Raw genomic sequence first — 54,558 nt, 5'->3', positions numbered from 1 at the left:
GTCCGCTGATCATCGGCCGCGTGTATAACGAGGCAAGCATGCCTCCGTGGGCGCTGCCGGCGGCGGCGACGCAGATGGGCTTTCTGAGCCGGTCAAAGGATGGCACGGCGGACACCGCGAACGCGCTAAGATTTGAGGATAAGGCGGGTGAGGAACACCTGTGGATTCAGGCGCAAAAGAACATGGATACGCATGTTAAAAATGATTCCAGCCATTCAGTTGCCAACAATCACAGCCATTACGCGGGAGGCAATGAGCTCTACCGTGTCGAAACTAACCGCGTTCACGGAGTGAAAGGGGGCGAAGAGCGGCTGACCGGTAAGGGCAAACTCGATGCGGTGGTCGATACTTACGTCGTGGGGTCGGGCACTAAGCTTCGCTTTGAATGCGGAGAGAGTGCTATTGAACTCAATGCGAATGGTCAGATTAATATTGTGGGCAAGGGGTTCAATATTTTCGTGCAAGGCGATGGTCATATCACCACCTCTGGCGGCAAACTGAACCTGAACACCAATGGTGCGAAACCGGGCACGAGTGCTCCGGGATCCAGTCATAAACAGAACATCAGTCAGGCCGTAGAAAATCTGTTCCCGCCGAAGCAGAAAGGGCAGGCTGCACCCGCTGCGCCAAAGGCTGCGGCGGCCCCGGCGAAAGGTGCGGCAGCGCCAAAAAATAGTGACAATTTTTCCACGATTTCTCCAATAATATTAAGACATGAAGGTGGCTATGCAAACCGAGCATCTGACAAAGGCGGTCCAACAAATCATGGTATTGCGTGGGATACATGGAAAAAATACTCAAAAGAGGATTTAGGCGTTGAGCCGACATTAGAAAATTTGAAAAAAATCACTCCAGAGCAGGCTGAAATTATTTACAAGAAAAGATATTGGGATCCAAGTGGTTTCAACGATATTAAGGATCCTAAATTAGCTTTGATGTCCTATGACTGGAGCATTACTTCTGGGGGAGCCGGAAAGCAGATTCAAAAATTGCTAAATAGTCAATATGGACAAAATGTGAAGGTTGATGGTGTCATTGGGCCTGACACAATTTCTGCTATGAATAGTGTTGAAGATTCAGGTAAGCTAACCAATAGCATTGCTGAAATTAGAAAGCAATATTATACTAACCTGACTATATCTGATCCTAAAAACTTACCTAATCTCAACGGCTGGATTAATAGGGTTAATGATTGTCTGGATTTTTAAAGGTTAATTAAATGAATAAAGTTGGATTTAGCTTAGCTGTTTTGCTGTCAATCTCTTCATTATCCTTGTTCGCTTCTGATGACTTTTCTGGTCAGTGGAGTGGTCAAGAAAAAAACGATAATGGATCGTTATACTCCACTCTGACATTAAAATTAAAGCAGGATAATAATAACATAACGGGTAGTTATTGTTATGTAACACGGGGTGGAAACAAAATAGATTGTCCTGAGGGTAATGGCAGCAATCTCAAAGGCACTGCAAATGGTAAAAAAGCTTTAATTGAATTTGATTCTTCATTTGGCGGAGTCAAGGGTAAAGCAAATTTAGAACTTAAACATAATAAAGTTTTATGGAAGTTAATAAAAGACCCAGAGAATGGCGAGTTTTACGCTCCAAAAAATTACGCGCTCGATAAAGAAGTGAATCAGGGGGATTTAAAATCCGGCATGAAGATTTTCTCGACAGCTGATTTTACCATTACTTTAGTTAATGGTTGCGGAGAGTTTTATACTGTATGTAATAAAGTTAAATACTTAGGTCTCAGAAATAAAGATGGGAAACAAATCACTCTTGAAGGTAAAACCACGCAGCCTGTCAACTCAAATAAAGCTGATGGAATGATTTTCAATAATAGCGGCGTAGATTATATTGTGAGCTTTAATCCGCTTGAGTTAAAAGTAACGCAGGGGAATAAAACGCTTGTAGAGCAAGGTGGTAAGTGGGAGTGATGATTTTCATTATTCTCAAGTGAGAGTTTTTTGCGCTTCAGATGATAATAATAACGTTAATTAATGTTATGATATTTTATTGAGGTGGTGATGTTTTGTCTCCACCTTGCGCATATTATTGATCTGTATTTTTTATTGAGTCAATTTAATTGCGTTGCATTAGTGAATGAATGTTTTTTCTTATTTTTAATTGCCAACCTCGATAAAACACAATGATTGTAAATCGTTTTTTCACCAGCCTTATATTTGTGCCTGCCCTCCTGTTTTTATCCTGTATTGTCAGGGCTGAATCCGCCGTGGAATTGTCTGTTCCTGCTCTTAACGAGGGCGATTTTTCCGTTCTGCTGAACGAGTATGCTTTCACTCCTGGTGACACCTGGAGCAACGAAAGTTTCGTATGCGCAGGCAAGGCCCTCAGTTCAGTTCTGGCCGGAGAAGTGGATATTAACAACCAGCAATACAACTACTTTCAGCATACCTACGACGGCTTTGAGTTATTTAGCTCGGCAGCGGTTGGAGATGCCAACCACACGCTTCTGGCTGAAATCCTTCTGAAAAGTGCCAGCGTGCCGACGACCCGAAATATAAAGATAGGCGATAGCCCCGAACAGGTTCAGCAAGCTTATGGGCCCGGCAAAGAAGATAACAGTGATAATCAGCACTGGCTTGTCTATCAGTCGGGCGCGAAACAGTTAATGTTCCAGATTGACCAGGGGAAGGTCAGCAGCATTATGTTGAAAACAGACCTGGATGCAGAGCAAAGTGATATCAGCGCTGACCAGGCTCTCAGCGCTGCAACGGAAGCGATTCATACCTGGCGCCTGACCAGCCTCGATGATAAATGCCTGCGGTACGATGTCGACGACAGCAGTGATGAAACATTCTATGTCATCACGGTTCGTGAAGATAATCACGATATTAGCTGCGGTGGCGATCCTGATATTACGCATCGACTTTTTGATATTAAAGTTGCGCGTGATAATACACAGCTACTCACTAATGCCGATAACGTTGATGGCGAATTCCATAGCCTGATTCCACCCGCCACAAACCATTAATAAAACGGACACCCAATATGAATTACCACTTCAATGAGGGCGCCTTTGCGCTTTTTCCTGCTGCCTGGCAGGATACCACCATGAATATTCTCCGTGATGAAGCCAGTGGGCTGGCATGGGTTGTGAGCCGTGGTGTTATTTCTGAGGGCAGTGATGCGGAAAAGGAATTTCAGCGTCAGTGGGACACGTTGCGGAGTCAGATGGGGCATATTCAGCAGAGTGAATTTGCGCGCGTGATGGCTGGTGTGGATAACACCCTGCCCGCAATTGAAGTTGAAACCCTGTTTGACCGTAACGGGCAAGAGGTGTGGCAGAAACAGCTGGCTACACAGGTGCCTGATTCCAACATCTTTATGATTTTTACGCTCTCCGCGATGCGCCCATTCAATGAAGAAGACGGACAGCGCTGGAGTGCTTTTAAACAAAGCCTGAGTCTGAACAATCCACGGAAAGCTTAATCTATGGATAACCATGCGGCCCGCGTGGGCGACGAGATCATTCACTCCAGCATTTTCGCTGATATCACGAGCATTGTGGCTGAAGGTGCGGCCTATGCCGTTATTGGTGCCGCAGTAGGTGCCGCTATCGTCTCGGCAGCGCCCCTGTTGGGTACAGGAGTAGCAGCGGCCAGTGTAGCCGCTGTGGGTAACAGTTGCCTGCTCAGCGGTATTCTGGGTGGTGTACTGGCCAATGCCGTGGGTCTGTCACAGGAGATCAGCAAAGCAGCCGATGGTCTGGGTAACATGATATTTCCGCCGTCACCCGCCGGTGTGATCGCCAGTGGGTCAGAGAATGTCTATGTTAATGGTCTTTTAGCCGCACGTGCGGCCGGGATGCTCACGCCCGGTGAGACACCGCCGCCCGAACCACAATCGCCGCAGAGCTTTGCGGATTACGGCGGCATGCTGCTCTCGGCGGTCGGCCAGTTTGGCAGTGCAATGTGGCAGCCCACGGTCGCCTCCGCCGATGCGGGCACCTCTCCGCTGGAGCAGGACAAAGTGGCCTGTGAAAAACACAGTGCGCCGCAATATCTGGCTCAGGGTTCGAAAAGCGTCTTTATCAATGGCCAGCCAGCGGTGCGCGCAAAGGATAAAACCACCTGTGATGCCACCGTAAGTGACGATGTTTCCCCCAATGTCATCATTGGTGGTGAAACCGTCACGGTCAGAGAGATCAAAAGCGGCAAGGTCCCGGGTCTGGCCGTGATGATGATCGGCCTTTCTCTCCTTCGTGGTCGCCCGTGTCAGATCCTCAAAAACATGCCCTGCGCATTGGCAATGGCGGGCGGCGGCATGCTGGCAGATATGTCGATTAACGCGGCCTTCTCGTCGCTGTTCCCGGTTCATGCAGCGACCGGCGTTAAAGTCCTTAATGATGATGCCGAGCGCGATTTTTCCCTTCCTGGACGTTTCCCGCTCAGTTTTCAGCGCAGCTATAACAGCCTGACTCAGCGCGCTGGCCTGTTTGGTCAGGGCTGGGCCACGGTGTTCGACAGCTATCTCACACTGGAAGGGAACCGGGCGACCTGGTTTGATGACAACGGGCGTGAACTGAGCTTTGACGTTCCCGGTGAAAAAGAGGTGCTCTACAGCATCAGCGAAGGGCTGATGGTGCGGCGCAATGAGTCAGGCGATATCGCCATTGCCGATGACAACGGTGCGGTATGGCGTCTTTACCGGCGCACGGCTGCCGATCCGCAGGTGCTGCGGCTGGTTTCACTGAGCGATGAGTACGGTAATGCGCTGGAGATGGGCTGGGATGAACAGGCTCGCCTGGTGCGTATTCATGATGCGCCGCTAGCGATTGACGTCACGCTGCATTACGACGACAGACAGCACGCGCGGCGCCCGACATCCGCCACCCATTTTGATGGCGATCAGCACTGGCCCCTGAAGCGCTGGACCTACACTGAACAGGGCCAACTTGCCAGTGTCAGCGATGCCGCAGGTGTTGTCTCCCGGCGCTTCCGGTACAACGATGACGGATTAATGGTCTGGCATCAGCTACCCGGCGGGCTGGAAAGCGAATATCGCTGGCAGAAGCTGGATCACTGGCGCGTGGTAGAGAACCGCACCAATACCGGTGACGGCTGCAACATGCATTACGATCTTAAGGCGGGCATCACGCGTGTGTCGACCTATGACGGTCAGCAGCGTGAACACCACTGGAATGCCGCGGGCCTCATCACCTGTTTTATTGATGAGCGGGGTGAGAAGTGGCGCTATGAGTGGGATGAGAACGAACTCCTGACGCGTCGCATCGATCCGCTGGGCAACGCGGTGAGCTTCGCCTATGACGAGCTGGGTAACCGCGTTGAAGAGAAAGATGCTGACGGTGGTGTGCAGGCGGTGCAGTGGCTTTCACACCGTTCACTGCCCACGGTGGTTGCCGGAGCGGATGGTTCCACAACGAAATACTATTACGATCCTCATCATGGTCTTGAGCGCGTCGTTGATGCGCTCGGGCAAAGCACGATCTATAAGCGGGATGAGTCCGGGCTGGTTGTCGAGGAGATCGACGCAGCAGGTAACAGCTACCGCCGGGAGTTTAACGATGCCGGGCAGGTTATCCGCGAAACCGACTGTTCAGGGCTGACCACACGCTACCGCTATCATCCCCTGGGCTGGCTCAGCTGTGTCACCGCACCGGATGGTGAAGAAACCCGTTATCACTATGATGCCGCAGGCCGCCCTCTTCAGCTGGAACGTGCAGAGGGCTGGGAAGAGCGGTTGCACTGGAGTGAAAACGGACTGCCGCTGGCCTATGAGTCGGCTGATGGTAAGCGCAGTGAATTCCGTTACGACAATGTCGGGCGACTGATCGCCAACCGTAATGCGGAGGGTGAGACGGTTCAGCGAAGCTGGGACAGTCGTGGCCGGTTAACGGCGCTGCAAAACGAGAACGGCGAGCAGTATCATTTCGAGTGGGGCGCAGACTCTCTGTTGCTGGCTCAGGTGGGGCTGGATGGCGTTGCCACGCGATATAACTATGACGCGGCGGGCCGCACGGTATCACGTACCTTTGCCGCCGGACATCCTCAGTCCATTACCCATCGTTACCACTGGAGCCGTGCGGGACAACTGCTGGCGCGGACCACGCCGGAAGGTCAGACGCGCTATCACTACAGTGGTGGCGGCCAGCTGGGTAAAATGTCGCAGCATCTGCCGCTGTCTGACACCGAGTGGAGCCAGCAGGCCGAGCAGGAAATTACCTTTAAGTATGATGCGCTGGGCCGCATTGTTACTGAGCAGGGGGAGCAGGGCGAACTGGCGTGGGAATATGACGCGCTGGGTAACTGTACGGCCCTGACGCTGCCCGATAGTCGCAACCTGAAGCAGCTTTATTACGGCAGCGGCCATCTGCTGAGCATCGCTTTAGATAACCTGCCGGTCACGGATTTTACCCGTGACACGCTGCACCGGGAACTGAGCCGGACGCAGGGCGGCCTGACCATGCGCAGTGAATATGACCGGTTAGGCAGACTGCGCCGCCGTGACGTGTTCAAAGGCGACTCGCAGCGTCCTGCACCGCGCGTCTGGTCCCGTCGGCGCGACTTCGATTACGGCAACAACCTGATCCGTGAAGAGCGTGACGATAATCCGTTCAGCCAGACATTATGGAACTACGATAACGCCGGCCGGCTGTTGTCTCAGGACGGTGCGCAGCCGGGTAATGAACAGTGGCGCTGGGATGGCGCAGGCAACCCGCTGGATCGCCATACTGCCGCCCACGTCATGCACAACCGTGTCACTGAACTGAACGGTATCCGCTGGCAGTACGATATTCATGGCCGCACCACTGAGAAAGATGACGGCCAGACCCGCTGGCGCTACCGTTACGATGGTGAGCATCGCCTCACGGATGTCATCAGCGAGCCGCGGGACCGTAACAAGCCACGCACTAAGGTGAGCTTTCGCTACGATCCGCTGGGACGTCGCATCAGTAAAACCAGCCAGCAGCTGTTACAGGGAAGAACCTCCGGCAATGCCGTCATGACGCGCTTTGTGTGGGAAGGCTACCGCCTGCTGCAGGAAATCCACGATGGCACGCCGCTGACCTACGTTTACAGCGACAGCCAGAGCTATGAACCGCTGGCGCGTATAGATGGTGTGGAAAGCCCGGAGATCTACTGGTTCCATAATGCGGCCAACGGGATGCCGGAGCTGCTGACTGACAGGGAAGGACAAAAAGCCTGGGAAGGGATCAACAGCCCGTGGGGCAAACTGCTGCGCGAGTCCAGCCAGCGGATGCCAGTTGTTCAGCAGAACCTGCGTATGCAGGGCCAGTACCTGGACCGGGAAACCGGACTGCACTACAATCTGTTTCGTTATTATGACCCGGACAGCGGACGGTTTACCCAGCAGGACCCGATAGGGCTGGCGGGCGGGATCAACCTCTACCAGTATGCGCCTAATGCGCTGGGGTGGGTGGATCCGTGGGGGTTGAGTTGTAAGAAGACAAACACATGGAATGAGTTTCAGAGGCATCATCGTGGGAATTTCAAAAAAACAACTGATGCTTCTGAGGCTTATAATAACTTGATAAAAGAACAGTCGCCTTGGCCATTGAATGAGCCTCCAGCTAAAGCAGATATTTTACCAGGTACTAAACTGAATATGGCTGTGGCTCCTGGCCAGCCAGTGACGCGCCCGGGAGGTTTTGCTACTTTTGATGAGATTCCAAACAAAGCTTTCGTTAGAAATGAACTCGGAGTCAAAAATGAATGGAAACCTGATATTGATAGGGTTGTTACTTATGAAGTGATAAAACCCTTACCGGTGAACTTTGGAGACGTAGGACCTCAAATTGATAAAGGGGCAGGTGCTTACCTTAAAGGTGGTAAATCGCAGGTGGAAATGTTAGTGCCCGCCAATGAAAGAATGGACTATTTGAGAGTAGTAGATGAAAAGCCCATTGGTGATTGAAGTAAGGAGTGAAAATGAGCGGAATTAACGATCTAAATGTCATAGCTTGTGAGTCTGTTGTTAAGTGGAAATATAAAGAAAAGATATTTTCCATGTCATTTTCTAAAATTGATCAGGTGATGGTTGATGAAAGGAGAGAGTTGATATTTGTTCTTGACCAAAAGAAAGAATTGCCTCAAAGACTATCTATAATTAGCGGAGGTGGGGAGGTTTTATCAACATCTCCACCTCCTGATGGGGGGCAGTTCTATTACATGACCATTGATACTCAAAAAGAAGTTTTGGTTGTCTGTATTTTTAGTAAAAAAATTGACGGGTGGAGTGATTGGCATTTTTCGTTCAATCAAAAAGATAATCTGCTTTTGCGCGTCTCACCTGCATACTGATGCTTATAATATTAAGGATAGAACGACAAGACCTAATGGGTAACTACATAAAAAGCTCATGAAATGATGTAGTTACTACATGAAATCTTGGGCGATTAGATTTTTCAAGGTTGAGTTAAATGGAGTGGTTATAAAAATAAATATACCATTTAACTTACTATCTATCATTAGTGAAAGTTTTTTAAAAATATTCCATCAGAGGTTTCTCATTTTATTCTTCGTTGCCTGAAATAAAATAAGCCAAAAGTACTTTTAAAGTTTTACAACAAAATAATTCTATAAATAGGAAACTCATCACATTGCCATCTCTCACGACGTGCTCTTTATCTACTGAACGAATCATACCGCTTATTTAGCACCTTGCTCGCCTTTGTAAGCGATAAAGTCTTCATACGCGATGGTCTGAGCGCGGATATAGCCTTTCTCGAACTTGGCTTGGATTTACCGGCTGTCTAAGGGCTGTCGCGGCGACCTGAATGGTCCATTCACGGACTTCTTTTACATCTGAGGCGAAGTAGGTCTGCAGGTTCAGCAGAGAGTAACCTGCACGAATGACCTGTTTCAGGCCCGCCTTTAACAGTCCCAGTTCCGCCATGAACTCGTCACGGTTTCCATCTTCTAGCACTGCAATGTCTGACTCACTGGTGGCACATAATGGCACCATGAATCGAGTTTACCCGTGACCCATTGCATCGGGAACTGAGCCGACCATACGTAACGAATGTTTAAGTGTGACGCGCAGCGTCCTGCACCGCGCGTCTGGTCCCGTCGGCGCGACTTCAATTACGGCAACAACCTGATCCGCGAAGAGCGTGATGATAATCCGTTCAGCCAGACATTATGGAATTACGATAACGCTGGCCGGCTGTTGTCCCAGGACGGTGCGCAGTCGGGTAATGAACAGTGGCGCTGGGATGGCGCAGGCAACCCGCTGGATCGCTATACTGCCGCTCACGTCATGCACAACCGTGTCACCGGACTGAACGGTATCTGCTGGCAATACAATATTCATGGCCGCACCACTGAGAAAGATGACGGGCACACCCGCTGGCGCTACCGTTACGATGGTGAGCATCGCCTAACGGATGTCATCAGCGAGCCGCGTGACCGTAACAAGCCGCGCACTAAGGTGAGCTTCCGTTATGATCCGCTGGGACGTCGCATCAGTAAAACCAGCCAGCAGCTGTTACAGGGAAGACCATCTGGCAACGCCGCAACGACGCGCTTTGTCTGGGAAGGTTATCGTCTGCTGCAGGAGATCCACGATGGCACGCCGCTAACTTACGTTTACAGCGGCAGCCAGAGTTATGAACCGCTGGCGCGTATTGATGGTGTGGAAAGCCCGGAGATCTACTGGTTCCATAATGCGGCCAACGGGATGCCGGAACTGCTGACTGACAGGGAAGGACAAAAAGCCTGGGAAGGGATCAACAGCCCGCGGGGCAAACTGCTGCGCGAGTCCAGCCAGCGGAGGCCTGTCGTTAAGCAGAACCTGCGTATGCAGGGCCAGTACCTGGACCGGGAAACCGGACTGCACTACAATCTGTTTCGTTATTATGACCCGGATAGCGGACGGTTTACCCAGCAGGACCCGATAGGGCTGGCGGGCGGGATCAACCTCTACCAGTATGCGCCGAATGCGCTGGGTTGGGTGGATACGTGGGGGCTGAGTAGGTGTAGCCTTAAAGGAAAATATAAAGAAATTGATAAGACAGAATTACCAGATTGGATAAGAGATTCTTTCAAAGATGGAGAGTATAGAACAGTGTTAACAACTGAGGATGTGACCTTGTATCGCGTCTTTGGTGGTAATGCTAAAATAGATGGCTCATTTGTTAGTACATCTCCGGCGCTGAATAAAATCCAGGCGAAAATAGATTCTGCACTTTTACCGGAATGGAAAAACACCAGGCAATTCGAGGCAACTTTAAAGATCCCGAAAGGAACGGTTCTTCAGATTGGGAAAGTTGAGAAGCAAATAATGAAATCTGGTGCAGTTCTTGAAGGTGGGGCGGACCAGATACTACTTCCGCACGGATATCCAGTTGGTTGGATAACTGATGTGAGATTTTTATAATTGAGAAATTAACTATGAACAAGCAAGGTTTATTGGTTGAAATAGATAAAGCATCTTCTTACATAGAGGCAGTTATGAATAACGAAAATAAAGGAGGGTTGATAGTATTTATTGATGAGTTAAAGTTACTTAAAGTTAAAGTTATTAACAATAGCCTCGTGAATAACCCTTTAAGAGGTTTTCCGCGGCGCTATGCTGAGATGTATAATGATTACCTCCATAAAATAACGGATATAATGCACAAGATTGAAAAGTCTGTGGATGTATATTTAGATAGCAACTAACTCTTGCTGTATTATTAGTGAATTTGATTTGCTAAAAAGGGATAGAAGAACCCTGTTGTTGCGCTTATCCTTTTTTAGGTTGCTTAATAATTATTAACCAAAATAGTATATTAATGAATTCATTTATTTTTTCTGAGTTAAATACAATAGCTTCCACTGTAATCTAATTACATAAAAAGCTGTCATTGTTAAATGATTTATAATCAGAGCCGTTCTGAAATTAATTACTTGCTAAAGTCTAATTAGTATCCAGGATATAGTGCTGGAGATATCTATCAGGTGGATAATGATAATAACATGACAGAATTCGATTAAGTCGATATTTTACCGGGTAGAGAATGATAGATTTATTTTCCCACAATGAAGCTTTATATTTTCTTGAGATATTCTTTCAAAAAATGATTAAAGATGAAGCCTGTCGTGAGGAGATGAAAGTTATCATTGATGGAAGTCGTAAAAATAAAACAGTTTCAATACGTGCCATAGATGTTTGTTTCATGAACTATCGTAAGGTTATGAGTGATTATAGTCTGCCTACAGATGAAGAGATGGAAATCTGGAAGCAGTTATTTAATGTTTGGCAGTGATGCTTGAATCAATTCAAGTAAGTGTTGAATTGTGCTTTGCTTTACAGTGGTTATTTTATTCCCATATTTAAAGGGTGGTTGTTTTTAAAAGATTGTTTTTCAGGTGACATGCAAACTACTTATTAGGTCTTTTGAGTCAAAAAGTGAGGGATGGGATCACTGGTTTTTTATGCAATCAAAAAACGGTAAGCTTGTTATGATATTGCCTGCATATTGATATATAGCCCTAATGCGGTAATAATGTTTTTTCCATTTCAAATTTCAATGTCTAAAAAACTCTCTTTTTATTATCTTGACCCTATAAGGAGATAAAATGAACCTGCCAGGAATGAATCCCGAAAATAACTTACCGGGTTATGACATCGCGAGTATGACCGGTTATGGGGCACCAGATTTTGATTTCAAAGCGCTGGGTGCAGCAATGGATTGCACTCGGGAGTTTTATCAGGCTGGCATCATCTATGCAGATGGCGCACAGCGTTTTCTCGTTCGATCTGGTCAGCGTCATCCTAATGGCCAAAGTGGTATCGTCACACATCTTATTGTGACCAAAACGCCTAAGCAAGCCACAGCGTCTGATACGGGCAAGTCACTTAGTGAAGCAGTAAGCGCAACCTCAATGGGAACGGAGATTGCCTCGACCGTGCTTTCCTGTGGTGCAATGATTATCACAGCTGGCGTGGCGGTTATCGGCGCTTCAGCAACGCCTATAACCGCTGGCAGTAGCGGCGTGCTTGTTGCTATTGGTTATGCTGGCGCTGCCGCAACAGGCGTGCAATGTGTCAATGGTATTTACCGGGTTTATGATCTCGTCGAAAACGGTGGTCAAAACGTAGCGTGGCTGGACTCTCAGGATTGGTACGTTGCCACTTCAACGTCCCTTGACCTTATTTCACTCGCCAGCGTGGGCGGTGCGTTAAAAGAAGCCCTGGCAACATGGCGAGCGATGAAGTCAGTCTCTTCTCTAAAAGCAACGGAGTGGCTCAGGAACTATCCAAGGCAGGACCGGGCACGCCTGACCGAATTAATCATTAAGGCACAAAACCCTGGTATAAGTAATAAAGAGCTTAAAGCCGCCATCCGTGCAGGACTTTATCCAAAGCGGTTCCCTGTAGAGCCGGTGCAAAAAGAACTTGTTAAGCAACTGGCTCAGGTCGTCACGAGCGCAGCTGCTGTGGCTGGCAGTGCTGTCAGTGGTATCATTGCTGCTCCAGGTAACGTGCCGCGCACCGGGCGTTATATAGTGGGAACAATTCAATCGCTGGCGGTATTTTAATGCAATTTTTATCATGGCTTGTTGGGCGTAATCTCACTGAACTGCTGCAACAGGGTCGCGAAATAGATCAGCTAATTGCGCGGCAGGATAATTCCGTACTTGCCCGTTCCACCACAGAGCTTGAGCGTTATTTTAAACAGCCTTCTGAGTCGCTTCCCCGGCAAAACGGCTTCCCGGTTGCACTAGTGCTGATGCTGTTACTGGTCGCATTTGCATTTAACTTGCTGACGTTTCTGCACGTTTTACCTCCGCTTAAGCCACAGATACACGCGTTGAGTTTTTTTGTTCCCTCAATCGTCGTTCTTGGCGCGATACTGACGGCAAGTTACCTGCTTGCTCGAGGGCATACATCCGGTGTGGAGGGGCTGGCTTACGTCTGGGCGGTGTTGCTCATATCGACCGTATTACTTTTGAGCTACAGCGTTGTTACGGGTAGCCACTCGGGTCTGTGGCTACTTCTGGCACTCGCTGCTTTGGGGGGTGCTCGCTGGTTACTGAATGGGCAGGCTTTCATCCTGTTTGCCATTTACTGTCGGACACAACGCCTCGCCAGTGTCGCCCGACAGCGTCGCATGAAGTAACCCGTAATGGTTTTTAGTGCGGTTATCGCGGAATACCCCTTCCGCGACTCTCTTCTGTTTTTCGCTCAACACAATCTTTTTCCTATGACCCACCCCCTTCTTTTAATCCATTCCCTGTTCCAACCCCCCTGAAAAACCAACCCATCATCACTATTACCTCTGGCTATAACCTGCCGTTATACCCTCCTGCTAAACAAGCATTCGTCACCTTTCAGAACGCATGAAATAGTGGTTTCAGAACCTGATCTTTTGGCTGAAACGAGAGACAACATGCTAATCCCACAACCCTATTTACTCTTTCTTGGCGATGTTACCGATCCCCTCGCGGCAAAAACGGCGCGCGGTATTCATATCTGGCGGCCGGAGCAGTGCGTTGGCGAAATTAAACTGCCGGGCTGCACAGTCAGTCTGGGTCTGGATGAGCTGGATATTTCCGGTGCTAAAGCACGCGGCGCGAAAACGCTGGTGCTGGGCACGGCCAATGCCGGCGGCTATCTGCCCGCGCACTGGCTGGAAACCATCAAAAGTGCCATTAAAGCAGGCATGAACGTTGCCAGTGGTCTGCACCACCGACTGGTGGATGAGCCGGAACTGATCGCGCTTGCGCAGGCTTCTGGCGTTGAGCTGTTTGACCTGCGTCATATGCGTCCGGCGCTTAATGTTGGCAGCGGTAAGAAACGTACAGGTAAGCGGATACTGACGGTGGGTACGGACTGTTCAGTGGGCAAGATGTATACCTCACTGGCGCTGGAAGCGGCGATGCGTGCGCGCGGCATGAAAGCCGATTTTCGCGCCACGGGGCAGACCGGCATTCTGGTCGCGGGAGAGGGTATTGCTGTGGATGCGGTGATCGCTGATTTTATTGCCGGTGCAGCAGAAGCGCTGTCACCAGCGAATGACGCGGACCACTGGGATATCGTCGAAGGTCAGGGCTCACTGTTCCATCCCTCTTATGCGGGCGTCAGTATGGGGCTGATGCACGGTGCGCAACCGCACTGGCTGGTCATGTGCCATGAAATGGGACGCCCCCATATGCGTCATCTGCCGCACCAGCCGATGGTCAGCCTGAAGGAATGCGTGGAAGCCAATCTGCGTGCCGCGCAGGTGACCAGTGAGTCTGTTCAGCTGGCTGGCTTTGCGATCAACACCTCCAATTACAGTGAAGAAGAGGCGCTCGCATATTGCGCCGAAATCAGCGCTGAGTTCGGCTTACCGGCCACGGATCCTGTGCGTTTTGGTATTGATGAGATCGCTGCACTGCTTCAGGAGCGTGGCTGAAATGCGACAGTTGCAGATTGAGGTGGTGGAGCTGCCGCTGGCGCGACCCTTTGCTATCGCACGCGGCACCCGTACCGCCGTGACGGTCGTCCGGGTCACGCTGGAACAAAACGGATTCATCGGACAGGGCGAATGTACCCCGACGGCCCGCTACGATGAGACGCCCGACAGCGTTCAGGCCATGCTCGAAGCGATACGCACTGAGGTGGAGTCGGGCCTGAGCCGTCACGATCTGCAGCACCGCTTACCTGCCGGTGCAGCGCGTAACGTGCTGGACTGTGCGCTATGGCGACTTGACGCGGCACGGGAAAATCAGACGCTGTGGCAAAAGAGCCAATTTGCTCAGCCACCGTCGGTGGTGACGGCAGAGACCCTTAGCCTCGACACGCAGGAAAACATGGCTCTCGAGGCGGCAGATGCCGTCTCACGTGGCGCCATCCTGCTCAAAATCAAGCTTGACCGTGATGCGGTTCTGGAAAAAGTAGCGGCGATACGTGTGGCGGCACCGAACGCCACGCTCATTATCGATGCCAATGAAGCCTGGTCGGGGCTGGACCTGGAAAGCCTGCTGGTGGCACTGAAAGCCTTCAGTATTGCGATGGTGGAACAACCACTGCCCTCCGGACAGGATCATGACCTGCAACGTTTTAAGCATCCCATACCGGTCTGTGCCGATGAGAGCTGCCATACGCGGGCGGATATTGCCGGATTACGCGACCGCTACGAGATGATCAACATCAAACTGGATAAGTGCGGTGGCCTGACGGAAGCGCTGGCGATGGTGGAAGAAGCCCGCGCACACAAAATGCGCATCATGGTGGGTTGCATGCTGGGCTCGTCACTGGCGATGGAGGCGGCATTGCCCGTCGCGGTAAATGCAGAATTCGTCGATCTGGACGGTCCCATCTGGCTTGCCGCCGACAGTTCTCCTTTCCTGAGCTACTCCCAGGGCCGTATCTGGCTATAACGCTTTGAGGCGACGATGACAGACACACAACGTACTTCTCCTGTTACCCGCGCGGCCTCGCCATCTCCCGTGCTGACGATTCAGGATCTCAGCGTCTCATTTCATGGACGCAGCGGTGAGAATCAGGCACTCAAAGGCATCAGCTTTGCCATTAATCCGGGTGAAATTGTCGCCGTGGTCGGTGAAAGCGGCTCAGGTAAATCGGTTACGTCGCTGGCGGTAATGGGCCTGCTGTCCGGCAATGGACGTGTCGATCGCGGCAGCATGCAGTTTCGTGACCGCAGCGGAAACGTGCACGCATTAGAAACCCTGAACGAAGCACAGCGCCGTACATTGCGCGGCAATGAAATGGCGATGATCTTTCAGGAGCCGATGACATCGCTGAATCCGGTGCTGCGCATTGATGATCAACTTACCGAGGCATTACGCGATCATCACCTGTGTGACAGAAAGCAGGCCCATGCCCGCGTACGTGAACTGCTGCGACAGGTGCGTATTGCGGATGTGGATCGCGTGATGAAAAGCTATCCGCACTCGCTGTCCGGGGGCATGCGGCAGCGTGTGATGATTGCGCAGGCGCTGGCCTGCGATCCGCAGCTCCTGATTGCCGACGAGCCTACCACTGCGCTGGATGTCACCGTGCAGGCGCGCATTCTCCATATTCTGCGTGAGCTGCAACGCGAGAAACAGATGGCGGTGCTGTTTATTACCCATGATATGGGCGTGGTCGCGGAAATCGCCGATCGCGTGGTGGTCATGCTGCGTGGCGAAGTGGTCGAGCAGGGCACCGTTTCTGAGATTTTCGCCGCCCCGCAGCACGCTTATACCAAAGCGTTACTGGCGGCTGTACCCAGGCTCGGCGATATGCGGGAACACGCATGGCCGCAACGCTTTCCTCTGCCTGGTGCGCGGGACGCTGCGCAAAGCGAACAGCAAACTGCTCGCTATGACGCGGCGCCGCTGCTGGATGTGCGTGGGCTGAAAGTCTATTACCCGATTCGCAGCGGCATTTTATCGGGCCTGACGCATCATGTGCATGCGGTGGAGCAGATTGATTTCAGTCTGTGGCCGGGTGAAACCCTGGCCATCGTGGGTGAAAGCGGCTGCGGCAAATCGACAACCGGACGGGCGCTGATGCGCCTCATCAACAGTGACGCTGAAAGCATTCATTTTGAAGGAAAGGAGATCTCTGACCTGAAAGAGGCAGAGTTTCAGCCGCTGCGCCGTGAAATCCAGATGGTGTTTCAGGATCCCTATGCGTCACTGAATCCCCGTCTGACAGTAGGGTTCACCATTGCCGAGCCGTTGCTGCTACATGGCAGGGTCTCTTCGCTTGAACAGGCTTCCCCACAGATCGATGCGCTGCTGAAGAGCGTCGGTCTCCTGCCTGAGCACGCGCGTCGTTATCCGCACGAATTTTCTGGCGGTCAGCGTCAGCGTATTGCCATCGCCCGTGCCATGGCGCTGAAACCGAAAGTGATTATTGCGGATGAAGCGGTATCGGCCCTGGACGTCTCAATTCAGGCGCAGGTGGTGAATCTGATGATGGACCTGCAGCAGCAGACGGGCGTGGCATGGATCTTCATCTCTCACGATATGGCGGTCGTCGAGCGCATCGCGAATCGCGTCGCGGTGATGTACCTCGGCCAGATTGTCGAGCTTGGTCCGCGCCAGTCGGTCTTTAATCAGCCGCAACATCCCTATACCCGGCGTCTGCTGGCCTCGGTGCCGGTCGCCGATCCTGAGAACCGTCAGCCCCGTCTTTTCGATGACAGCGAAATCCCTTCGCCGTTACGTAAGGTGGGCGAAACGGTCACGAAACCCCGTTATCGCCAGGTTGCGCCCCAGCACTGGGTCGCTGACGGCATTGCATTGTAATTATCCTCAACGCCCAGGAGAATATATGAAAACGCTGTTTCGCCGTACTTCGCTGGCCCTCGCATTGACGACGACGCTGGTCATGACTGCGCAGGCACAGGATCTGCGCATCTCCATGTATGCCGATATCACGGGGCTGGATCCGCACGATACCTCGGATAATGTCAGCTACTCGGTGCAGAGCGGCATCTTTGAGCGCCTGTTCCAGTTTGATCCTCAGATGAAGCTGCAGCCCTGGCTGGCGACCGGTTATACCTCTAATGACAGTGCCACCGAATTTACGCTGACGCTGCGCAAAGGTGTCACCTTTCAGGACGGTACCCCGTTTGATGCGGACGCTGTCAAAGCTAACCTTGATCGGCTGGCAGACCAGAAAAAAGGGCTGAAGCGTAATAGCCTCTACAGGATGATCGATAAGGTTACGGTGCTGGCACCCGACCAGGTAAAAATCGATCTCAATCAGTCGTTCGGCGCCTTTATCAACACGCTGGCGCATCCTTCGGCAGTGATGTGGAGCCCGTCAGTGCTTAAGCAATATCCGGACGAAGCACAGTTGCGACTGCATCCGGTGGGAACCGGTCCGTTTAAATTCATCAACTGGACACCGGGCAAAGCGGTCACGCTGGCGAAGTATGACGGCTACTGGCAGCAGGGATGGCCTAAAGTCGACCATGTGATCTTCTCGCCGAGTCCGGAAGATGCGACCCGCGTTGCGGCATTGAAATCGGGGCAGGTGGATGCCATCTGGCCATTGCCTTCAGACCTGATCGCGACCGTGAAGCAGGACAGCCACCTTTCGATTCAGCGTGACCCCAGCATTTATCTCTACTACATGGCGATCAACACGCAGCACAAGCCGCTAGCCGATGTTCGCGTGCGTCAGGCCATTAACTATGCGATTGACCGTAATCTGTGGCTGAAAGTAGCCTTTGCCGGTCTGGGCAAACCGGCCACCTCCGCCATGCCGGAAGGGGTGCAGTTCTATCAAAAACAAACCGCTCCCGACTACCAATATGCACCGGACGAGGCTAAAGCGTTGCTGAAAGCCGCGGGCTATCCGAATGGTCTGGATCTTAAACTCTGGGTCACCAATGCCACGGCCAGCGTACGTGCCGCTCAGGTGCTGAAAGCGCAACTGGCCACCGTGGGCATTCGTGCCACCGTAACACCGATGGATTCCGGCACGCGTAACGCGAAGCTGTGGGGCGTAAAGGATCCGAAAATGGCGGAGTTTGACCTCTATTATGGCGGCTGGTCGACCTCTACAGGCGACGCCGACTGGGCACTGCGTCCGCTGTTTGCCACCGAATCCTGGGTGCCGACCTCCTACAACGTCTCCTACTTCAGCAACCCGGATGCAGACAAAGCGATAGCGGCCGGGCTGGCGACTGCCGATCCGGCAAAGCGCGGCATCGCCTATGCGCAGGCGCAGACGGTGCTCTGGAAAGAGGCACCGGTGGCGTTCCTTGGCACACCAGACAATCTGGTGGGCAAGCGCAACACGCTGAGCGGCGTTTCGATGCTGCCTGATGGCAATTTGCTGTTCACTCAGGCGTCCTTTAAATAAGACGGTTTCTTCCTCGTCCCCTGTCCGGAACGGGCCGGGGACGTGAGAAGGCCGTCACCTCATTTCAGGGAATGGCATGTTTGCATACATCCTTCGCCGATTACTGGAGATGATCCCGGTTTTGCTGGTGGTCTCGCTGCTGGTTTTCGGTTTTATTAAGCTCATGCCGGGCGACCCGGCGCGCATTTATGCCGGACCGGATGCGCCCATTGAGGCAGTCGAGGCGGCGCGTCAGCATCTCGGGCTGAACGATCCGCTGCCGCAGCAGTATCTGCATTGGATCGGCAGCCTGTTGCAGGGCGATCTGGGCATCACCTATCGCACCCAGCAACCGGTGCGGGAGGTGATTGGGCAGGGCTTTATGCCGACGCTGTGGCTCGCCTTAGCGGGTTTTACCTGGTCCGTTATTCTCGGATTGTTGTTTGGCGTGATGGCGGCCCTGAAACGGGGACGCTGGCAGGACTGGACGCTGATGAGCGTGGCGGTAGGTGGCATCTCGATGCCGGCTTTCTGGCTGGGACTGTTGCTCATCCAGTTCGTCGCGATGCCTTTCGGGCTGTTCTCCGTCAGCGGCTTTAACAGGGCCAGCGATATTGTCCTGCCCGCCATCACGCTGGGCTCGTCGGTGGCGGCGGTCATGGCGCGCTTTACCCGTTCGGCCTTCCTGGAGGTGGCGCAGGAAGATTACGTGCGTACCGCTAAAGCCAAAGGGCTGCGTAACCGCCTGGTGACGTGGAAACATGTGATGCGCAATGCGCTCATTCCGGTGATTACCATGCTGGGTCTGCAGTTTGGTTTTCTGCTGGGCGGATCCATCGTCGTGGAGAGTGTTTTCAACTGGCCGGGATTAGGCTGGTTACTGATTGAGTCGATCAAAGCGCAGGATCAACCGGTGATTCAGGCGCTGGTGATGCTGTTCGTGTTTGAATTTATTGTCATTAACCTGCTGGTCGATCTGCTTTACGCGGTGGTCAATCCGGCCATTCGTCTGCGACAGGAGCCGAAATGAGTAGTCAATCGCTGACTGACAACCCGCCTCAGATCATTCGTTCGCCGTGGCGCGACTTTCTGCATGCCTTTGTGCGAAATCCGCTGGCGCTGGTCTCTGGCGGGTTTGTGCTGCTGTTAATTGTGGTGGCGATTTTTGCCTCCTGGCTGGCGCCCTGGGATCCCATGGTTCCGGACTGGATGGCGCTGTCGTCGCCGCCTTCCACGGCTCACTGGATGGGAACCGACGAGCTGGGGCGCGACCTGCTCAGCCGCATTATCTATGGGGCGCGTATCTCGCTCTATATCGGCGTGCTGTCCGTGACGATGGGCATGCTGGTCGGGGTTATGCTGGGCTTACTGGCGGGCTATTACGGCGGTTGGGTCGATATGCTGATCATGCGCGGTGCCGACGTCTTATTCGCGTTCCCCGGCATGTTGCTGGCCATTGCGGTGGTGGCGCTGCTGGGGACCGGCCTGAACAATGTGATTATCGCGGTCGCGGTCTTCAGCGTACCGGTATTTGCCCGTATCGTGCGGGCGTCGACGCTCTCTCTGAAGCAGGCTGCCTATGTTGAAGCCGTGCGCTGTGCCGGTGCGCCAGACCGCGTGATTATTCTGCGGCATATTTTACCCGGCACGCTCTCAAGCGTGATTGTCTATTTCACTATGCGCATTGGCACCAGTATTCTGACGGCGGCAGGTCTGAGTTTTATTGGACTGGGTCCGGAGCCAGATGTGCCGGAATGGGGCAATATTCTGGCGATGAGCCGTAGCATGATGATGGCCGGCGCCTGGCACATGAGCGTATTTCCCGGGCTGGCAATCTTCATTACCGTGCTGGCATTCAATCTGCTTGGCGATGCGCTGCGTGACACGCTCGATCCCAAACTCAAGGGCTGAAGATGGATTACCAACAACTGCAGCGCGACCTGCTGCTGGATCGCTGGCGTGACCTGCGTCAGCTTGGGCAGCCGCGAAGCGTATGCGGACCCACGAATCGCATCAGCGATGTTGCGGGCGTGCGTGTCGGACATGACACGCTGAATGATGGCGAAACGCAGACGGGCGTCACCGCTATTGTACCGCCGGGCGACAACCTGTTTCTCACGCCGCTGCCGTGTGGGGCTGAGGTGCTGAACGGCTTTGCGAAACCCGTCGGGCTGATTCAGATAGATGAGCTGGGTATATTGCAGACGCCGATCCTGCTCAGTAACACGCTGGCAGTTGGCACGCTGTTTACCGCGCTGGTGCGGGAGGCTATCCGTCGTAACCCGGAACTGGGCCGGACATTGCCTACGGTCAACCCACTGGTGCTGGAGTGCAACGATGGCTGGTTGAATGATATTCAGGCACTGGCTGTCAGTGAGGAGATGGCGCAGGCGGCGCTGCAGACGGCCTCCGCTGACTTCGCGCGCGGTAGCGTCGGCGCAGGACGCGGGATGAGCTGTTTCAGCCTGAAAGGCGGCATCGGCACCGCCTCGCGTATTATTCCTTCACTTAACGCCACGCTTGGCGTGCTGGTGCTGGCCAATTTCGGCGCACTGGAAGCCTTAACGATCGATGGCGTCCGGGCGGGTGAGATGATCGCGTCGCTGCTGGCGGGGCACACACCGCAGCTGGATGCCGGTTCTGTCATCATCATCATGGCCACAGATGCCCCGCTGGATGCCCGTCAGCTGAAGCGCATCGCAAAACGGGCCGGTGCCGGTCTGGGACGGCTGGGCAGTTACTGGGGCCATGGCTCGGGCGATATTGCGGTGGCGTTTTCCACCCAACCGCTGCCGCAACCGCCGCAGGACGACACGCTGGAGCCGCTGCTTGCCGCGGCAGCAGATGCCACTGAACAGGCGGTACTGGATGCCTTACTAAGCGCAGAGGCTGTTACCGGCTTTCGCGGCCACCATCGCCCCTCACTGACGCAGATTCTGGATAGGTTAACCTCATGAAAATTTTTATCTCGGCCGACATTGAAGGTATTGCGGGCGTCATGCGCCCGGAGCAGTGCACACCCGGTCACCCGGAGCATCAGATCGCCCGTGGTCTGATGGAGCAGGAAGTGAATGCCGCGATTGAGGGGGCGTTCGCCGGCGGCGCAACGGAAGTAGTTGTTGCCGATAGCCATGCGCAGATGACCAATTTACGTGCGGAAAATATCGATCCCCGCGCCCGACTGGTGCAGGGCAAACCTCGCTGCCTGTCGATGGTGGAAGGGATAGAACAGCAGCGGTTCGACGGACTGTTTCTGGTGGGGTTTCACAGTGCAGCGGGTGAATCCGGCGTACTGGCGCATACCATCAATGGACGTGCGTTCTGGCGTATACACATCAATGGTCTGGTGATGGGCGAAACCGATATTTATGCCGCCGCCGCCGCTGAACAGGGTACGCCATTGCTGCTGGTCACCGGCGACGATCAGTTACAGAGCTGGATAGCGCAACACTACCCGGCGGTCGATTACGTCTGTGTGAAACGCGCCATTTCGCACACCAGCGCGGAATCGATCAGTCCGCAGGCGGCACAGCGTGCGATCGCGGCCGCAGCGAGCGCTGCAGCGCAGCATCCTTCTCAGGTAAACACGACTCGCCTCACAGCGCCTTACGTTATGCAGCTTCAGGCCACAAAACCGGTGCTGGCCGATCTGTTCAGCCTGATCCCTGGCATCACGCGCCTGGATGCCGTTACCGTGGGTTATCAGGCGGAGAAGATGGAGACGTTAATCAGCTTACTCAGTGCATTCTCCTATCTGGCGAGTACCCAGTCGTAGCGACATCATTCCAGGGCTGCCTGCAACGTCAGCCCGTTCAGGCTGCCTTTGCTGTTGTGCTGATTCCGCGCTACCAGGCACTCTCCTGAACGGCATACTGTACATGCCCATCCTTACTCTGGCGGGACAGGATTTCTGCTGGCCTCAACCCGATAAACCCACGCTTCTGATTAAAGCTGCACCACGGTAGCGCGAGCCCCGCTCCCTGCAGAGGCTTCAGACGGGACTGCCAGATGCGAAAAGGTGCGTGACAGGTCGCTGAGCCTGCGCTGGTTTTGCGGTACAGTTTTTGCAACAGGGGAACAATTACTTTCACTCTCCCCCGGTGCAGCCTGTCGGAGAGGCCTTTGGGTCCGGTATTCCATCCAGGATAAATCATCATGCGGCTCCGCCATATAGAGGTCTTTCAGGCCATCGTACAGACCGGCAGCATCAGCGCAGCGGCGCGCCTGCTGAATGTGTCGCAACCGAATATCAGCCGTGTGCTGAATCACGCTGAACAGCAACTGGGATTTGCGCTGTTTGAGCGACGTATTCAGGGTATGAGTGTGACGGCAGAAGGGCGTCGCCTGTTGCCTGAAATCGACGATCTCTGCCAGCGTCTGCAATCCATTACCCAGCTCACCGAACAGCTGCGGCGTGGCGAAGGGCAGTTAGTGCGCGTTGGCGCGGCGCACGCGTTTGGTCAGATGGTGATGGCTCCGGCGCTGGTCACCTGGCGGCAACAGATGGCCTCAGTCAGTGTCGAACTGGTCACCGAGCACTTCAGCACCTTATGCCAGATGATTCTGGAGAATCAGCTCGATTTCGCGCTGGTCTTTGGGCAGCAGGTCGATGCGGATCTTCTGGCTGAGCCTCTGTTCCAGTCCTCCATGGTGGCGCTGCTACCGCGCCATCATCCCCGGCATGAACCCGTTACGCTGCAATGGTTATGCGACAATAATTTACTGATGATGCAGGCTCAGGATCCCCTTGGACGCGTCCTGCATCGTGCGCTGCGTGATAAGAAACTTAATCCCGCCGTGTCGTTGTCGATCAAAACCTATTCGGTCATCGCGGATATGGTGCTGGCAGGTGGCGGCGTGGGTGTGGTGGATCTCTTTACCGCCTGTCGCTATGCCGAACAGCTAAAACTGCTGCCCATCGCGCAACCTCTGCCGTTTGAAGTGATGCTGATCAGCCGTCGTGACAAGCCACAGTCGCAGTCCACTCTGCAACTTAAGCAGGTCATCCGTAACAGACTGTGGGAGATAGCCCGGCAGTGTGAAACGCAGTTTATCAATGGCTGAATGCGCGCCGCTTTCGGGTGAAGAGCAGGTGAGAGGGGACGCTTAGATTGCATCAGATTCGTTTGCCGGTTTTTGCGAAGAAAGAGCGGAGTCAGAACAGTGATTTTTTAAGATACTGATTCCGGCGTTGCCGGAATGTGCGGACAGACAATATTGATAAGGCATCAAAAAAGAAAAAACCACGCAGCTGTGTGGACTTTAAGGCGTCTGTCAGATTTCATGGGGTGTTAAATCGCATGAAGCAACCGTCCAATCAGACGTTAAATTATGATTTATAGGCATGTTTTCAGGATGATTTAAATTAATTTCCTTATTTTTTATTCGCTATTGTAATCATTTCAAAATTTTCTCGTGTTTTATAATTTGAAGTTCGTATATTCGACTATTGCCATTAGGATTATTTCAAACTCTGCCCGGGTTAACCGAATTCTACTCCTGACCAGTAAAATGCAGTTTAGCCTGTGAATTTTACTTGTCCATTTGATTCATTAGAAATTAATCTACAGCTGGGAATATAATCAAGGTGTAATCTGTGTTCGGTAAAGAAAAATCATAACGAAATAGAGAGATGTCAGCGCTGCTAAGCTCAGATTGAAAGCCCGAAAGCAGGTAGCTAGCAAATGAAATCGAACATTGAGTTCTGCATTGCCAGGTGTAATAGCAAAAAGAAAAAGTGAGGCTGCGGAAAGTTGCAACCTCAGTAAGATGAATTTAGAGATTAGTAATTATTTTTTGCAGCGTTAATCAGGCCATCAAGCCATTCCTGATGACCATTCAGCATCGGGTTCGGGCGGATATGCGCCAGATCTTTTGCCGGTACGCCATTCTGTGTTTCCTGTGTCAGAATACGCACCCTGTTACCAGCAAGATTTTCCAGTAACCATGCATGATGCACATCGAGCCGTTGAGCAGTGTTTTCTTCGCCGGACCATCCGTGCCATGCGAGTCGGGCAGGCTTACCTTCTGAAGGGGTAATAAATTCGACAACCTTAGCTTCAACCGGAAAACCAAAGGTGCTGAAATAGAAGCGCACGCCGTTTCCCAGTTCCGGCCCCTTATTATCATAAAAACGTACATCAGCTGAGTTCTTATAGTAATCCGGCCATAGTAATGGCTGACTCAGAAAAGGCCAGACGCTCCCGACATTAAGACCAGCGATGATCATTTCATTTGAAACAAAGTTGTCAGTGAAACCTGGAACAAAACCTTCGGGCCAGTAAATCGCGTTCATAAATTTTCCCTGCCATGCCATCTCATTATTTTGACCATTCCGCTGCGGCATCAGAAATCACCGTAGCAGTGATAATTATTTGCATAATCGGGTTATAACGCCAATCGCTATTATTTATAGTCTTAATAAAAAACATTATATCACGATGGGTTGCTGCTGACTTACCTTTACGCACAAAGCGCGAATCCATTGATGAGCCGCGTCACGATGAGTACGTTCATGCCAGACCATGCTTTTGATGAAGCCAGGGATTTTTAGAGGTAAGGGGAGGGTAATCAGGTCACTATCAGCCGGCACCAAACGGCTTGGTATAACCGCAATCATGTTATTTGTTCTTAAAATATCGGGTACTACCAGAAAACTGTTAACAGAAATACTGACACGTCTTTTAAGCTTCAGCCCAGCCAGAACCTCATCCGTCACACCTGCAAAACTTCCCTCTGTCGACACCAGTATATGTTCCTGTTCACAGAAATCTTTTATTGTCATTTTTGATGCTGCGGTCAGAGGATGATGGCTATTCGTTACGCACACGTATTTTTCTTCATAAAGCGCGCGCGCATGCAGATCATCGGGTGCAGTTTGTGGAGTGACAAAGGCCAAATCAATGTCTCCACAGGCCAGCTGCTGATACAGGCGTCCACTATCAAGAGATCTCACAGCGACGTTAATATGCGGCGCAAGCTGCTTCAGCGCAGCGATGAGAGGAATGATAATAACCTTGAGGGCATAATCAGTTGCAGCAATGGTATAGGTCATTTCTGCCGTCAGGGGCTCAAATTCTATTGGCTCCAGCATAATGGCGATATCAGTAAGAATCTGTTTTAACGGGGCAGAAAGTTCTATCGCTCGTAGCGTAGGAACCATACCGTGGCTTGTACGGACAAAAAGAGGGTCGCCAAAATAGTCACGCAGGCGGGTGAGCATGCCACTGACGGCCGGCTGCGTCAGGGAAAGACGTAGTGCTGCACGGGTTACGCTACCTTCACTCAGTAACGCATCCAGCGCCTTGAGAAGGTTAAGATCAAGTGCTCTGATATCACTTTTCATAATGACAAAACCTAAAATAGTTAATGGTATTTATTAAGGCTAAGTGTACGGAAAAAAATTGTCCAGATAGTAATGGTTGTCTTCTTTAAAAAATATTTATTTAATGACAGCGCATTAACAGTCAGCACCGCTTCTGGCACCTGGTGTGAGGAAGCCTGTGCATATGTCTGTATTGTGGCTGTCGCGGAAATTGTTAAGAGACTATTATGTCCACTTGAGAGGAGCAGTTCAGCCAGGATTATTTTGAGTTTCCAGCCTGGGTTAAATACGCGGCTCTCTGTTCTCACATCGATGGCTGTTCAACCCATCTCACCCGTAAGCAATGCTCAGGTTGACCGGCTAAACGGCGACCTGCATTAAACATGTTTCGCTTCGTTTGCTGCGCCTGATATGCGATCCTGCTTAAATATTCCCGTAGCGTGACAAAAACATGAAAATGAGATGATAACCGCTTCAGTAATATACATTTTAATGCTCAGGCTTTCCTTACTGAATATTGAGACAATAACTGGATAAATAAAAGGCAATATCATGATGGCGCAGCCTGCAAGCTGATCTATTATGATTGAGTCAGACAATATCAAATACGAAAACAGGAATGCTGCGAGTAATTCTGTTGTCACCAACATGCCTGTAACAGAAGAGTTAATTTTTGACATTCCAAAGGCGTAAAGTAACACTGGGAAATAAATTAAAATACAGCCTTGATGGCAGGCCTCAAGCTACCGTCACTCGTTGGGTCAATATTAATGTTTTTGTTAAACATAAAGCCCAGGCCATAAATGCATCAAAATTCAGGAGCCTGGCCTTATCAATGATATGGAAACCGCTCGCAATATTTGATGATGAAATAATTACAAGGCTATAAGAAATACTTGCTGCCAATCGCCACAAAATCTGATAGTTGATTTTTACCTTGCCATGAAAAATACTTGTTAAGATCACAATACCCACCAAAATAAAATGAAGCCAGCAACCTCCCGACGCTTCAGCGGTTTTTCTTGATGAGCGCATTAAGCACCGGCATCATCCAGGCGGACGGCATGACGAGTAGCGTTAAAGTCGGTAAGCCCCCCCTTAGTAAACAGCATTGTAGAAACAGTAAGTGATGCACAGGATAGGAATGCCCGTTACAAGGACTAGCAGCTTATCACGCACATGGAACGGGCCAGCTTTGCGATTCAGCCAGGATAGAGTAGGAAAACAGCACGAATGAAATAAGGAATTGTATAGGGATAAAACTTTTCAATCCTTGTGCCACTTGCGATGACCCGGCTCAGTCTCACTCCCGGCATATCACAGGAAACTGCCCCGATAAACACGGACAACGCGCCGACGGCACCTGACATTTTTAAAGCAAACTCCTTAGTGTAATCACAGGCTACGCTATAGAGTGAAAAACAAACCAGATTAGACGCTTAAGAGTTCACAGCAAGGGAATTGGCTTGATAGATCAACAGTTTTTTCTCGTCGTATTTAAGTTCTTGCTCGCACACCCATCTGGTCCCATAGCGGGTTTGTGGTCTGGGAGGCATTTTCGTTACTTTCCCTGTTCGGCCTCCTGTAAACGCCCCTGATAATTCTGATATGTCTGCATGCCTATGCAGTAAAATCTGTTCGGCATGTATTAATAAATGCAGATGTTCAAAACGTCTGCTTCTGGCACTAATCGGGAGTTAGTGTTAACAGTTCTGTAATCCCTGTCGGCAAAGCCAGCTTGCTCAACCCTACCGCTACCTTTAGTTACCACGATAGTGATCACTCAGTGAATCGTACTCAGGGTGATCAGGAGATAAAGAGCCAGCATCCCTGTAATCGTGCAGATAACAATGCGCCGTTCAGCATGTTTAGTTTCGGACATTTCAGGCACCTTTGATATTCAGCCTGGCGGACATCAGCATCAGCTGCTCCAGCGTTGTCGTGGCACCGCCGCAGACAATCACCAGAATATGACTGAATGAGTCCAGAATAATTTTTCCCTCATAAACGCATGCCAGTGCAGCTCCACAGGCAGGCTCCGTCACTACTCTGTGATCGTCAGCAAACTGAAGGCTGGCACGAATGGCGCTGGCGTCTGTTACCTTTTTGCTGACAACGGAACGTGACAGAGCATATTCAACGGCTTTATCGCAAACCCGTTTAGCGCCCAGAGAGGTTGCAACCGTGCTGATAGTCTCTATCTCTACGGGCTGACCGGCATTAGCCGCGGCATGAAATGAAGCGGCGCCTTCCGTTTCCACGGCGATGACGGGCACGTCACCCAGGCTATTTCGCTCAAGACCTTCCATGACGCCACACATCAGACCGCCGCCGCCGACAGATAAAACAACGGCATCGGGACGTACTCCCGCAGCAACCACCTCATCAATCATAGTGGCGTGACCCTTCCACAGAAGAGGATCATCGAAAGGATGGATGAAAGCATCCGTATCTCCCACCAGCGTACAGGCGAGCTGATTGGCCTCCTGCCAGGAGCTGCCATGAACAATGACTCTGGCCTGTTCAAGGCGCAGCAAATGTATTGCGCGCTTTGAGGTGGTTTCCGGTACGACGACTGTGACAGGAATTCCAAGCATGCGGCCTGCATAGGCAACAGCCAGTCCGGCATTTCCCCCGGACGAGGAGATAAAACTGCGCGCCCCTTTTTGATAGTATTCCTGGCACGCAAAGCCCACTCCCCGAATTTTGAACGAGCCGGAGGGCTGCAGTGCATCCATTTTAAGCCAGACGTTACGCCCGGCTGTCTGACTCAGAGGCCGGGAGTGAATCAGTGGGGTATTGATATGTAATTGCATATTGTCCTGCCCGCAGGTTAGTCACATTCGTCATCGCGATGCGGCTTTCCCGCAAGCGCCTGAACCTCAATTTCCACATCCAGATCAAATGCCAGACTGCAGCTGACAACCGAACGGGACGGAAATCCGTTTTTAAACCACTTCGCGCAGGCACGATTAAATTCAGCAAAATGTTTCATATCTGAAAGCCACACGGTGACTTTAAATATGTTGTCAAAGTCCGAACTCATCCCCTCAAGCGTCTTCGATATGTTGCCAAAAATAGTATCAGTCTGGGCGGCTACATCGCCGTATACAGGCTCGGCCTGTGCCGTCATGGAAACCTGACCCGACAGATACAGTATGCCGTTTACTTCCGTAGCCGTGGCAAAAGGAAACGGGAGGGCACTGCTATAACGTCTGATTGCTTCGTTCATTAATTTCTTATCCTTATCCTGCTTGTACGGCAGCAGACGTTATCAACGTAAAGTTTAAATATCAACATTTTGTTTATTTTATGGCGTCCTCGTGTGCAAAGGGAAGTAAGAAGCCGGGAAAGCGGCTGGGTCAGGTCCTTTTGTTAAGGCCGCAATAATCTGTTTATATATCCGCCCCATTCTTAAACCAGAGCGCTTATGTGTCAGAAAAACATGCAAAAAACAGCCTTATCAGCGAACTGAACGCTGTTATGGAGGCGCTTTCTTCTGTAGCCGGACAGCATATGGAAATCGTGCTGCACGATCCGGAACGCCCTGAAGCCTCAGTACTCAGGATCACCAATGGTCATGTTTCCGGCAGGCAGGTCGGCTGCTCTCTTCTTGAAGGTCACTGAAAGTGATATGGGGTTTACGGGACTTCTCGCACAGGAAACCTACCCGGAGAAAACCGGTCCCGTCATATTTACTCACTACCTTACGGACGGTTCGCGGGGCAAACCGCTGCACAGTTCGACGGTTCTTTTCAGGGATGAGAGCGGAAAGGCCACTCCGTCACTGTGCTTTAATGCCGATTACAGCGAGGTGGCGCAGCCCGTGAAGCGCTGCCACGCCTGATGCGTTCACAGGCAACTGCAGCCGAAAGTGGCGAATCGGGACCTGAGGCAAAAAGGATGAAATTACCCGTGCCTGCATTCCGCCTTCCGGGCAGTTGCGGGGTGGCGCAACAAAAAAAGACAAGAGCAGGATCGTCCGGCAGATGCAGGGAAAAGGGCTGTTCATCGTGCGTGGCGGTGTGGAAATGGCTGCCAGAGGGCTCGGTGTAACCCGGTACACTGTCTGCAACTATCTCGATGAAATAAAAAAGACCCCTCAGCCCTGAAGGCCGCTCCTGGATTCATTGCAGTTACAAAAAGCGAGCGCGCAAAAGATAGCAGCGCAGTTTTGATGGATTTGGTAACTGAAGCAGGTATGTCCGCTTCTGACAAAAAGCGGACATTGCTTGATACTCATGTCCGCTTTATGCCATGGACAGACGTTGATTAATCAGTCTGTCAGAACTGCCACGAAACGCTGACGTTCACATTTCGTGGCTCACCGTATACGTAACTGTTCATATAGCTGTAATACTCGCGGTCAAAGAGGTTATCGACGTTGGCCTGCACCGCGACCTGCTTATTCACCTGATAGCGGGCAAACAGTGAGGCCAGCGGATAGCTGCCCTGATAAACCCGTACGCTGTCGCCGCTGGCATTGGTCACATCCTTAAACACCCGGTTCTGCCAGTTGACGCCACCGCCGACAGTCAGGTCGGGGATTGCGGCCAGCTGATAACGGGTAAAAAGCTTAAATGAGGTCTGTGGCTGATAGCTGTTAAAGCGGCCACTCTGGTCACGTGCCACATAGCGGGTTGCGCCAAAGGTCAGTTGCAGATTATCAGTCAGCGCACCATTCAGCTCGAACTCGGCACCTTTACTCACGGCACCTTTGGCTGCGACATAGGCCTGCTCACTGCCACTCAGATAAACGCCATCCAGCGGCTGACCGACGTTATCCTGCTCAATGCGGAAAATCGCCACGCTTGCCGTCAGCAGTCCGTCGTTCCAGGCCGATTTCAGACCGGTTTCGTAGCTTTTCCCGGTGACAGGCGAGAGGTAACTGCCGTGGGTATCACGATACGTCTGCGGCAGGAAAATGGCGGTGTAACTGCCATAGGCGGACCAGGTATCATTAATGTCATAGACCAGCCCGGCATAAGGCGTGGTGTTGTTTTTGGTCATCTCTCCGCTGCTGCCGTTCGTGCTCCACTGGGTATAGCGTGCGCCAACGATGAGTGACAGCGGATCGGCCAGTGAAAGACGTGCAGCACTGTACACCGATTTCTGACGAACCGTGTCATCATCGTTGAGATACCAGCCCTGCCACTCAGGCTCTGCTACGTTACCGTTCCAGTGGTTATTGAAAATACCCATATCAGCAGCGGAGATCTCACGCGCCTCCACATCGCTGAAACCATCCTGACTGTAAGTGGCATTGTGCTGGCGACTGTAGTTTGCGCCGGCCATTAACAGGTGCTGACGGCCCAGGAGTTCAAATGGTCCGCTGGCGAAACCATCAATGGAATCCATTTTACGCTTGCCGCGATCCATGCTGCCGTAGCCGGTGGTCCCTTCACCGCTCTCCTGGTCGGGATTGCCCATCACATAGAGCAGCTTATCGCTGAAGGTGTTTTCGGCGTGTGTGCCGTTGATATGAATATTCCAGCCGTTATCAAAGTTATGCTCGATGTCCGCAAAGACTTTGCGCGAGTTGGTGTTGTATCGTGCCCAGTTGGCTGACGAATTCAGGCTGCGATCGTAATGCGTGGTGGCGTTATTGCTGTAAAACATCGGCAGGCCACCCCAGGTGGGATTGCCGGTATTGTCATCTTCATAGTCGTATCCCAGCGACAGGGTAGTTTTCTCAGTCAGATCGGCATCCATCACGCCGTAGATAAATTTTTTGGTTTTCTGGTAGCGGTCCAGCCAGCTCTGCTGATCGGTATAGCCGGTCACAACGCGGCCACGCAGGCTGCCGTCGCCGTTCAGCGGAGAGGAGAGGTCCGCCACATACCGCTGTTTATTCCAGCTGCCGTAGCTGGCACTCAGCGTGCCAGTAGCGGTTTTGCTGTCGGCATGTTTACGCACCATGTTGATAGAGGCTGACGGGCTACCCGCGCCGGTCATCAGCCCGGTTGCCCCGCGCACGATCTCAATGCGGTCATAGATAGCCGTGTCGGACGCGGCATCGCCGTAATTCCACGTATCGTTGACCGACGTCGGAATGCCATCGAAGGTGAAGTTACTGACCTTAAAGCCGCGTGAATAGTACTCGGAGCGTTCACTGTCGATCAGATTGGTGGAGATACCGGTGGCATTGGTCAGCACATCGTTAACGGATTGCAAATCCTGATCGTGCATTCGCTGTTGTGTCACCACGCTAAGGGATTGCGGCACATCACGTGGTGTCAGCATTAATTTGGTGCCCGCGCGGGTGGTCTGGACAGCGTAATTCTGCTTATCGCTTTCACTATTATTGGCGGGCGTCGCGCTGACGACCATATCCTGCGAGGTTTCTGCTGACGCCAGAGCAGGGTTAACGAAGGCGTGTACCGCCAGTGCCAGCAATGAGATGCTGAAAACGTTTTGACTATCTGATTCCCTGCCACTACGAGCCATAAATTTTCCATTAACGTTGGTACGAAGATTCGCGGTTGTATTTTGTTTATTATTTTTATCAGTTCATTCCTGGCGGAAGAAGCCTGAGAAGTCGTGAGAACGCCAATGATAATCATTTGCTTTATATATTCCGCAAAGGATTCAACTAAAAGTGTAACTTTATGTTAATTCTTTTAAAATCAGACTCATGGTCTGATTGATGGCCATTTAGTTACTGAGGTTTACCTGATTTTCGCATTGAAAAAGGGTGTAAAACGCGTCGTAAACAGGAAGGTTGAGATGTTTATCCAGCGGTCAGACAGCATGAAGAAAGAGAAATCAGCGTGTTAATTTGATTACTGGTTGTTAATGAGTATGATTCTCATTCTTCCGTGCGGTCAGACCAGCCCGGATCCTTTTTATTCTGACGGAGTTCTGCATGAAATCGTTAAGTCCGCGCAAAGCCGCTGTTGCCATGGCTGCTGCCGCTGCCATTAGCCTGACAGCGTGTCAGGCACCCGCTAAAAAAGCCGATGCACCTGCCGCCGAAGCGCCTAAGCCGGTTAATACTGCAGTGACACAACGCGCTCTGGGGGATGGTCTGTACGAAATGGCTTATTCACCTGTCTCAAAAGCGCTGTTTGTCGCCAGCGCGCAGGCGTTTAAAAATGTAAATGGCGGAATCATCTATCGCCTCGATCCAGCCACGCTGACCACGCAGAGTGAAACGCATACTGACATGAAAAACTTCGGTACTGCTATCAATGAAGCGGGTGAGGTCTTTTACACTACCAACTCGCTGGATGGCGCGATTTCAAAAGTAGATGCCCAGAGTGGCAAAGTGCTTCAGCGTCTGGTCTTCCCCGGCAAAATCAGTAAAGAGGGCTATCCGGCTGGTGCGCGTGAAGTCCTGTGGCATGGCAGCGAACTTTATGTAGGCCGTGTGGCCGATCCGGGCTATATCTCCGTGGTGGATACCCGCACCTTCAAGCTTAAAACCGAAATTAAAAATGCCGGTAAATGGGTGACCGGTATCATTTACTCGCCGTTGACTGATCGCATTTATGCGGCCAATGGCTCGGGTGAAATCCTGGTGATCAATCCGCGCAGCCACAAAATTGAGAAGCGCTGGACGGCAGGTGATGGCAAAGCGTACCTGTTCCTGAACATGGCGGAAGATCCAGCAACCGGTCGCCTTTTTGTGACCGACGATTCCAAAGGCAAAGTCACGCTGATATTTGATGAGCGCACCGGAAAGGTCATCAAACGTATCGAAGGGGATGCGCTGGGCATTAAGTTCAACGCTAAGCGCAATGAGCTTTACATCAGCCAGCGCGAATCGAAGAAAGTGCTGCAACTGGATGCCGCGACTTATGCGGTAAAAAACAGCTGGTCGTTCGATAAAAACCCCAATAGCCTGCTGATTGGGCCTGATAACAACACGCTGTTTGTCACCCTGAAAGCGGAATTTAATAAAGATTCTTCCACGAAGGGCACTGACGAAATTGTTCGTATCGTCCTGAAGTAATGTAGTACCGGTGGAATGAACGCCGTAATCAGAAACTTCATAGCACATAAATAATGGAACAGGCCCGCTCAGGTAAATCTGGCCGGGCCTGTTCAGATACAGGTCCTGCTGGTGAACCTGCTCTGATTACGGTTCAGGTAACACCTGAACGCAGTTACTGAAGCCCCTTCAGAACGCGGGCAGATCCTTCCCGGACGGGATAACGCTTTATATCAGCATTCTGCCAATGATACTGGTTTTCGTGGCTGACGCCGTAAGCCGCATCGTCAGTGCTGTTAAAGATGCCGGCCTGGTGCCTCAGCAAATCGTACTTGGGGTAAGCGAAAAGGAAGTTATCTCTCAGCTGAACATGTTTTCTTCAGCGGTCCGTCAGCTGAAACAGGCGGGTATCAGTCTGTCCATTGATAATTTTGGTGACGGTTCTGCCGGGTTATCACTACTCGTAAATGTACAACCTGATCGGGTACGTATCAGCGCTACAATTGTGCGGGATATTCACAGAAGCGGTCCGAAGCAGGCTGTTGTTCAGGCTATTATCCGCTGCTGCTCGGCACTGGAGATTAATATAATCGCGGCAGAAGTTAACTGGCCTGAAGAGTGGATGTGGCTTGAAGCAGCCGGCATTATTGATTTTCAGGGCAGCCTGTTCACGCCTGAAGGGGCGTTCATTGTTTGGCCGGAGACTCGCGAAGCCATCTGATTATGAAAAAAACAATCCCGCCCGGTATGCCGGGTGTCACGGCAGTTATTTATACCACGCACTTTTCTCTCCCATCAGTGTTATCAGCGCGCTGGCCCGGCTAGCCACCGGCACTGTCAGAAATATCCTGATTTATTATGTGCATGAAATGTTTCGCTATTGCAGTGGTGTTGCTGTCTCCCGGTGTTTAGCTGCGAACTGGCAGTGCGGATGCGAGACTACATGTTTCTGCAGATCAGGTGCGGCTGACGTCAAGCGCATGTCTGATACCATGAGCGCAATTTCAGTGAGCGCTTCGAAGGTGAACGACATGACGTCGATAATTGAAAGCATCGCTTTCAAGACTAACCTTTCTGCATAATATTTAACTGCCACCGCAAGTGGTAAAGTTGTACAAAAGATAAAATGGTGTACAATAATATTGTGAGTTTACGATATTTATTTTGTGCAGCTGATGAGCAGGTCCCTGGTGATCGTTTGCGGTATTGTCTGTTTACTCCGGTATCTGCAGTGGCATGTATGTCTCAGGCACATCAGGCACATCAGGCACGAATTGCTTTCCTCTGGTGTTCAACGGATCTGGTGTGCTGCGCCTGAAGCACAGGCTGGAGGAGTTTTGTATTAGCGGGCAATTAAAAAATGGCGGTGAATCTCTTCTCAGCGGAGGGGCGACAGGTAATCATAATTCTGGGGGGGATGATGATACTGTTGCGGAAAGCTCATGCTTTTCACCGGGAGGCACCCGGCACCGCCGTTTTTCTCTGCCTGCATTGCCGTTTCAGGGTCTCTCAGGTTTTCCATATCCTGTTTACCTCCTGCCAGTATAACCAACCGCTTAGTTTAAGAATGCGCTAATGCCTGCGGGCAGAGAGTAAAAGACTGCCCCTTGTAGGCAGAGCAACATCATTCAGGCATACATATCTGAACCCTGCCGTTTGAGAGGCTATTTATAAGTTGTTGATATTTTTCTATTACTTTAGCTGCAACCTCCCTTTTCCTCATTATTCCGGATGAGAGCCTTATGACCCGACAACAATGGCTGCTGAAATTCCGTCGCTGTTCCACGCCGGAAACGCTTGAAAAGGTTTATGAGCACCTTTGCTACACCGGGGATCCTTCCCACGAATTTGCGATGACACAGGCTTATGATCATCGTAAAGCAGAGCTGGTCACAGGTAAGCTGTATGATCGTGTCCCTGAATATGTATGGCACTTTGTAAAGTAAATCTGTGCGGTTCAGAATCTGCAGGTCGCAGGTCCGCATCATGACTATGTCACTCATCTTAGGGCCCTGAAGGAGTGCACATTCTGAGCATCACTCGCCAGCTCTATTCAGGCCTGTCCTTTATTTCAGGGTGAATAGCTGTGAGCAGCTCACCCCCGTCTCTGAAGACGGCGCGTGCATCCCACCGGGATAAAGAAATCTCTGAGGCTGCGCTGGGCGACCCGGCCGTATTCCGGCAGAGCAGAAGAATATATCGGCGCTGACTTTACCCCCCTGAAAAATACGGGCTCTGGCATTATCGCCTGAATCATGAAGCATGATGACCGTCCACAGGGATGCCTGTCAGTTTGCCGGAAGGCACCCGGCAGAAGTGACAGAAGACAGAAACAGATCTTTGGATGCTAATCCGGAACAGCACCACTGACTGCATGTTATCCACAGAAACGGGGGATAACTATTGTATAAAATAGCGACAGGCAGATACGTTCAGCCGCATGCATGCCCTGAGAGCCTGCTGCAGGCAGCAATCAGCATGAGGACCGCACCGGTATACCGCAATGCATTCGAGCCTTCGGGCTTTACGTGCCGTACTGATATCAGCCTGCAGTATGTTAACCCTTTGGGTAATATACGCCTTAAGCGGATCTGTGACGCTGCCACCCGTTTCGCCTTTAACACTACGCTGCGCCTGCACGTCGCACGATGGGTAGGTTTTATCATGCGTTACGTCAGCCGCTGCCTGAATCAAAGTCAGCATAACGAGTACTATAATGAAAGAGTTCATGTATCTGTACAGGCTCAGGTACTGGTTTATGTGCTGTGGGACGAATGAATTACTCCGGTATACCTGCCATCAGAGTACTCTGTCAGGCCTTGCCGGAACCACAGTTTCAGTTAACCCCTTCCGGGGATACTGTAGATGACACACTGTCTGGTTTCCTCTCCTGCTGACTTTCCCGCCCTGACGTCCCGCTTCGGCCGCACGCTCATGATCGTTCCTGAAATTGCCACCGCTTATCTGATTGCCTTTCTGCCAGCATCCTCAGCGCTGCGGATTTGCGGCAAAACTGCCGGCCCCCCCTCTGAGCTTCGTCATAATGCCTCCTGTCTGAGTTAAGTGAAGTCTGACAATGTATAGACCGGTTTATCTCGCGGATAAGGAATCAGACACAGACAGTGTCCGGCGGGCTGTCCAGATCACGTTTTGCCATTTTTAATGCAAAAGGAGGGAAATCAGAAGGCAACTCCGCCCCGAAAATTACGGCTGAATTTAATAAATAATCCTGAAGCGCTCCGGGCAAATCCCGCAAACCTGTGCTGACCTCTGAACGGTATCTGCGGCTTATCTCGCTTCAGAACTTATCCGTAAAATACTGAGAAAAACAGCGTCTGAGGAGCAGCCAGAGTGTATTTCACTCAGCAAAGGTGAAGATAATCCGGTTTTTTTCGCGATAGAGAAGGGCAGCCTCGCTTATCCACATAGAGGCAGGCATGAATTAACGGATCCTGTATCCGGGCTAAGGTCGTCAGGTGGGCTCTGAAGCAGACAGGATGGGCTGAGAGCCTGAAGTAACCTTTACTATCTGAAGGGTGCAACTGAAATACAGTGAATTAAAAGATAAAAAGTCGATCAGGGTCGGCTGGAAAATCAGCGCCGCTATCACCGGATAGCGGCCTGTTAATTTAACTGATGGTATCAGGTTGCTGAGCAACCAGATTACGTCGCTTACTCTTAAGCTCATCAATTCTCTTATCTATATCTTCAATCCGCTCCTCGATTCCGTCATGATGCTCCTGCAGCAGCTCTCTGGCTTCCGCCAGAGAAGAGGCCGCAGGGGTGTCACCATATAAAGGCTTATTCGCGGTTTCTCTTACCGTGACACCTGTTATTACGCCAATCACACCCACAACCATCAGATACCATGCAGGCATATAAAGATTCCCTGTTACCTCAACCAGCCACGCCGTTAATGTCGGGGTGATACCGGCAATCAGGATAGCAATGTTATAGGTACCGGCTAAAGCACTGTAGCGCACTTCCGTTGGAAAGAGCGCTGGCAGGGTCGATGCCATCACACCTATCAGGCAGTTAAGTATGACCGCCTGTATCAGGAGCCCGAAGAAGAGGGCGACCAGGCTGTCCGAAGTAATAAGCATGAATGAAGGAATGGAAAGCAGCACCATTGCCGTGCTGCCAATGATGATAAAAGGTTTTCGCCCGAATTTATCACTGAGTAACCCCATCACCGGCTGTACAAAAAGCATCGCCAGCATGATGACAACGATAATCAGAACACCGCGGTCCTCTGAATAATGCAGATTATGCGTCAGGTAACTCGGCACGTAAGTCAGCAGCATGTAATAAGCGACGTTAGTGGTAATCACGATGCCGATACAGGAAATCAGGTTTCGCCAGTGTTTACGCGCGATATCTTTAAACGGCACCGAAGGACCTTCACTCAGGCCCTGTTTAGACCCCTGCTCAAGCGAATCAACATGTTTCTGGAACGCCGGGGTTTCTTCAAGGGCATGACGCAGGTAAAGACCCACAAGCCCTAAAGGCAACGCCATGAAGAACGGAATACGCCAGCCCCATTCATTAAACGCGTCCTGGCCCAGAATGGTCGTCAGCACGACAACAACCCCGGCTCCGCAGACGAAGCCGGTGAGTGAGCCAAAATCTAACCAGCTGCCTAAAAATCCCCGCTTTCTGTCTGGAGAGTACTCCGCCACGAATATTGAAGCGCCGGTATATTCCCCTCCGACTGAAAAGCCCTGAACCATTTTGGCTATCAGCAGCAGGACCGGAGCCCAGAAGCCGATCGTCGCATAGGAAGGAATAAGACCGATAGAGAAGGTGCTCAGCGTCATCAGAATGATGGTCATGGCCAGAATCTTCTGGCGACCGTATCTGTCACCCAGCGCGCCAAAGAACATACCGCCTAAAGGCCGGATAATGAAAGGAACGGAAAACGTGCCCAGCGCTGCAATAATCTGAATCCCCGGGGAGGCGTCAGGAAAAAAAACCTTGCCCAGCACAGCTGCCACGTAACCGTAAACGCCAAAATCAAACCATTCCATGGCATTACCCAGCGCTGCCGCAGTAATCGCTTTTTTCAGACGGGCATCATCGATGATGGTAACGTCCTTCAGGCCTATCGGTTTTACTTTTTTACGTCTTATGCCTGCCATTTATTTTCCTTAAAGAGTGAACAAATACTGTAAAAATTACAGTCATCTGAAAAGGTTAGATGAGAAATGCTCTCTGGTTTCTCTGTCCAGACAGACTAAGGATAGAGTTAAATTTACAAACTGCTACAAAACATGACATTAGCCTGGCAATTTCATGCCTGATGACTATCTGCAGTCGTGACAGGAAGTCCGTAAGGCCGTCTGTAAAACCCTTATATGGCGTCTGCCCTGATAGGTTATCGAAATAGCTTGTGAGGTTTTTATATATATGTAAAAGCGCCGGGAACGGGACAAGGTGTTTCACGGTCAGGGAGGATTAAAAGAATTTGCCAGTGTTCATAACGCGATGAAGTCCATCTGAGCGGCGGGTTTTGCATCATTTCCTGAAGCAGTAATGGGCATATAGTGATGAGATATGAAGATGACCGATTTGCTCAATACTCCTTATTGTTCCCGTCATCTGTATCTGACGCGCTCCTGCTCTCTTACTGCACCTCTCTTTATAGGTCTCGCATTTTAAGATTAAAGTTTTCGTGTTACTGGCTGACTCTGACCCAAAATCCTGCTCCATTCAGAAACAGAATTCCGGCATGATTAATACTCCCTCCGAGCGGAGGTTGAGCCGATGAAAAAGTCACGATTCACTGAAGAACAGATTGTCTTTGCCCCCAGGCAGGCTGAACCGGGTACATCAGTACCGGAGGTCTGTCGCAAGCTGGGTATCTACGATGCCACATTCTATATGTGGCGCAATCGCGGTGTACTAATCAACGGGGAGCAAGACAGGCACCGGTGACAAAGATTTAGTCAGTCATGTTCGACACAAATTATTGCCGTCGAAAATTATGATTGCTGACATTCATGACCCGCTGAGTTATGAGCGTGACTACCTGGCCAGCCATCAGGTAGCGACCTCCAACCCTGAGCAAATAAAGGCGGGGTCCAGTGAAATTACTGAATGGATTGTTAAAGAGAAAATTGAATATCTGGCCATCCACCTTGATCCAGACGTCCAGGATCCAACGCTGTTTCGCTCGGTTCTGTTTGCCCAACCCGGCAGAGGTAAACATGTTTTTGGTGACGTTGCTGAGGGGAAACTGACCATCGGGGATGTGCTTAAGCTGATCAACCAGGCCACGTCTAAAGCAGAAGCTGTTGGGCTGACGATAGCTGAACACATGCCGTGGGATATGGTTAATCTTAAGAATTTGCTCAGCTGATTTAACCTACGGTCTCTGTGATTAAAATCTCGTTCCTTATCGCAGAAGTCCGCTTTTCGCTTAAAGCGGACATTATTGCTAAAGTTGCCCGGATAAATTCCCGAAATAAAGTTACGCTCAGTTTACCTGTACTATTCGATTTTCATACCTGCAAATATGTCTCTCGCCTCGCAGTTCAATGCGTTCATGTTGAAGAAATTTACATTTCAGGACCGGCGCGAAACTGGCCCCATTTTAGCACCGAATTAACGCCAACAGAGAGAAACGGCTCGCGAGGCGTCAGATTTGGTCCGGGTGAAGCGCTAAGAAAATCGATAAGTTCATTACGCTCTCCTGCAATCATATCGGCTAACAGTTTGCCGGTGGCAGTGCCTCGCGTAATGCCTAAACCATTACAGCACAGCGCCCCGTAGACATTAGGCGCAAGCCTGCCGAAGAAACTTTCATGGTTTTCAGACAGGCAGATGGCGCCGCTCCAGGTGTATTCAAAATCGACCTGCGGCAGCATCGGAAAGCGGCGCTCAAAAGATTTACGGTGATTCTCAATAAAATGCCTTAAATGCTTTTCACGTGGTCGCCCGTCCGGCTGAAAACTAAAGCTGTTACGCACCAGAATACGGTTGTCTGCGGTACGGCGAAGTGTGCTGCCGAAAGGATGCGCCGGGATCACGCCCCAGACCGGTTTGCCGCCAAGGCATTGCTGCTCTTTATCAGTCAGAGGTCTTGTCAGGCTGCCATAGAGAAATGTTGGAAGCAGGCGACGCTGTAGAAAACCAAAGTGAGTAGCAAAACCGTTGTTGGCAAGGATCAATGTATCGACTGTAATCACCCCCCTGTCATGCATTAATGCAATAGTGTCACCATAGTCCACCGAGGTGATCGGCGTATTTTCATAAAGCGTAACGTTGGCAGGTAGATTGTCTGCCAGCCCCTTCACCAATGCCGAAGGTTGAAGCAGAAGCGTACCTGGAATAAAGAGGGCCTGTTTATAGTAGGACGTGCCGATATGATCAGGTAAGTCATTGCCAGCGATCATCTCAGCTGTCCGGCCGATTTTTGCCAGTCCGCGGCGATAAGCTTCCAGTATCTCAATGCCCTGATTTCCGACGGCGGCCTGGTATTTACCTGATGCCGACATCTGACACTCTATATTGTTCTCCTGCACAACATGGCGCAGATAATCCTGTCCCAGCGTATTTAGTCTGAGCACAAGATTCGCTGTGTTGACATCGCCGATGTAGTCCTTTGCGCCAATATCATGGGGCACGTCAATGGCGAAGCCTGCATTGCGTCCGGCTGAGCCATATCCTACTTCCTGTGCTTCGATTAAGACTACTTCATCGTCAGGGAAGTTGAGCGCCAGCTGACGCGCAGCTGCCAGCCCAGTCAGACCAGCCCCAATAATTCCCCATCGCGCTTTTTTCTGTCCGGTATGTTCAGAACGTGGAATTCGTGCCGGACTGATATGAAACCATCCCGGCCTGGAATCGTCTGCGGGTAAAGAAGTGATCTTTTGCAATTATATTACTCCAATACTTTTTCGTAGGGTGGTTCGCCTGCGGGGCAGGGCAAACCCGTTTATTCAGGCCAACTGCATTAAGCCGTCAGACCATGTAAACAGAGAAGAAGAGATGAATTTATTTGTATTTTTATTGTATACATGAAGTATAAAATATTAAGCGCTATGGGTGTTCGTCAACAACCTGACTAGCCTTTTGCGTCTGGTATCGCAAAATCAAAATAAAGTTTTCCAGGCGATGATAAAAGGAGAAGACGTACAGCGGAGAGTTAAGTCTGAAGGGATGATTTGGGACAGCAGGCACGGTCTGGCCGGAAGCATAAGCTCCCAGCTAAATACATTTATTCACAAACAAAACTTTAAATCAGATGATCAGCTTTCAGGCCTTGTGGCGCGATAAATATCTCCATATTTTCCCGGGAAAGTTCCCAGTGTTCAAAAACAAGGTCTACTACGGCCTGCTCATTACGTGTTTCTATCGCTGCAATAAAAGCATCGTGGTGATCGGCAGCGAGTTGTAGCCGATATTCCATCTCTTCATTCCGGGGGCGATAGAAGGTGTGGCCAATACGACAGTGATCGATTAGCAAGCGTCCAAGACTTGGCTGAAGGTAAGGGTTAGCTGCCATCTCGCCCATGATTTCATGGAAACGATTATTTTCCAGTACCAGTACGGCGGAATGGTGAGTCTGAACTGCTTTGCGAAAACGTTTTTGTGTTTCCTTCAATGCCTTTAGCTGCGCAGGTTTACAGTTCTGTACAGCAAGACGCCCGGTAGCAGCATATATCATTGGGGCGACCAGAAAAAAGTTACGAAGCGATGCATGGCTCATCGGGATAACGCGCACGCCACGCTTTTCAACAATTTCCAGATAGCCTTCACCTGCCAGACGATGGAATACTTCACGCACCGGTGTACGCGACAATCCATACTGTGCCGTCAGGCTTGATTCATCCAGTACTTCATCCGGATCCAGTTCCATGGTGAGAATGAGCCGTTTCAGATCTTCATATAGCGCTGTTTTTCCCAATCCCACATCTTCCTCCAGAACAATAACTCATATCAGATAACGCAACGAAAGTATCGCGCAGCAATGCTGCTATAACTTACATAATGTACATGTTTACAGCAAAAATAATCATGCCATCATTCGCCGCTTAATTTAGCCGCAATAAAAATGTCCAACACAGCATTTGATCCTGATGGAAAATAGGATGGAGTCCCTGGGAAATCAAACCGGAGTCCTGCCGGATTTTATAAGTGCCGGGTTATGGCGTTCTGATAAATAAGGTGCAGCATGTGTTCAGGAGCGCTGTCGGGCTTATGACTGAGAATGTCACTGCGCAGCCAGGTAATCTCTTCGCAGGCGGCGGGTTAAAACGCCATATTGTCATGGACCCGCTTGAGCCACGTAACAACAAATGCATTTTTTACCGATTAGCGCAGATTCGCCCCTGTTTTCGCGACAGGTCGGGTGCGATTAGCAGAAAAGAATAAAAATGTACGCATAAATCGACATGTTGCAATGCGTACAAAGTAAAACGTTGATTCGCTGGCATCATGATGGGCATCCTATCATGCTGCCTGCCGGATAGCGCAGGCAGCTTATCTGAGATGATTCAGGCGCTCCTTACCGGAACGTCAATCCATAGCGTTTTTAGCTCAGTATATTGATCGAGCGCGAAAACCGACTTATCGCGGCCGCCGAAGCCGGATTGCTTGTAGCCGCCAAACGGCGTGGTTGCGTCGCCTTCACCAAAGCAGTTCACCGTAACAGTACCGGCGCGTACCGCACGCGACACGCGAATCGCCCGTTTGAGGCTGCCAGTGTAAACCGAACCCGCTAAGCCATAGTCAGTGTCGTTCGCCAGCGCGATGGCTTCCGCTTCCGTTTTAAAGGGAGTCACGCAAAGGATCGGCCCGAAAATTTCTTCGCGGAACAGCGCGCTTTCCGGCGTTACATTGTCAATAATCGTCGGCTGTACATAAGTACCCTGTTCGGTGCCGCCGCCCTGCAGAATGTGCAGTCCCTCATTACGCGCCGTCTCCAGATAGCCGCTTACCTTACTGAAATGTTCGGCGCTGACCATAGCGCCCAGCCGATTTTTTGGGTCGAGCGGATTGCCCATCGGCCAGTCCGACAGTTGTTCGGCCATCAGCCTCAGCAGAGGCTCTTTGACCTTTTCCTGAACCAGCAGGCGCGAAGTTGCCGAACAGTTTTCGCCCATATTCCAGAACGCGCCGTTCAGCACGTTAGCCGCCACGCTGGCGAGATCCTCGGCGTCGTCAAACACCACCGCCGGGTTTTTACCACCGCACTCCAGCACAACTTTTTTCAGGTTGGAGTCTGCGGCATAACGCAGGAAACGTCGACCGGTGGCGGTAGAGCCGGTAAAGCTCACCATGTCAATGTCCGCATGCAGGCCTATTGGCTCGCCTACTGATTTGCCGGTGCCCGTAACAATGTTCAATACACTAGCCGGCAGCCCGGCTTCGACGGCAAGCGCTGCCACACGCAGCGCTGTCAGGGAGGTCTGTTCGGCGGGTTTGACAATCACCGAGCAGCCAGTCGCCAGCGCTGGCGCGATTTTCCAGGCCAGCATCAGCAGTGGAAAATTCCACGGCAGCACGCAGCCCACGACGCCGATCGGCTCGCGCACCACCAGCGCCAGCGCGCCGTTGCCGGTCGGCGCGCAGTGATCGTACATTTTGTCGATCGCTTCCGCGTGCCATTTCAAAACATGGATCGTCTCCGGCACGTCTACCGCCAGACATTCGCTGACCGGCTTACCGCTGTCGAGACTTTCCAGCACTGCCAGCGACTCCAGCTCACGCTCCATCAGGGCGGCCAGCTTCAGCAGCACGGCTTTACGTTCGCCGGGATGTGCCTGGCTCCAGCTGCCCGCCTCGAATACAGCACGTGCGCCTTCCACGGCGGCATTAACATCACGAATATCGCAGGCGGCGATGCGCGTCAGAGGTTCACCAGTCGACGGGTTAACCGTGATCAGCGTATCGCCCGACGCTGCCGCGCAAAAGTGCCCATTGATAAATGCGTTATCAGGCAGGGTGAGTGCTGCGGCGATACGCTCGGCATCGCTCAGGGTTGCTATATGGCTCATGCCCTCTCCTTACGATGCGGTGACCGCAGCCACGTTACGTTTCACGCTCTCGATAACTGCTTTAAGCTGCGCCTGCTCTTCCTCATCCAGCGCCTGTAGCGGGGCGCGTACTGGCCCCGACTTCAGCCCAGCCAGCTCTGAGCCGTACTTAATTGACTGAACAAACTTGCCACCGTCGAGGAAATTCATCAGTGGCATCATCGCCGCCATAATTTTGCGACCTTTAACGAAATCTTTTTCAACCACACAGGCTTCATAAAGCGCTACGTGCTCGCGCGGAATAAAGTTTGAGCCCGCGCAGACCCAGCTACGTGCGCCCCATGCAAAGAACTCAAGCGCCTGATCATCCCAGCCACAGGAGAGTGAAATTGTCGGGAACTGACACGCCAGCAGATGCAGATTGTTAAAGTCGCCGGAACTCTCTTTAATCGCCACTACGTTGGCGGAGCGACTCACTTCGCGGAAGTAAGTTTCACCCATGCTGATCCCCATACGACCCGGATAGTTGTAGAGCATGATGGGCAGCTGCGCGGCTTTATCGATGGTCAGCGCGTGATGGGCGTTTTCCAGTTCGGTCGGCAATGCATAGGGCGGAGAGGTGACCAGAATGGCGTCCGCTTTGTGGTCGCGCGCATGGGTGGCGAAGGTGACTGCATCTTCGGTACGGATGGCTCCGGTGCCGACGATCAGCGGCAGGCGTTGACCAATGACTTTGCGCGCATGTTCTACCAGCGCCAGACGCTCTTCCTGGCTCTGGGCGTAGTACTCGCCGGTTGAACCGCCAATGATAATGCCGTGCACGCGCGCTTCAATCAGCGACTCAAGTACGTCTGCGAAGGCAGCGAAATCAATGCTGCCGTCGGCGGCGTAAGGGGTAATAGCCGGGGTATAGATGCCTTCAAATGTCAACACAGTAGCCTCCAGGGTACATTCAGGTCTGCATACAACCTTAACGGGTTGCGATGTTAAACAATTTGCACAGGCCAGAGAGGCAGGTCAATCAGACGAAAAAATTGCATACAAAATAAATACAATAAAAATACAATAAAGTAGGATTTTTCTACACTAATTATATTTTTTATTCATTAAAAACAGGCAATTATGTTTTAATTGGACTTGTATAAATTTTCTAAATGAATTCAGATAACGATCACATTCCCGCATTCTGACCTGCTGAAGCATATTTACAGCCTCTGTCAGGAGGCATAGGTTTGTTGCAAGTTTTAACCTGAATTTAACAGGCTCCATTGTCAGTTTGACGAGCAAGCGTGGCTAACAAAGAAGGAAGCAGGTGATGACCCAGAAGAAAGCGACACTGATTGGCCTGATAGCCATAGTGCTCTGGAGCGCGATTGTTGGACTGATAAAAAGCGTGAGTGAGGGTTTCGGCGCGGTAGGCGGCGCCGCGTTAATCTACAGCTGCAGCTCAATATTGCTGGTGTTAACCGTCGGTTTTCCGCGCTTGCGCTCGTTTCCCCGGCGCTACCTGGTAGTCGGCAGCGTATTGTTCGTCTGTTACGAACTCTGCCTGTCGTTGTCACTCGGCTTTACCCATAACGGCCGACAGGCGATTGAGGTCGGGATGGTGAACTATCTTTGGCCGAGCATGACCATAGTACTGGCGGTCATTGTTAACAGGCAAAAAACCAGTCCGCTCATTATACCCGGCGTATTGCTTGCTATTTCCGGAATATGCCGGGTGCTCGGCGGTGATCACGCTTTTACCGTCAGCGGAATCGCCACTAATATCATGGATAATCCACTGAGCTACGGACTCGCATTCAGCGGTGCAGTCATCTGGGCAATATATTGCGTGGTGACGAAAAAAATAGCCAATGGTAGTAACGGTATTACGCTATTTTTTATTTTAACCGCGCTTACATTATGGGTGAAATTTCTGTTATCGCCGCAACCGTCCTTCGCGGTTTCACTACAGGTACTGATCAATCTGGTGCTGGCTGCAATGGCAATGGGTTTCGGCTATGCCGCGTGGAACACAGGTATTTTGCATGGCAATGTTAACCTGCTGGCAGCCGCCTCTTATTTCATTCCGATTATCTCTTCAGTACTGGCCGCCTTTATCCTCAGTTCTCATCTGACGATAGCATTCTGGCAGGGTACGGCTATGGTGAGTCTGGGTTCGCTGATCTGCTGGTGGTCAACCCGTTCGACAGACGCTAATAAAGTGACGCACGAGGCGTCGTAATATTTAAATGAGAGGGCGTCTACCCTCTCCGATTTAAATAACAATAAGAATGTTTATAACCGCTTACCCTGCGCCGGAGGAAATACATTATGACGTTACTGACCTGACAATGCTTTTTATTTTATCGGGGACAGGATAGCCCGCCGGATAATCTTTCTAACGATCTCACGCCTTATATTTATTCCGACCCCTTATGCATTTAACGGGACTGGTGCCCTGTGGCCATTGTTCTGAACAGCTCACCGTTAATCTGCTGATAAAAAATAGAGGAGCCTGTGATGTCTAATCACATTTCAGTTGAAGATGTACCGCTTAGCCGTTTCCATCGTCTTCTTACCATACGCTCCGGCGGCGGGTCATTCGTTGATGGCTACGTACTGAGTATTATTGGTATAGCGATGACAAAGGTGTCACCTGCGCTGGGGCTTAGCGCCTTCTGGGAAGGGCTTATCGCCGCCTCCGCCCTGATCGGTATCTTTTTTGGAGGCTTTATCGGCGGCGCACTCACGGACAGGCTCGGCAGACGCGTACTTTATTTTGTGGGCCCGGTACTGTTTATAGTCTGCTCACTGGCACAATACTGGGTGCAGAGCGGCGAAATGCTTTTTGCCCTGCGTTTTCTTAATGGTGTCGCGGTAGGCATCGAATATCCGGTCGCCACTGCTTTTTTGGTGGAGTTTTTGCCGAAACGCTATCGCGGTCCTTGCCTGGCAGCGCTGACCATTCTCTGGTTTGCAGGCGCGGCAGTGGCCTATCTTACCGGCGAAGTCATCCTGAATATTGGTGGACCGGATGCCTGGCGGTTGACGCTGGCAAGTACAGCGGTAATTGGCGCGCTACTGTTCCTGGTGCGTCTCGGCACGCCGGAATCGCCACGCTGGCTGATGAGTAAAGGGCGCGAACAGGAAGCAGAGGCGATAATCAGGCGCGTGTATGGCAGCGACTTCGGGCTGAACAATCTGCCTCAGCAGGCAGAGTGTCAACACCTGTCATTCGGCAGCCTGCTGCACTCCGGATACGGCAAGCGTATGGCTTTTGTTACCCTATTCTGGACCTGTTCAGTCATCCCGGTGTTTGCTGTCTACGCTTTTGCTCCACGCGTACTGGAAGCGCTGCATCTCAGTGGTAACTGGGCTGCATACGGTTCAATCGCCATTACTCTGCTGTTTGTTGTCGGCTGCATCATTGCCACCCGTCTGGTAAATTCGCTGGGACGCCGAAAACTGCTGCTGCACAGCTTCCTCTGGTCAGGCCTCGCTTTGCTGCTGCTGGGTGTACTGCGCGACGGGCCGTCAATGGTGATCCTGCTAATATTTGGTGCCTATGCGCTGTTTATCGGTGGGGCACAGGTGCTGCAGCTGGTCTATCCAAACGAAATCTTCCCGACGGAGATACGTGCAGCTGCCGTCGGTATTGGTACCTCAATGTCGCGCGTCGGCGCGGCAGTCGGCACCTGGCTGATTCCGGTATCGCTGCAGACTATCGGTATTGGCCACACTATGTATATTGCTGCGGGCATTACGTTTTTCGGCCTGCTGGTCTCATGGTTCCTGGCACCGGAAACGGCGGCGCGCAATCTCGAAGACGCCGCGTCGCTGGACACTCCGCAGCCCAGGATGAATGGTAGCCTCCCTAAGCGCAGTTCCTGGTGAAAAATCAGGGGCGGATACTGCCCCTGATTACTCTTTAATGAGTCGTTCCACGTCACGTCTGCGTTTACGGAACGAGCTTGGCGTTTCACCATACTGTTTTCGAAACCAGGCAATCAGGTGGGACGCGTCGGCAAAACCGGTGGCGGCGGCAATGGCGTTCAGGCTGTTACTGGAATCCGCCATCAGCTTACGCGCCTGCTCCAGCCGCATGCGACGCCAGTAAACCGCAGCGGAATGACCTGTACACTTGGTGAAAATCAGGTTGAGCTGGCGGAAGGTTACCCCGGCGAACAACGCTACTTCAGCCAGCGGTGTGGGCGAGTCGAGATGGTGTTTCATAAACTCAATCACTTTACTCACCAGCTCATTCTCATAGACATCAGGCTCCCTGACGTTGCGCTGTGTTTTTTTTACCGGTGCGGCCGGCTCCTCCACCAACAAATACTTAAGCACTTTCTGCGATCGCACCAGTCCGCAGTGCTCGCGAATGATATCTGCCGCCAGATCGATCGCAGTACCGCCAGGACAGGTAATGATACCGCCATCTTTAATATAGGTTTTGTCGATGACCGGAATCGCTTTGGGAAAACGCAGTCTGAACTCGTCGCGGGTGGTGAAATGGATTGCACACTGGCGACCATCCAGAAGGCCAGCATTTCCCGCCACAAACACGCCGCTGCAAAGAGTGATTATGCGCACACCCCGCGCATGCAGCTCGCACAACGCTTTTAACAGCCAGGGCGGCGACTTACGAGTCTCTTCCAGCAAGCCACCCGCTACAACAAAATAGTCCCAGCTACGGGTAAAATCGAGCCCGGCGGTTGGCGATACTGGCAAATCGCAGCTGGCGGTGACCGGCTGGTTATCACAAGTCATCCATTCCCAGCGACAGAAGATCTGCCGGCTGAAAAACGATTCATCCGCTGCGAAACGCAGCGACTCGACCATGCCGGCGACAGAGGCCAGCGTAAAGCGGTTCATTAGCAGAAAACCAACAGTGAGATCGGGTTTCGGCGATACACCCGTTTCAGATGTAGTCTGCGATTGCATAGATATGAAACTCCGATTTATTGTGCCGTTTTCTTTTCGCAAGTAGCAGCAATACTTTCTTCACTCACTTTATGAGTTCGAATTTTTAGAAAAAGTGTGTTGTATATCTGCTTATTGCTGACATTTAATACTTATGACACCTGATTTTACTACGCGAATGAAGCTGAAACCCGGTCTTGTAAGGAGGTAGCGTAAAAAAATGGCTGGCTTCACTCTGAAATCGGTCATATCACCCTTACGCCACAGCCGGAAAATCCTGCAACGTTATGACATAACATAAAAGCCAGTGGTGTGTTCCTGATCGGCTGGCGGGTCGTGATGAATTGTTACATTGGTGTTCAGCAAAATGCAGTTTTCAGGAATCTTAAAGGGTTTTATCGCTGGCTTATTTATCTGGTTTTGGAGGGGCTTCTTCCTGATAACTTTTGACCGAACGTTGCTTTTGAATATTAGACTGCGCGCGTTTTTAAGCAGATCAGAATCCTGGTCAATGCAAGTGGTCTGATGCTGGCTGCGGGTCCAGAAGGCATCTATGTAATATGAATGCCTGATTCATAATATGTTGCGGGAAAGGTCACTCCGGCGGTATCAGAGGTGCGATTCTGATTGCTTCAACTAACGAGATGGCCAGTTGCTGCGTTTTGCCATAGAAGGTGAAGCCCTAAAATCAAAAATCCACGCAAACGCGTGGATTTTGAAAGGTTCAGTGAGCGTCATGAGATGTTCTGAAACTTCATGAGACAACACATTTTATTTAGACGTTAAACAGGAAGTTCATCACATCGCCATCTTTCACGATGTACTCTTTACCTTCTGAACGCATCTTGCCGGCCTCTTTCGCGCCTTGCTCGCCTTTGTAAGCGATGAAGTCTTCAAACGCGATGGTCTGGGCGCGGATAAAGCCTTTCTCGAAGTCGGTGTGGATTTTACCGGCTGCCTGTGGGGCAGTGGCGCCAACCGGGATGGTCCAGGCACGCACTTCTTTCACGCCAGCGGTGAAGTAGGTCTGCAGGTTCAGCAGCGAGTAACCGGCGCGGATAACGCGGTTCAGGCCCGGCTCTTCCAGCCCCAGCTCTGCCATGAACTCTTCACGATCTTCATCTTCCAGTTCGGCAATGTCCGACTCAACGGCGGCGCATACCGGCACGACGACTGAACCTTCTGCTTCGGCAATCGCACGCACCTGATCCAGGTACGGGTTGTTCTCGAAACCATCTTCATTGACGTTGGCAATGTACATCGTAGGTTTAAGAGTCAGGAAGCTCAGATAGCGGATGGCCGCTTTGTCGTCGGCATCCAGATCCAGTGAGCGCAGCATGCCCGCTTCGGAAAGATGCGGCAGGCACTTCTCCAGCGCAGCCAGCTCGGCTTTGGCGTCTTTATCGCCGCCTTTGGCTTTCTTCTGCACGCGCTGAATGGCACGCTCACAGGTTTCCAGATCGGACAGCGCCAGTTCGGTGTTGATGACGTCAATATCTTCAGCCGGGTTCACTTTGCCCGCAACGTGAATGATGTTGTCGTTTTCAAAGCAGCGCACCACGTGGCCGATCGCTTCAGTTTCGCGGATGTTGGTCAGGAACTGGTTACCCAGACCTTCACCTTTGGACGCGCCTTTTACCAGGCCCGCGATATCGACGAATTCCATGGTAGTCGGCACCACGCGCTGTGGCTTAACAATCTCAGAAAGCTGGTCCAGACGCAGGTCAGGCATGGGTACCACGCCGGTATTTGGCTCAATGGTACAGAACGGGAAGTTAGCCGCTTCGATGCCCGCTTTAGTCAGCGCGTTAAACAGAGTGGATTTACCGACGTTCGGCAGGCCCACGATACCGCATTTGAATCCCATGGTTTGATACCCTTTATAACTGGATGGACAGCGCGCCAGAGGGCGTACTGTCGGAGACGAATGGAAAAATTTCGCGCATTATACACGGAATCACGACGATTCGGGCGTTTAAGCAGGCCTGAAGGCGTGCAGCCGGTTCATTGCCTTGATGCGATCCTCTTTCAGCCACAGTTCGGTGCAGCGCGCCGCTTCATCAATGGCATCATCAATCAGCTTCTGCTCGCTGGCGGGCGGCTTACCCAGCACAAATCCGGTCACCTTGTTGCGATCGCCGGGATGCCCGATACCAATGCGCAGCCGATGGAAATTATTGTTGTTGCCCAGCTTGCTGATGATGTCTTTCAGCCCGTTATGGCCGCCATGGCCGCCGCCCTGCTTGAATTTCGCCACACCGGGTGGCAAATCGAGTTCATCATGCGCCACCATAATCTCTTCTGGCGTGATGCGATAAAAGGTCGCCATCGCCGACACCGCTTTACCACTCAGGTTCATAAAGGTGGTCGGCACCAGCAGGCGCACATCTTCGCCGGCTATCGCCAGACGGGCGGTGTAGCCATAGAATTTGCTTTCCTCTTTCAGTGACTGATTGTGGCGCTCAGCCAGTAGATCCAGATACCAGGCACCCGCATTGTGGCGTGTGGCGGCATATTCAGCGCCCGGATTGGCCAGTCCCACAATCAGTTTAATGCTGCTCACAATGATTATCCTGCTGTTATCGTGAAAGGGCGTTAGTTTACTTCGCTACAGTCAGGATGACAAAGCACAAGCATTGAAATGGTTCAGAACGGTGATTAATCATTTTCCATCTGAATCAACAGGCTGCATTCAGGACCAGGTTATTCTTTGTGACTGATGTGTGATCCACTCCGCAACGTGGACTGCAGCCATTGCCTAAACTTATGGCACTTAACATTGTGTGCGGTTATTAACTCATATGGATGGAGGTGCAGCATGAAACATCAACACTGCCGCGTAGCGGGTAACAGCCTGATGGTACTGGGATTAGTCACGATGGTGCTGGGTGTTGGGTTTTCAATAATGAACCAGCTGCCGTCACTCGATTTGCCGCAGTTTCTGGCGCAGGGTGCGATTCTGAGCATCTTTATTGGCGCACTGATGTGGCTGGTGGGCGCGCGTATCAGTGGCCGTGAAAAAATTGAAGATCGTTACTACTGGCTGCGTCACTATGACAAACGCTGCCGCCGGTCACACAATTCTCACCATTAACTGATGGCTGCCGGGGCCGGATGCTGCGCTGTGCAGTTGCGGCCGCTGGCTTTGGCGTGATAGAGCGCCGCATCTGCCAGCGCCAGTAAACTCGCAAAATCCTGCTGGCCCTGCGTGACCGTGGCAAAGCCAATGCTGACCGACCAGGCAATTTCATTAGGTTGCGACGCACAGACTGCCAGCCGGATCGCCTCACACCACGCCTCTGCATCCCGTGCTCCCGCCGGAATGATGGCCGCAAACTCTTCTCCGCCCAGTCGTGCAAAACGTCCCTCAGCTGGTATCAATCCTCTGACAATTTCGCAAAACTGAATCAAAATCTGGTCGCCCTGATGATGGCCATATCGATCATTGATGCTTTTAAAATGATCCAGGTCGAACAGTATCGCGCTGAACGGCCGGTTCTGACGGCGGCAGTACGCCACCATTTTCTCTGCTTCAGCAAAGAGGGCGCGGCGATTCCAGACGCTGGTCAGCGGATCGTGCAGGGAAGAGTATTTTAACGCTATCTGCATCCGCTCATTCACCATGGCCAGAATGGTAAACGTCAGGCCGATGACAAACAAAATGGATTCCAGAATCACGTAGACCGAGAAGTCCGATCCGCCAATCGCCCCAGGTTGCGTGCTGGCAATGGCGCTATCCAGAAACAGGCGCACCAGATGAAACAGCAGGTGGATCCACAGCAGCAACTGGGCAGGCCAGAAAGTGGCTTTTAGCGTGTCGCGCGCCCGCCAGACCAGCTGGATCAGTGCGGCGGTATAGGCAACGCAGGCGATGCACAATACCAGTACCCGTTTGGGTAAGCTGTAATAAAACGCCGGAAAGCAGCAGAGGAGTGTCCAGAGCAGGGCACCCAGTAGCCAGTGCGTACCGATGGGTTTACCGCAGAAGCGCCGGAACGCATTTAATAATCCGCCATAAGCCAGCATCACTAACACATTGCCCACTGCAACCGGCAGGAAATGCAGGCCACTGCTGCGCAGGCTGCTTAAAAATACGGCAACCAGGGTGAAAACCAGTGACAGACAGGTGAAGCCAAGAACGCGGTCATAGTGCGACCCGACCCAGGCAAAAACCATAATGATGCTCAGAAACCCCAGCACATAGAGCTCGCAGACAAATAATGTGTAGATATCGAGGCTCATGGTGGCTGAATTCTGATGAGAAATGCGCTGCAAATTACCACTTAATACTAAACAGCAGAAGCAGGGGAACATCGCATTTTAGTAAAAGAGTGGGTGGCGTCGAAAATAGGGGATTAAAAGGAAATTTATCGGGGAAAAGTCAGAAAAAAAAGCGCGTTAATCCAGACGACAGAGATAAAAAAACCGGGCACAGTGCCCGGTTCCGTGAAGATTAATGCTCGAACATCGCCGAGATAGATTCTTCGTTACTGATGCGGCGAATCGCTTCGGCCAGCATGCCAGATAAGGTTAGTGTGCGCACATTCGGCAGTGATTTGATCTCGTCTGAGAGTGGGATGGTATCGCAGACGATGACCTGGTCGAGTACAGATTTACGCAGATTTTCAACCGCAT

General features: G+C 51.5%; 46 protein-coding genes and 4 pseudogenes (1 of these 50 running past the window's edge). 31 read left to right on the top strand and 19 right to left on the bottom strand.

Going from position 1 to position 54,558, the window contains the following annotated elements; all coding sequences use genetic code 11:
• The 6 genes from QSK07_RS15975 to QSK07_RS15950 form a co-directional block, all read left to right on the top strand.
• The coding region (locus tag QSK07_RS15975) for a bacteriophage T4 gp5 trimerization domain-containing protein (protein WP_285721981.1) at positions 1 to 1,208 on the top strand (1,208 nt) is incomplete at its 5' end.
• An 11-nt stretch (positions 1,209 to 1,219) separates the two neighbouring features.
• Positions 1,220 to 1,936, top strand: coding sequence for a hypothetical protein (locus QSK07_RS15970; RefSeq protein WP_285721980.1), 717 nt, complete (start codon positions 1,220 to 1,222; stop codon positions 1,934 to 1,936).
• Between the two features lie 212 nt (positions 1,937 to 2,148).
• Positions 2,149 to 2,994 (top strand): hypothetical protein, encoded by an 846-nt coding sequence (locus tag QSK07_RS15965; RefSeq protein ID WP_285721978.1) that lies wholly within the window; start codon positions 2,149 to 2,151, stop codon positions 2,992 to 2,994.
• A 17-nt stretch (positions 2,995 to 3,011) separates the two neighbouring features.
• Positions 3,012 to 3,452, top strand: coding sequence for a DcrB-related protein (locus tag QSK07_RS15960; protein ID WP_098050852.1), 441 nt, complete (start codon positions 3,012 to 3,014; stop codon positions 3,450 to 3,452).
• A 3-nt stretch (positions 3,453 to 3,455) separates the two neighbouring features.
• Positions 3,456 to 7,919 carry an RHS repeat-associated core domain-containing protein gene (locus QSK07_RS15955; RefSeq protein WP_285721975.1) on the top strand — a complete coding sequence of 1,488 codons (4,464 nt, stop codon included), beginning with the start codon at positions 3,456 to 3,458 and terminating at the stop codon, positions 7,917 to 7,919.
• Positions 7,920 to 7,933: 14 nt separating this feature from the next.
• A complete protein-coding gene (locus QSK07_RS15950; protein ID WP_285721973.1) occupies positions 7,934 to 8,305 on the top strand; it encodes a hypothetical protein in 372 nt (123 codons plus the stop codon).
• 280 nt (positions 8,306 to 8,585) lie between these two features.
• Here QSK07_RS15950 and QSK07_RS15945 read toward each other — a convergent pair.
• Positions 8,586 to 8,969: pseudogene (locus QSK07_RS15945) on the bottom strand (DUF933 domain-containing protein); the annotation flags it as partial.
• A 57-nt stretch (positions 8,970 to 9,026) separates the two neighbouring features.
• On the opposite strand from QSK07_RS15945, the pseudogene QSK07_RS15940 reads away from it, so the two are divergent.
• The 14 genes and pseudogenes from QSK07_RS15940 to QSK07_RS15875 form a co-directional block, all read left to right on the top strand.
• Positions 9,027 to 10,382: pseudogene (locus QSK07_RS15940) on the top strand (RHS repeat domain-containing protein); the annotation flags it as partial.
• 14 nt (positions 10,383 to 10,396) lie between these two features.
• Positions 10,397 to 10,666, top strand: a complete 270-nt coding sequence (locus tag QSK07_RS15935; RefSeq protein WP_285721971.1) for a hypothetical protein — start codon at positions 10,397 to 10,399, stop codon at positions 10,664 to 10,666.
• A 338-nt stretch (positions 10,667 to 11,004) separates the two neighbouring features.
• Positions 11,005 to 11,253 (top strand): hypothetical protein, encoded by a 249-nt coding sequence (locus tag QSK07_RS15930; protein WP_285721970.1) that lies wholly within the window; start codon positions 11,005 to 11,007, stop codon positions 11,251 to 11,253.
• Between the two features lie 313 nt (positions 11,254 to 11,566).
• The gene (gene ssp4, locus QSK07_RS15925) at positions 11,567 to 12,529 is read left to right on the top strand and encodes an Ssp4 family T6SS effector (protein WP_285721968.1); all 963 of its coding nucleotides are present in this window, start codon (positions 11,567 to 11,569) and stop codon (positions 12,527 to 12,529) included.
• The gene (locus QSK07_RS15920) at positions 12,529 to 13,110 is read left to right on the top strand and encodes a hypothetical protein (RefSeq protein WP_285721966.1); all 582 of its coding nucleotides are present in this window, start codon (positions 12,529 to 12,531) and stop codon (positions 13,108 to 13,110) included. The genes ssp4 and QSK07_RS15920 overlap by 1 nt, the downstream gene beginning before the upstream one ends.
• A 270-nt stretch (positions 13,111 to 13,380) precedes the next feature.
• Positions 13,381 to 14,388, top strand: coding sequence for an N-acetyltransferase DgcN (gene dgcN, locus QSK07_RS15915; RefSeq protein ID WP_285721964.1), 1,008 nt, complete (start codon positions 13,381 to 13,383; stop codon positions 14,386 to 14,388).
• Between the two features lies 1 nt (position 14,389).
• A complete protein-coding gene (gene dgcA / locus QSK07_RS15910) occupies positions 14,390 to 15,355 on the top strand; it encodes an N-acetyl-D-Glu racemase DgcA (RefSeq protein ID WP_285721962.1) in 966 nt (321 codons plus the stop codon).
• A 15-nt stretch (positions 15,356 to 15,370) separates the two neighbouring features.
• On the top strand, positions 15,371 to 17,233 hold the full coding sequence (locus QSK07_RS15905; RefSeq protein ID WP_285721959.1) for an ABC transporter ATP-binding protein: 1,863 nt from the start codon (positions 15,371 to 15,373) through the stop codon (positions 17,231 to 17,233).
• A 25-nt stretch (positions 17,234 to 17,258) separates the two neighbouring features.
• On the top strand, positions 17,259 to 18,800 hold the full coding sequence (locus QSK07_RS15900) for a glutathione ABC transporter substrate-binding protein (protein ID WP_285721958.1): 1,542 nt from the start codon (positions 17,259 to 17,261) through the stop codon (positions 18,798 to 18,800).
• A gap of 76 nt (positions 18,801 to 18,876) precedes the next feature.
• On the top strand, positions 18,877 to 19,809 hold the full coding sequence (locus QSK07_RS15895) for an ABC transporter permease (protein WP_098050842.1): 933 nt from the start codon (positions 18,877 to 18,879) through the stop codon (positions 19,807 to 19,809).
• Positions 19,806 to 20,690: an ABC transporter permease subunit gene (locus QSK07_RS15890; protein WP_285721956.1), complete on the top strand. Its 885-nt coding sequence runs from the start codon at positions 19,806 to 19,808 to the stop codon at positions 20,688 to 20,690. Before QSK07_RS15895 ends, QSK07_RS15890 begins: the two co-directional genes overlap by 4 nt.
• Positions 20,691 to 20,692: 2 nt before the next feature.
• Positions 20,693 to 21,736, top strand: coding sequence for a DmpA family aminopeptidase (locus QSK07_RS15885; RefSeq protein ID WP_285721954.1), 1,044 nt, complete (start codon positions 20,693 to 20,695; stop codon positions 21,734 to 21,736).
• The gene (locus tag QSK07_RS15880) at positions 21,733 to 22,554 is read left to right on the top strand and encodes a M55 family metallopeptidase (RefSeq protein ID WP_285721952.1); all 822 of its coding nucleotides are present in this window, start codon (positions 21,733 to 21,735) and stop codon (positions 22,552 to 22,554) included. Before QSK07_RS15885 ends, QSK07_RS15880 begins: the two co-directional genes overlap by 4 nt.
• Positions 22,555 to 22,934: 380 nt before the next feature.
• Positions 22,935 to 23,843, top strand: coding sequence for a LysR family transcriptional regulator (locus QSK07_RS15875; protein WP_285721950.1), 909 nt, complete (start codon positions 22,935 to 22,937; stop codon positions 23,841 to 23,843).
• A gap of 718 nt (positions 23,844 to 24,561) precedes the next feature.
• On the opposite strand, the gene QSK07_RS15870 is transcribed toward QSK07_RS15875, so the two are convergent.
• The 6 genes from QSK07_RS15870 to QSK07_RS15845 all read right to left on the bottom strand — a co-directional run bounded on the left by QSK07_RS15870 (position 24,562) and on the right by QSK07_RS15845 (position 29,335).
• Positions 24,562 to 25,074 carry an SRPBCC family protein gene (locus QSK07_RS15870; RefSeq protein WP_285721948.1) on the bottom strand — a complete coding sequence of 171 codons (513 nt, stop codon included), beginning with the start codon at positions 25,072 to 25,074 and terminating at the stop codon, positions 24,562 to 24,564.
• Positions 25,075 to 25,209: 135 nt separating this feature from the next.
• Positions 25,210 to 26,124, bottom strand: coding sequence for a LysR family transcriptional regulator (locus QSK07_RS15865; protein WP_285721946.1), 915 nt, complete (start codon positions 26,122 to 26,124; stop codon positions 25,210 to 25,212).
• Positions 26,125 to 26,480: 356 nt separating this feature from the next.
• Entirely contained in the window at positions 26,481 to 26,783 is a 303-nt protein-coding gene (locus QSK07_RS15860) for a hypothetical protein (RefSeq protein WP_285797969.1), read from the bottom strand.
• Positions 26,784 to 26,841: 58 nt separating this feature from the next.
• Positions 26,842 to 27,138, bottom strand: coding sequence for a hypothetical protein (locus QSK07_RS15855; RefSeq protein WP_285721944.1), 297 nt, complete (start codon positions 27,136 to 27,138; stop codon positions 26,842 to 26,844).
• Between the two features lie 848 nt (positions 27,139 to 27,986).
• Positions 27,987 to 28,919, bottom strand: coding sequence for a pyridoxal-phosphate dependent enzyme (locus QSK07_RS15850; RefSeq protein ID WP_285721942.1), 933 nt, complete (start codon positions 28,917 to 28,919; stop codon positions 27,987 to 27,989).
• A 17-nt stretch (positions 28,920 to 28,936) separates the two neighbouring features.
• Entirely contained in the window at positions 28,937 to 29,335 is a 399-nt protein-coding gene (locus QSK07_RS15845) for a RidA family protein (protein ID WP_285721940.1), read from the bottom strand.
• Between the two features lie 200 nt (positions 29,336 to 29,535).
• Between QSK07_RS15845 and QSK07_RS15840 the strand changes: the two genes are divergently transcribed.
• From QSK07_RS15840 to QSK07_RS15835, 3 genes are all read left to right on the top strand, one after another.
• Positions 29,536 to 29,730 (top strand): PAS domain-containing protein, encoded by a 195-nt coding sequence (locus QSK07_RS15840; protein WP_285721938.1) that lies wholly within the window; start codon positions 29,536 to 29,538, stop codon positions 29,728 to 29,730.
• Positions 29,678 to 29,950 (top strand): PAS domain-containing protein, encoded by a 273-nt coding sequence (locus QSK07_RS22865; RefSeq protein ID WP_352230967.1) that lies wholly within the window; start codon positions 29,678 to 29,680, stop codon positions 29,948 to 29,950. The genes QSK07_RS15840 and QSK07_RS22865 overlap by 53 nt, the downstream gene beginning before the upstream one ends.
• Positions 29,951 to 30,044: 94 nt before the next feature.
• Entirely contained in the window at positions 30,045 to 30,215 is a 171-nt protein-coding gene (locus QSK07_RS15835) for a helix-turn-helix domain-containing protein (protein ID WP_285721936.1), read from the top strand.
• A gap of 172 nt (positions 30,216 to 30,387) precedes the next feature.
• On the opposite strand, the gene fhuE is transcribed toward QSK07_RS15835, so the two are convergent.
• The gene (fhuE, locus tag QSK07_RS15830) at positions 30,388 to 32,550 is read right to left on the bottom strand and encodes a ferric-rhodotorulic acid/ferric-coprogen receptor FhuE (RefSeq protein ID WP_285721934.1); all 2,163 of its coding nucleotides are present in this window, start codon (positions 32,548 to 32,550) and stop codon (positions 30,388 to 30,390) included.
• 418 nt (positions 32,551 to 32,968) lie between these two features.
• Here fhuE and QSK07_RS15825 point away from each other — a divergent pair, with 418 nt between their 5' ends.
• From QSK07_RS15825 to QSK07_RS15815, 3 genes are all read left to right on the top strand, one after another.
• Positions 32,969 to 34,057 carry a YncE family protein gene (locus QSK07_RS15825; RefSeq protein ID WP_098050825.1) on the top strand — a complete coding sequence of 363 codons (1,089 nt, stop codon included), beginning with the start codon at positions 32,969 to 32,971 and terminating at the stop codon, positions 34,055 to 34,057.
• Positions 34,058 to 34,214: 157 nt separating this feature from the next.
• Complete coding sequence (locus tag QSK07_RS15820) at positions 34,215 to 34,757, top strand: EAL domain-containing protein (protein ID WP_502921724.1); 543 nt, start codon at positions 34,215 to 34,217, stop codon at positions 34,755 to 34,757.
• Positions 34,758 to 35,778: 1,021 nt separating this feature from the next.
• Positions 35,779 to 35,982, top strand: a complete 204-nt coding sequence (locus QSK07_RS15815) for an Hha/YmoA family nucleoid-associated regulatory protein (protein ID WP_285721932.1) — start codon at positions 35,779 to 35,781, stop codon at positions 35,980 to 35,982.
• A gap of 940 nt (positions 35,983 to 36,922) precedes the next feature.
• Here QSK07_RS15815 and QSK07_RS15810 read toward each other — a convergent pair.
• Positions 36,923 to 37,078: pseudogene (locus QSK07_RS15810) on the bottom strand (con-10 family general stress protein); the annotation flags it as partial.
• 587 nt (positions 37,079 to 37,665) lie between these two features.
• The gene (gene proP / locus QSK07_RS15805; RefSeq protein WP_285721930.1) at positions 37,666 to 39,174 is read right to left on the bottom strand and encodes a glycine betaine/L-proline transporter ProP; all 1,509 of its coding nucleotides are present in this window, start codon (positions 39,172 to 39,174) and stop codon (positions 37,666 to 37,668) included.
• A 625-nt stretch (positions 39,175 to 39,799) separates the two neighbouring features.
• Here proP and QSK07_RS15800 point away from each other — a divergent pair.
• Both QSK07_RS15800 and QSK07_RS15795 read left to right on the top strand, forming a co-directional pair.
• Positions 39,800 to 39,931, top strand: a pseudogene (locus QSK07_RS15800) (transposase); the annotation flags it as partial.
• 88 nt (positions 39,932 to 40,019) lie between these two features.
• The gene (locus QSK07_RS15795; RefSeq protein ID WP_285721928.1) at positions 40,020 to 40,394 is read left to right on the top strand and encodes an arginase family protein; all 375 of its coding nucleotides are present in this window, start codon (positions 40,020 to 40,022) and stop codon (positions 40,392 to 40,394) included.
• 199 nt (positions 40,395 to 40,593) lie between these two features.
• Here the strand turns inward: QSK07_RS15795 and QSK07_RS15790 are convergent, their stop codons facing one another.
• The 4 genes from QSK07_RS15790 to QSK07_RS15775 form a co-directional block, all read right to left on the bottom strand.
• Positions 40,594 to 41,913 (bottom strand): NAD(P)/FAD-dependent oxidoreductase, encoded by a 1,320-nt coding sequence (locus tag QSK07_RS15790; protein WP_285721926.1) that lies wholly within the window; start codon positions 41,911 to 41,913, stop codon positions 40,594 to 40,596.
• A 359-nt stretch (positions 41,914 to 42,272) separates the two neighbouring features.
• A complete protein-coding gene (locus tag QSK07_RS15785; protein WP_098050815.1) occupies positions 42,273 to 42,950 on the bottom strand; it encodes a GntR family transcriptional regulator in 678 nt (225 codons plus the stop codon).
• A gap of 583 nt (positions 42,951 to 43,533) precedes the next feature.
• Complete coding sequence (locus tag QSK07_RS15780; RefSeq protein WP_285721924.1) at positions 43,534 to 45,036, bottom strand: aldehyde dehydrogenase; 1,503 nt, start codon at positions 45,034 to 45,036, stop codon at positions 43,534 to 43,536.
• 9 nt (positions 45,037 to 45,045) lie between these two features.
• Positions 45,046 to 45,948 carry a dihydrodipicolinate synthase family protein gene (locus QSK07_RS15775; RefSeq protein WP_285721922.1) on the bottom strand — a complete coding sequence of 301 codons (903 nt, stop codon included), beginning with the start codon at positions 45,946 to 45,948 and terminating at the stop codon, positions 45,046 to 45,048.
• Positions 45,949 to 46,330: 382 nt separating this feature from the next.
• Here QSK07_RS15775 and yddG point away from each other — a divergent pair, with 382 nt between their 5' ends.
• Both yddG and QSK07_RS15765 read left to right on the top strand, forming a co-directional pair.
• Entirely contained in the window at positions 46,331 to 47,242 is a 912-nt protein-coding gene (yddG, locus tag QSK07_RS15770; protein WP_275219599.1) for an aromatic amino acid DMT transporter YddG, read from the top strand.
• 278 nt (positions 47,243 to 47,520) lie between these two features.
• Complete coding sequence (locus QSK07_RS15765; protein ID WP_285721920.1) at positions 47,521 to 48,894, top strand: MFS transporter; 1,374 nt, start codon at positions 47,521 to 47,523, stop codon at positions 48,892 to 48,894.
• A gap of 27 nt (positions 48,895 to 48,921) precedes the next feature.
• Here the strand turns inward: QSK07_RS15765 and QSK07_RS15760 are convergent, their stop codons facing one another.
• From QSK07_RS15760 to pth, 3 genes are all read right to left on the bottom strand, one after another.
• Positions 48,922 to 49,944 (bottom strand): GlxA family transcriptional regulator, encoded by a 1,023-nt coding sequence (locus tag QSK07_RS15760; RefSeq protein WP_098050810.1) that lies wholly within the window; start codon positions 49,942 to 49,944, stop codon positions 48,922 to 48,924.
• 754 nt (positions 49,945 to 50,698) lie between these two features.
• The gene (ychF, locus tag QSK07_RS15755; RefSeq protein WP_013357612.1) at positions 50,699 to 51,790 is read right to left on the bottom strand and encodes a redox-regulated ATPase YchF; all 1,092 of its coding nucleotides are present in this window, start codon (positions 51,788 to 51,790) and stop codon (positions 50,699 to 50,701) included.
• Between the two features lie 108 nt (positions 51,791 to 51,898).
• A complete protein-coding gene (pth, locus tag QSK07_RS15750; RefSeq protein WP_285721916.1) occupies positions 51,899 to 52,486 on the bottom strand; it encodes an aminoacyl-tRNA hydrolase in 588 nt (195 codons plus the stop codon).
• A 255-nt stretch (positions 52,487 to 52,741) separates the two neighbouring features.
• Between pth and ychH the strand changes: the two genes are divergently transcribed.
• Positions 52,742 to 53,017 carry a stress-induced protein YchH gene (gene ychH, locus QSK07_RS15745; protein WP_013357614.1) on the top strand — a complete coding sequence of 92 codons (276 nt, stop codon included), beginning with the start codon at positions 52,742 to 52,744 and terminating at the stop codon, positions 53,015 to 53,017.
• Here the strand turns inward: ychH and QSK07_RS15740 are convergent.
• A complete protein-coding gene (locus tag QSK07_RS15740) occupies positions 53,014 to 54,165 on the bottom strand; it encodes a GGDEF domain-containing protein (RefSeq protein WP_285721914.1) in 1,152 nt (383 codons plus the stop codon). The two genes, ychH and QSK07_RS15740, sit on opposite strands and share 4 nt — an antisense overlap.
• A gap of 211 nt (positions 54,166 to 54,376) precedes the next feature.
• On the bottom strand, positions 54,377 to 54,558 hold the final stretch of the coding sequence (gene prs / locus QSK07_RS15735; protein WP_003850825.1) for a ribose-phosphate diphosphokinase. Its footprint extends 766 nt past the window's final position; 182 of the gene's 948 nt are visible here — the last part of the coding sequence; the start codon falls outside the window, past its right edge; it ends in the stop codon at positions 54,377 to 54,379.

Source organism: Pantoea sp. QMID4 (genome assembly GCF_030270445.1).
Taxonomy (GTDB): domain Bacteria; phylum Pseudomonadota; class Gammaproteobacteria; order Enterobacterales; family Enterobacteriaceae; genus Pantoea; species Pantoea vagans.
This window is presented reverse-complemented; position numbering and strand designations above follow the sequence as displayed.

What these genes read in the sequence shown, in the direction of transcription:
- QSK07_RS15970 (WP_285721980.1), top strand. Translation starts at nt 1,220, where the DNA reads ATGAATAAAGTTGGATTTAGCTTAGCTGTTTTGCTGTCAATCTCTTCA.
- QSK07_RS15965 (WP_285721978.1), top strand. Translation starts at nt 2,149, where the DNA reads ATGATTGTAAATCGTTTTTTCACCAGCCTTATATTTGTGCCTGCCCTC.
- QSK07_RS15960 (WP_098050852.1), top strand. Translation starts at nt 3,012, where the DNA reads ATGAATTACCACTTCAATGAGGGCGCCTTTGCGCTTTTTCCTGCTGCC.
- QSK07_RS15955 (WP_285721975.1), top strand. Translation starts at nt 3,456, where the DNA reads ATGGATAACCATGCGGCCCGCGTGGGCGACGAGATCATTCACTCCAGC.
- QSK07_RS15950 (WP_285721973.1), top strand. Translation starts at nt 7,934, where the DNA reads ATGAGCGGAATTAACGATCTAAATGTCATAGCTTGTGAGTCTGTTGTT.
- QSK07_RS15935 (WP_285721971.1), top strand. Translation starts at nt 10,397, where the DNA reads ATGAACAAGCAAGGTTTATTGGTTGAAATAGATAAAGCATCTTCTTAC.
- QSK07_RS15930 (WP_285721970.1), top strand. Translation starts at nt 11,005, where the DNA reads ATGATAGATTTATTTTCCCACAATGAAGCTTTATATTTTCTTGAGATA.
- ssp4 (WP_285721968.1), top strand. Translation starts at nt 11,567, where the DNA reads ATGAACCTGCCAGGAATGAATCCCGAAAATAACTTACCGGGTTATGAC.
- QSK07_RS15920 (WP_285721966.1), top strand. Translation starts at nt 12,529, where the DNA reads ATGCAATTTTTATCATGGCTTGTTGGGCGTAATCTCACTGAACTGCTG.
- dgcN (WP_285721964.1), top strand. Translation starts at nt 13,381, where the DNA reads ATGCTAATCCCACAACCCTATTTACTCTTTCTTGGCGATGTTACCGAT.
- dgcA (WP_285721962.1), top strand. Translation starts at nt 14,390, where the DNA reads ATGCGACAGTTGCAGATTGAGGTGGTGGAGCTGCCGCTGGCGCGACCC.
- QSK07_RS15905 (WP_285721959.1), top strand. Translation starts at nt 15,371, where the DNA reads ATGACAGACACACAACGTACTTCTCCTGTTACCCGCGCGGCCTCGCCA.
- QSK07_RS15900 (WP_285721958.1), top strand. Translation starts at nt 17,259, where the DNA reads ATGAAAACGCTGTTTCGCCGTACTTCGCTGGCCCTCGCATTGACGACG.
- QSK07_RS15895 (WP_098050842.1), top strand. Translation starts at nt 18,877, where the DNA reads ATGTTTGCATACATCCTTCGCCGATTACTGGAGATGATCCCGGTTTTG.
- QSK07_RS15890 (WP_285721956.1), top strand. Translation starts at nt 19,806, where the DNA reads ATGAGTAGTCAATCGCTGACTGACAACCCGCCTCAGATCATTCGTTCG.
- QSK07_RS15885 (WP_285721954.1), top strand. Translation starts at nt 20,693, where the DNA reads ATGGATTACCAACAACTGCAGCGCGACCTGCTGCTGGATCGCTGGCGT.
- QSK07_RS15880 (WP_285721952.1), top strand. Translation starts at nt 21,733, where the DNA reads ATGAAAATTTTTATCTCGGCCGACATTGAAGGTATTGCGGGCGTCATG.
- QSK07_RS15875 (WP_285721950.1), top strand. Translation starts at nt 22,935, where the DNA reads ATGCGGCTCCGCCATATAGAGGTCTTTCAGGCCATCGTACAGACCGGC.
- QSK07_RS15870 (WP_285721948.1), bottom strand. Translation starts at nt 25,074, where the DNA reads ATGAACGCGATTTACTGGCCCGAAGGTTTTGTTCCAGGTTTCACTGAC.
- QSK07_RS15865 (WP_285721946.1), bottom strand. Translation starts at nt 26,124, where the DNA reads ATGAAAAGTGATATCAGAGCACTTGATCTTAACCTTCTCAAGGCGCTG.
- QSK07_RS15860 (WP_285797969.1), bottom strand. Translation starts at nt 26,783, where the DNA reads ATGTCAAAAATTAACTCTTCTGTTACAGGCATGTTGGTGACAACAGAA.
- QSK07_RS15855 (WP_285721944.1), bottom strand. Translation starts at nt 27,138, where the DNA reads ATGCGCTCATCAAGAAAAACCGCTGAAGCGTCGGGAGGTTGCTGGCTT.
- QSK07_RS15850 (WP_285721942.1), bottom strand. Translation starts at nt 28,919, where the DNA reads ATGCAATTACATATCAATACCCCACTGATTCACTCCCGGCCTCTGAGT.
- QSK07_RS15845 (WP_285721940.1), bottom strand. Translation starts at nt 29,335, where the DNA reads ATGAACGAAGCAATCAGACGTTATAGCAGTGCCCTCCCGTTTCCTTTT.
- QSK07_RS22865 (WP_352230967.1), top strand. Translation starts at nt 29,678, where the DNA reads ATGGTCATGTTTCCGGCAGGCAGGTCGGCTGCTCTCTTCTTGAAGGTC.
- fhuE (WP_285721934.1), bottom strand. Translation starts at nt 32,550, where the DNA reads ATGGCTCGTAGTGGCAGGGAATCAGATAGTCAAAACGTTTTCAGCATC.
- QSK07_RS15825 (WP_098050825.1), top strand. Translation starts at nt 32,969, where the DNA reads ATGAAATCGTTAAGTCCGCGCAAAGCCGCTGTTGCCATGGCTGCTGCC.
- QSK07_RS15815 (WP_285721932.1), top strand. Translation starts at nt 35,779, where the DNA reads ATGACCCGACAACAATGGCTGCTGAAATTCCGTCGCTGTTCCACGCCG.
- proP (WP_285721930.1), bottom strand. Translation starts at nt 39,174, where the DNA reads ATGGCAGGCATAAGACGTAAAAAAGTAAAACCGATAGGCCTGAAGGAC.
- QSK07_RS15795 (WP_285721928.1), top strand. Translation starts at nt 40,020, where the DNA reads ATGATTGCTGACATTCATGACCCGCTGAGTTATGAGCGTGACTACCTG.
- QSK07_RS15780 (WP_285721924.1), bottom strand. Translation starts at nt 45,036, where the DNA reads ATGAGCCATATAGCAACCCTGAGCGATGCCGAGCGTATCGCCGCAGCA.
- yddG (WP_275219599.1), top strand. Translation starts at nt 46,331, where the DNA reads ATGACCCAGAAGAAAGCGACACTGATTGGCCTGATAGCCATAGTGCTC.
- QSK07_RS15765 (WP_285721920.1), top strand. Translation starts at nt 47,521, where the DNA reads ATGTCTAATCACATTTCAGTTGAAGATGTACCGCTTAGCCGTTTCCAT.
- QSK07_RS15760 (WP_098050810.1), bottom strand. Translation starts at nt 49,944, where the DNA reads ATGCAATCGCAGACTACATCTGAAACGGGTGTATCGCCGAAACCCGAT.
- ychF (WP_013357612.1), bottom strand. Translation starts at nt 51,790, where the DNA reads ATGGGATTCAAATGCGGTATCGTGGGCCTGCCGAACGTCGGTAAATCC.
- ychH (WP_013357614.1), top strand. Translation starts at nt 52,742, where the DNA reads ATGAAACATCAACACTGCCGCGTAGCGGGTAACAGCCTGATGGTACTG.
- QSK07_RS15740 (WP_285721914.1), bottom strand. Translation starts at nt 54,165, where the DNA reads ATGAGCCTCGATATCTACACATTATTTGTCTGCGAGCTCTATGTGCTG.